General features: G+C 47.5%; 50 protein-coding genes and 1 other annotated feature (2 of these 51 only partly in view). Of the genes, 6 read left to right on the top strand and 44 right to left on the bottom strand.

Annotated elements, in window-relative coordinates:
• The 5 genes from KAI36_RS17965 to KAI36_RS17985 all read right to left on the bottom strand — a co-directional run.
• Positions 1-221 carry the 5' end (the start) of an AAA family ATPase gene (locus tag KAI36_RS17965; protein WP_220025616.1) on the bottom strand. Its footprint begins 3,175 nt before the window's first position, so the window shows 221 of its 3,396 coding nt (coding positions 1-221); it begins with the start codon at positions 219-221; its stop codon lies off the left edge, out of view.
• Complete coding sequence (locus tag KAI36_RS17970) at positions 218-1,402, bottom strand: exonuclease SbcCD subunit D (RefSeq protein WP_071641834.1); 1,185 nt, start codon at positions 1,400-1,402, stop codon at positions 218-220. The genes KAI36_RS17965 and KAI36_RS17970 overlap by 4 nt, the downstream gene beginning before the upstream one ends.
• A gap of 28 nt (positions 1,403-1,430) precedes the next feature.
• Entirely contained in the window at positions 1,431-5,450 is a 4,020-nt protein-coding gene (addA, locus tag KAI36_RS17975) for a helicase-exonuclease AddAB subunit AddA (RefSeq protein ID WP_220025617.1), read from the bottom strand.
• On the bottom strand, positions 5,444-9,013 hold the full coding sequence (gene addB, locus KAI36_RS17980) for a helicase-exonuclease AddAB subunit AddB (RefSeq protein WP_220025618.1): 3,570 nt from the start codon (positions 9,011-9,013) through the stop codon (positions 5,444-5,446). Before addB ends, addA begins: the two co-directional genes overlap by 7 nt.
• Positions 9,014-9,250: 237 nt before the next feature.
• Positions 9,251-10,630 carry a class I SAM-dependent rRNA methyltransferase gene (locus KAI36_RS17985; protein ID WP_220025619.1) on the bottom strand — a complete coding sequence of 460 codons (1,380 nt, stop codon included), beginning with the start codon at positions 10,628-10,630 and terminating at the stop codon, positions 9,251-9,253.
• A gap of 497 nt (positions 10,631-11,127) precedes the next feature.
• Between KAI36_RS17985 and KAI36_RS17990 the strand changes: the two genes are divergently transcribed.
• Entirely contained in the window at positions 11,128-12,150 is a 1,023-nt protein-coding gene (locus KAI36_RS17990; RefSeq protein ID WP_220025620.1) for a Na/Pi cotransporter family protein, read from the top strand.
• Here the strand turns inward: KAI36_RS17990 and KAI36_RS17995 are convergent.
• The 5 genes from KAI36_RS17995 to prmA form a co-directional block, all read right to left on the bottom strand.
• Positions 12,140-12,574: an NUDIX hydrolase gene (locus KAI36_RS17995; RefSeq protein WP_025723354.1), complete on the bottom strand. Its 435-nt coding sequence runs from the start codon at positions 12,572-12,574 to the stop codon at positions 12,140-12,142. The genes KAI36_RS17990 and KAI36_RS17995 overlap by 11 nt on opposite strands.
• A 103-nt stretch (positions 12,575-12,677) precedes the next feature.
• Positions 12,678-14,021, bottom strand: a complete 1,344-nt coding sequence (gene mtaB / locus KAI36_RS18000; protein ID WP_053325795.1) for a tRNA (N(6)-L-threonylcarbamoyladenosine(37)-C(2))-methylthiotransferase MtaB — start codon at positions 14,019-14,021, stop codon at positions 12,678-12,680.
• A 1-nt stretch (position 14,022) separates the two neighbouring features.
• Positions 14,023-14,787: a 16S rRNA (uracil(1498)-N(3))-methyltransferase gene (locus KAI36_RS18005; RefSeq protein WP_220025621.1), complete on the bottom strand. Its 765-nt coding sequence runs from the start codon at positions 14,785-14,787 to the stop codon at positions 14,023-14,025.
• A 286-nt stretch (positions 14,788-15,073) separates the two neighbouring features.
• Positions 15,074-15,766: a site-2 protease family protein gene (locus KAI36_RS18010; protein ID WP_220025622.1), complete on the bottom strand. Its 693-nt coding sequence runs from the start codon at positions 15,764-15,766 to the stop codon at positions 15,074-15,076.
• A gap of 2 nt (positions 15,767-15,768) precedes the next feature.
• Complete coding sequence (gene prmA / locus KAI36_RS18015) at positions 15,769-16,734, bottom strand: 50S ribosomal protein L11 methyltransferase (protein WP_023989505.1); 966 nt, start codon at positions 16,732-16,734, stop codon at positions 15,769-15,771.
• A gap of 195 nt (positions 16,735-16,929) precedes the next feature.
• On the opposite strand from prmA, the gene KAI36_RS18020 reads away from it, so the two are divergent.
• A complete protein-coding gene (locus KAI36_RS18020) occupies positions 16,930-17,349 on the top strand; it encodes a hypothetical protein (RefSeq protein WP_025723349.1) in 420 nt (139 codons plus the stop codon).
• A gap of 85 nt (positions 17,350-17,434) precedes the next feature.
• Here KAI36_RS18020 and KAI36_RS18025 read toward each other — a convergent pair whose 3' ends face one another.
• The 10 genes from KAI36_RS18025 to hrcA all read right to left on the bottom strand — a co-directional run bounded on the left by KAI36_RS18025 (position 17,435) and on the right by hrcA (position 28,469).
• On the bottom strand, positions 17,435-17,620 hold the full coding sequence (locus KAI36_RS18025; protein WP_071641848.1) for a YfhD family protein: 186 nt from the start codon (positions 17,618-17,620) through the stop codon (positions 17,435-17,437).
• Between the two features lie 24 nt (positions 17,621-17,644).
• Positions 17,645-18,019: a hypothetical protein gene (locus KAI36_RS18030; RefSeq protein ID WP_013311164.1), complete on the bottom strand. Its 375-nt coding sequence runs from the start codon at positions 18,017-18,019 to the stop codon at positions 17,645-17,647.
• 178 nt (positions 18,020-18,197) lie between these two features.
• Positions 18,198-19,394, bottom strand: a complete 1,197-nt coding sequence (locus KAI36_RS18035; protein WP_220025623.1) for an NAD(P)-dependent malic enzyme — start codon at positions 19,392-19,394, stop codon at positions 18,198-18,200.
• 63 nt (positions 19,395-19,457) lie between these two features.
• On the bottom strand, positions 19,458-20,804 hold the full coding sequence (locus tag KAI36_RS18040; RefSeq protein WP_220025624.1) for a 2-hydroxycarboxylate transporter family protein: 1,347 nt from the start codon (positions 20,802-20,804) through the stop codon (positions 19,458-19,460).
• Between the two features lie 121 nt (positions 20,805-20,925).
• Positions 20,926-21,633 carry a two-component system response regulator DcuR gene (gene dcuR / locus KAI36_RS18045; RefSeq protein WP_160789664.1) on the bottom strand — a complete coding sequence of 236 codons (708 nt, stop codon included), beginning with the start codon at positions 21,631-21,633 and terminating at the stop codon, positions 20,926-20,928.
• Complete coding sequence (gene dcuS / locus KAI36_RS18050) at positions 21,626-23,281, bottom strand: DcuS/MalK family sensor histidine kinase (RefSeq protein ID WP_220025625.1); 1,656 nt, start codon at positions 23,279-23,281, stop codon at positions 21,626-21,628. The genes dcuR and dcuS overlap by 8 nt, the downstream gene beginning before the upstream one ends.
• A gap of 155 nt (positions 23,282-23,436) precedes the next feature.
• Positions 23,437-24,564 carry a molecular chaperone DnaJ gene (dnaJ, locus tag KAI36_RS18055; protein ID WP_220025626.1) on the bottom strand — a complete coding sequence of 376 codons (1,128 nt, stop codon included), beginning with the start codon at positions 24,562-24,564 and terminating at the stop codon, positions 23,437-23,439.
• Positions 24,565-24,811: 247 nt separating this feature from the next.
• Positions 24,812-26,656 (bottom strand): molecular chaperone DnaK, encoded by a 1,845-nt coding sequence (gene dnaK, locus KAI36_RS18060; RefSeq protein WP_023989512.1) that lies wholly within the window; start codon positions 26,654-26,656, stop codon positions 24,812-24,814.
• Positions 26,657-26,743: 87 nt separating this feature from the next.
• Positions 26,744-27,316: a nucleotide exchange factor GrpE gene (gene grpE / locus KAI36_RS18065; RefSeq protein ID WP_013311172.1), complete on the bottom strand. Its 573-nt coding sequence runs from the start codon at positions 27,314-27,316 to the stop codon at positions 26,744-26,746.
• Between the two features lie 121 nt (positions 27,317-27,437).
• Positions 27,438-28,469, bottom strand: a complete 1,032-nt coding sequence (hrcA, locus tag KAI36_RS18070) for a heat-inducible transcriptional repressor HrcA (protein WP_013372178.1) — start codon at positions 28,467-28,469, stop codon at positions 27,438-27,440.
• Between the two features lie 330 nt (positions 28,470-28,799).
• Here hrcA and KAI36_RS18075 point away from each other — a divergent pair, with 330 nt between their 5' ends.
• Positions 28,800-29,366: a hypothetical protein gene (locus KAI36_RS18075; RefSeq protein ID WP_258382194.1), complete on the top strand. Its 567-nt coding sequence runs from the start codon at positions 28,800-28,802 to the stop codon at positions 29,364-29,366.
• A gap of 80 nt (positions 29,367-29,446) precedes the next feature.
• Here KAI36_RS18075 and KAI36_RS18080 read toward each other — a convergent pair whose 3' ends face one another.
• From KAI36_RS18080 to gpr, 6 genes are all read right to left on the bottom strand, one after another.
• The gene (locus KAI36_RS18080) at positions 29,447-29,923 is read right to left on the bottom strand and encodes an N-acetyltransferase (RefSeq protein WP_013311174.1); all 477 of its coding nucleotides are present in this window, start codon (positions 29,921-29,923) and stop codon (positions 29,447-29,449) included.
• 164 nt (positions 29,924-30,087) lie between these two features.
• Positions 30,088-31,275 (bottom strand): radical SAM family heme chaperone HemW, encoded by a 1,188-nt coding sequence (gene hemW / locus KAI36_RS18085; protein WP_025723343.1) that lies wholly within the window; start codon positions 31,273-31,275, stop codon positions 30,088-30,090.
• 555 nt (positions 31,276-31,830) lie between these two features.
• On the bottom strand, positions 31,831-33,645 hold the full coding sequence (gene lepA, locus KAI36_RS18090; RefSeq protein ID WP_025723342.1) for a translation elongation factor 4: 1,815 nt from the start codon (positions 33,643-33,645) through the stop codon (positions 31,831-31,833).
• Positions 33,646-33,716: 71 nt separating this feature from the next.
• Positions 33,717-34,229: a hypothetical protein gene (locus KAI36_RS18095; RefSeq protein ID WP_220025627.1), complete on the bottom strand. Its 513-nt coding sequence runs from the start codon at positions 34,227-34,229 to the stop codon at positions 33,717-33,719.
• A gap of 27 nt (positions 34,230-34,256) precedes the next feature.
• Positions 34,257-35,525 carry a stage II sporulation protein P gene (locus KAI36_RS18100; RefSeq protein ID WP_220025628.1) on the bottom strand — a complete coding sequence of 423 codons (1,269 nt, stop codon included), beginning with the start codon at positions 35,523-35,525 and terminating at the stop codon, positions 34,257-34,259.
• Between the two features lie 223 nt (positions 35,526-35,748).
• Positions 35,749-36,750, bottom strand: a complete 1,002-nt coding sequence (gene gpr, locus KAI36_RS18105) for a GPR endopeptidase (RefSeq protein WP_023989518.1) — start codon at positions 36,748-36,750, stop codon at positions 35,749-35,751.
• Positions 36,751-36,948: 198 nt separating this feature from the next.
• Between gpr and rpsT the strand changes: the two genes are divergently transcribed.
• Complete coding sequence (gene rpsT, locus KAI36_RS18110) at positions 36,949-37,221, top strand: 30S ribosomal protein S20 (RefSeq protein ID WP_013311181.1); 273 nt, start codon at positions 36,949-36,951, stop codon at positions 37,219-37,221.
• Positions 37,222-37,361: 140 nt separating this feature from the next.
• Here the strand turns inward: rpsT and holA are convergent, their stop codons facing one another.
• The 7 genes from holA to KAI36_RS18145 form a co-directional block, all read right to left on the bottom strand.
• Positions 37,362-38,393 (bottom strand): DNA polymerase III subunit delta, encoded by a 1,032-nt coding sequence (gene holA, locus KAI36_RS18115; protein ID WP_220025629.1) that lies wholly within the window; start codon positions 38,391-38,393, stop codon positions 37,362-37,364.
• 213 nt (positions 38,394-38,606) lie between these two features.
• The gene (locus tag KAI36_RS18120; protein ID WP_220025630.1) at positions 38,607-40,070 is read right to left on the bottom strand and encodes an anti-sigma factor family protein; all 1,464 of its coding nucleotides are present in this window, start codon (positions 40,068-40,070) and stop codon (positions 38,607-38,609) included.
• On the bottom strand, positions 40,067-40,615 hold the full coding sequence (locus KAI36_RS18125) for an RNA polymerase sigma factor (protein ID WP_013311184.1): 549 nt from the start codon (positions 40,613-40,615) through the stop codon (positions 40,067-40,069). The genes KAI36_RS18120 and KAI36_RS18125 overlap by 4 nt, the downstream gene beginning before the upstream one ends.
• A 228-nt stretch (positions 40,616-40,843) precedes the next feature.
• Positions 40,844-41,833, bottom strand: coding sequence for an iron-hydroxamate ABC transporter substrate-binding protein (locus KAI36_RS18130; protein ID WP_220025631.1), 990 nt, complete (start codon positions 41,831-41,833; stop codon positions 40,844-40,846).
• Between the two features lie 126 nt (positions 41,834-41,959).
• Positions 41,960-44,590 carry a ComEC/Rec2 family competence protein gene (locus KAI36_RS18135; RefSeq protein WP_220028164.1) on the bottom strand — a complete coding sequence of 877 codons (2,631 nt, stop codon included), beginning with the start codon at positions 44,588-44,590 and terminating at the stop codon, positions 41,960-41,962.
• 204 nt (positions 44,591-44,794) lie between these two features.
• Positions 44,795-45,313: a deoxycytidylate deaminase gene (locus KAI36_RS18140; RefSeq protein ID WP_069010453.1), complete on the bottom strand. Its 519-nt coding sequence runs from the start codon at positions 45,311-45,313 to the stop codon at positions 44,795-44,797.
• An 88-nt stretch (positions 45,314-45,401) separates the two neighbouring features.
• Positions 45,402-46,046: a ComEA family DNA-binding protein gene (locus tag KAI36_RS18145; protein WP_220025632.1), complete on the bottom strand. Its 645-nt coding sequence runs from the start codon at positions 46,044-46,046 to the stop codon at positions 45,402-45,404.
• A 295-nt stretch (positions 46,047-46,341) separates the two neighbouring features.
• On the opposite strand from KAI36_RS18145, the gene comER reads away from it, so the two are divergent.
• Positions 46,342-47,187, top strand: coding sequence for a late competence protein ComER (gene comER, locus KAI36_RS18150; RefSeq protein ID WP_220025633.1), 846 nt, complete (start codon positions 46,342-46,344; stop codon positions 47,185-47,187).
• Here the strand turns inward: comER and leuS are convergent.
• Entirely contained in the window at positions 47,168-49,606 is a 2,439-nt protein-coding gene (gene leuS, locus KAI36_RS18155) for a leucine--tRNA ligase (protein ID WP_220025634.1), read from the bottom strand. The two genes, comER and leuS, sit on opposite strands and share 20 nt — an antisense overlap.
• 61 nt (positions 49,607-49,667) lie before the next feature.
• Positions 49,668-49,925: a binding site (T-box leader), on the bottom strand.
• Positions 49,926-50,109: 184 nt separating this feature from the next.
• Between leuS and KAI36_RS18160 the strand changes: the two genes are divergently transcribed.
• Entirely contained in the window at positions 50,110-50,499 is a 390-nt protein-coding gene (locus KAI36_RS18160) for a tautomerase family protein (protein WP_220025635.1), read from the top strand.
• Between the two features lie 73 nt (positions 50,500-50,572).
• On the opposite strand, the gene KAI36_RS18165 is transcribed toward KAI36_RS18160, so the two are convergent.
• The 10 genes from KAI36_RS18165 to KAI36_RS18210 form a co-directional block, all read right to left on the bottom strand.
• Entirely contained in the window at positions 50,573-51,346 is a 774-nt protein-coding gene (locus KAI36_RS18165; protein ID WP_023989528.1) for a class I SAM-dependent DNA methyltransferase, read from the bottom strand.
• A gap of 3 nt (positions 51,347-51,349) precedes the next feature.
• Positions 51,350-52,258 (bottom strand): CvfB family protein, encoded by a 909-nt coding sequence (locus KAI36_RS18170; protein WP_029515375.1) that lies wholly within the window; start codon positions 52,256-52,258, stop codon positions 51,350-51,352.
• Positions 52,255-52,602 (bottom strand): ribosome silencing factor, encoded by a 348-nt coding sequence (gene rsfS, locus KAI36_RS18175; RefSeq protein WP_013311194.1) that lies wholly within the window; start codon positions 52,600-52,602, stop codon positions 52,255-52,257. Before rsfS ends, KAI36_RS18170 begins: the two co-directional genes overlap by 4 nt.
• Positions 52,599-53,195 (bottom strand): bis(5'-nucleosyl)-tetraphosphatase (symmetrical) YqeK, encoded by a 597-nt coding sequence (gene yqeK / locus KAI36_RS18180; protein WP_023989530.1) that lies wholly within the window; start codon positions 53,193-53,195, stop codon positions 52,599-52,601. The genes rsfS and yqeK overlap by 4 nt, the downstream gene beginning before the upstream one ends.
• Positions 53,179-53,769 (bottom strand): nicotinate-nucleotide adenylyltransferase, encoded by a 591-nt coding sequence (gene nadD / locus KAI36_RS18185; protein ID WP_013311196.1) that lies wholly within the window; start codon positions 53,767-53,769, stop codon positions 53,179-53,181. Before nadD ends, yqeK begins: the two co-directional genes overlap by 17 nt.
• Positions 53,770-53,786: 17 nt before the next feature.
• Positions 53,787-54,083 carry a ribosome assembly RNA-binding protein YhbY gene (gene yhbY / locus KAI36_RS18190; protein ID WP_013311197.1) on the bottom strand — a complete coding sequence of 99 codons (297 nt, stop codon included), beginning with the start codon at positions 54,081-54,083 and terminating at the stop codon, positions 53,787-53,789.
• Positions 54,084-54,151: 68 nt separating this feature from the next.
• Positions 54,152-55,021 carry a shikimate dehydrogenase gene (gene aroE, locus KAI36_RS18195; protein ID WP_075154475.1) on the bottom strand — a complete coding sequence of 290 codons (870 nt, stop codon included), beginning with the start codon at positions 55,019-55,021 and terminating at the stop codon, positions 54,152-54,154.
• Positions 55,022-55,126: 105 nt separating this feature from the next.
• Positions 55,127-56,254: a ribosome biogenesis GTPase YqeH gene (gene yqeH, locus KAI36_RS18200; RefSeq protein ID WP_025723401.1), complete on the bottom strand. Its 1,128-nt coding sequence runs from the start codon at positions 56,252-56,254 to the stop codon at positions 55,127-55,129.
• Positions 56,247-56,777, bottom strand: coding sequence for a YqeG family HAD IIIA-type phosphatase (locus KAI36_RS18205; protein ID WP_220025636.1), 531 nt, complete (start codon positions 56,775-56,777; stop codon positions 56,247-56,249). The genes yqeH and KAI36_RS18205 overlap by 8 nt, the downstream gene beginning before the upstream one ends.
• 146 nt (positions 56,778-56,923) lie before the next feature.
• A protein-coding gene (locus tag KAI36_RS18210; RefSeq protein ID WP_220025637.1) for a transglutaminase TgpA family protein crosses the window boundary here: on the bottom strand, positions 56,924-57,671 show its final stretch. 1,499 nt of this gene lie beyond the right edge of the window; 748 of the gene's 2,247 nt are visible here — the last part of the coding sequence; the start codon falls outside the window, past its right edge; its stop codon occupies positions 56,924-56,926.

Raw genomic sequence — 57,671 nt, forward strand, 5'->3', positions numbered from 1 at the left:
AACGTATCCTCAGCATGGTTCATAATGCCTTGTGTACCATTCACTGCCCGCTCCACTTTACCATACATAGCCAACGTAATGGCATCCAGCAGCGTTGATTTTCCACTACCCGTTGGGCCAAATATCCCGAACAGTCCAGTTTCGGTCAAATCGTCAAAACGAATTTCCTGCGACTCCCGGTAGCTTTGCAACCCCGCCAGTTTTAGAAGGATTGGTTTCATGCGTCATCCTCCTCAGCGTGGTCTCTTGCATCATCCTGTTCCACCAGTTCCAGAAACAACTGCACTAATCCGTCATCCGGCTGTGCTCCACCTGTCTGCCGCTGATAGAATGCCCGGAACAACTCATGCACTGGCAGTTCTGATCGTTGGTGCTCCAGCTGTGCGGCAGCCATTTCTGGATACATTGGGCGAATATGAATGATGCCTTCACGGCTTTTGCGCAGCCGCTGAATATCTCCCATCGACATCGCTTCATCCAGCGTAATTTCCAGATCAATAAAGGCATCGGCATCCAGTCCTTCGTCCAGCCAGCGATATACTTCCTCCAGACCTCCCCGTGCGCGCCACCTCACTAATGGGCGTCCACTGGTAATATACAGTTCCTCCACCTGAGCAGGCTTGCCCGCAACCACGTCAATTAACGTAACCGATTTCGCTTGTCCGGCTTCGGAAAAGCTATAAGCCAGCGGCGAGCCACTGTAACGCATCAGCCCGTCTCCCTTCACATATTGGGGACGATGCAAATGACCTAGAGCCGTATACTGTGCCCCAATGCTCAAAGCAGACGGATCTACGGTATACGCCCCCCCGACCTGAATCGGACGTTCCGAGTCCGACTCCAGCCCGCCGAGCACATAAATATGGCTCATCGACAAATTAACGGTGTCAGGCCGAAATGCTGTACCCAGCTGTGACATCAGCAAGCCCACACGGCGGCTGTATGCCTCGCGCAATACTGTTTCATCTCCGTCTTCAGACAATAGCTCGTTCAGACGAGACTCGGAGGGATATGGCAAGGCTGCAATGCATGCCATTTCACCCGTTCGCGGTGTATGAACGCGTACCGCTTCCCCATGGGGCAGTCCCAGCAATGTAATTCCGCGCCCGCTCACCAGCGGTGTGACCGAGGATACCCTTTCCGGCTGATCATGATTGCCCGCAATGACGACTAGTGGTCTTCCTCCAGCCGTAAGACGGGCAGACGTTTCATAAAACAATTGCTCGGCTGCGGCCGAAGGATTGACTGAGTCGTATACGTCTCCAGCCATCATAATCAAATCGGCCTGCTGATCGTCAGCCATTTTCGCCAATTCTTCCAAAAACGCCTCCTGCTCCTTCAAACGGCTGCGTCCTTCCAACGTGCGGCCCAAATGCCAATCACCTGTATGCAAAATCCGCATGCTATTCCTCCTCTCCCTATCTATATAACTACAGCCGTACACTCTCTCCAGCTTCTAAAAAATACAACCACTTCTCAGCAACCTTTTTGCCTGTAATCTCTTCGATCACACGGGCATACAGCTCCAATTGAAATCGATATTGGTCTGTTAAATGGGACAGTGTACGGTATTCAGATATCCGATCTGTTTTATAATCTACCAGTACGAGTCCTTCAGGAGTTTCAAACAGACAGTCAATAATCCCGTTCATCAGCACTTTATCGCCGTCCTGTCCAGCTTCCGAATCTGTTTCTTGTCCTGGCAGCACGGATGGTAAGCTGTGATTCCAGTAATCGGCTGCCCGCATGGTATAAGTAAATGGAAGCTCACGTTGAACATGGGATGCCCCCAGCATTCTGCCACCCAGCTCACTAGTGAAAAAGCGTAATATTTTATCCGTATCTAGCGCTTTTGAATGAACCTCCAGTAACATACGCTGATTGAGCAAACGAGCCTTGGTTTCCTCGATAACTTCGGCGCTCATCCCAACATCTAGTGGCAAATGCAGCATCAACGTATGATAGACCGTTCCTCGTTCCGTTGGAGTCAGTCGCTGATTCCCCATAAACTTAGGTCTGCGCAAGTGTAATTGACTTCTCCCAGTGTGAGAATCCTCCCGATCCTCCGGTAACTCTGCTAGTAGGGAGGTAGATAGATTGAGCCAATCGTCCGATCCCATCTCCTGCATTTCCAGCCATCTTTTCATCTCAGTAACCGATGTATTGGCTGCCGTCTTGCCAGCCCGCTCATACGGATAGGTCCAGGAAAGAGCAGCTTCAATATCCGTTTCACTCTCTTCGTTCAAGTCGACTAGCTCTGCATTTCTCAGTGCTTCTGTCTTCTTTTGGCGCTCTTCACCCGACACCTCCTCCTCATGATCCGAGTTCACACGAGAGCCGGAAAGTGTTTCCGAGGCCACGATTTTAAATAACCAGTCTGTTCCCGGCATATGTTCCAGCCTGTGATAGTACCCATCCTGATCACCTGCCGCTTCCCTCAACAAAGTAGCAGAAGGATGCCGAATCAAAGCGGGACCTACCCAGTCCAGATAGCTGCGGCCTGCCGCCAGCATATAGTCTGGTAAGACAATTTCCGTATGTTCTTTGGCACGTGCCCAACCCGCTGCGCGCAAAGCGAGATCCTTCACAGTTCCGGTCATAATTAGCTTTTCGCGCGGACGTGTAAGCGCCACGTATAACACCCGCATTTCCTCAGCCAATAGCTCCAGCTGTGAGCGTCGGCGGATCGCTAAATTAGGCAGCGTAGGGTAGCTGACACGATTTTGTTCCTCCACATATTTAGGACCAAACCCCAACTCCTTGTGCATAAGAAACGGCGCATTGAGATCCTGTTGATTGAACATTTTTGCTGTCCCGGCAATAAACACGATAGGGAATTCAAGTCCTTTACTCTTATGAATGGTCATAATGCGGACAGCCTGATCAGGTTCAGTCTCTCCGCTAATTGATCCTAAATCACCGCCTCGCTCCCGTAGACGGGAAATGAAGGTCAGAAATCGGAACAATCCTCGGTTGGACGTAGAAGTCTCATACTGTCTCGCTCGGTCATATAGCGCCCGCAAATTGATTTGACGCTGTGAGCCGCCAGGCAGTCCACCGACCCAATCCAGATATCCTGTTTCCTCCAGCACATTCCAAATCAATGCACTTAAGCTGCCTTGTCTGGCTTCCTGCCGCCAGGCTTCCAAATTACGCAAAAATGAACGTAGTCGGGCAGACAACGTATTCCCGTCATTTCTATTACCAAAGTCAGATGAAGATAAAGAGTCCTCTGGGAAAAGATCCAACTCCATGATGTCAGCTGAAATCCCTTTTTCGCTCTCTTCCAGTGGGTCAGCCTCAGCCGCCGCCAGCAATGCGCCATAAAACAATCCATCCGGCTTCTCCAACCGAATTTGTGCCAGTTCATCTTCGGTCAAGCCGACAATCGGCGAACGAAGCACTGATGCAAGCGGGATGTCCTGCTGCGGATTATCAATAATGTGCAGCAGAGACAACATCACCTCAACTTCCGTTGCTTTAAAAAAGCCTGTCGTCTGCTCCCCGGAGGCCGGAATGCCCTCAAGCCGCAGTTCCTCCACAATTAGGGGGGCCCACACGCTTGCGGAACGAAGCAAAATGACGATATCGCCGTAGACTGCCGGACGCATCGCTTTTAATCCCCTGTCGTAAATCAACAGTGGTTGTCCAGTATCTCCGGTCAGTTCTTTAATCCGTTGCGCGATCGCACGAGCCTCTAACTGTGCCGTTTCTAACTCCACAAGCTCAGCCAGCTCACTTTCCTGTAAAGCAGATTCGTCCCCCGTTTCGGACAGCTCCGAAGCCTCAGAAAGACCATGTCCACCCTTATCAACTAACAGCAGCTCAGGTGCATATACAGATGCGGTGTCTTGATCCGACGGGTCGGGATAGGATGCGCCGTGTACCAGCCATGCTCGTTCATCGTACTCAATTTCCGCCACATCCACACTCATAATCTGGCGGAACACCAAATTGACCGCATCGACAACTTCCTCCCGACTGCGGAAATTACGCGCCAGATCAATTAATAAGCCATCTTCCTGCTCCTGCATGCCGTACCGTTGATACTTATTCAAAAACAGACCCGGCTCCGCCAGCCGAAACCGATAAATACTCTGTTTCACGTCGCCCACCATAAAACGGTTACCCGGTTCCTCCCGTGATACCAGCCTAACGATATCTTCCTGTACGGTATTCGTATCCTGATACTCATCCAACAGCACCTCGTCGAATTGCGCCTTGTATTCGAGCGCAGCGTCGGAAGGTAGTAGCTTGTACGGAGTAGAATCGGGATGTCGTAATATTTTCAGACAATAATGTTCCAAATCCCCGAAGTCCACCAAGCCTTTTGACTGCTTGTGTTGTTGAAATCGTTCCCCGAATACAATCACGGTTTCTACCAATTCGTCCATCAGCGGAGCCGCGGCGCGCAGCTCCTCCCAATAGGCTTCTGCTCTCCTGCCAAACAGGGAAGCCTTCATATCTGTAATCATTTTTTTGGCTGCTTCGCGCAGCGTTTTAACCCGTTCCTGCAATGCAGGCTCGGTCTGATCTTTTTTGACGGGCTTGAGCTTACCGAAGGAAGCTGTCTGAAAATGATCATATAGAGATGCCCACGGCTGTGTCTCCAGCTCCTGTAACAATCCCTTCACCATCGCCGCATCCTCTTGCAACGTCACGGCATAAGGTGCAGGACCGCCGGGCTGCATAGCTGTTTCATGCGCCTGTTCCAGCAAGCTCGCTGCTCCGCGTAATGAAAGTGCAGCATCCGCCAAAATGCTGCGAACCCAGAGAGTCTCTCCCAAAGCGGCTACATCCTGTACACGAAATGCTGCCGCTGTCTCCCGCAGCCAATGTTCTGGCCAAGGATGACTTTGAGAAAAATCATACAGCCGCTGAACAAGCACGTACATTGCATCATCGGTACGTTCTCCACTGAACCAGTCGACCAGTCTGCGGAATGTACTGCCTTCATCATGAGCCTCATATTTCTCCTCAAACAGTTCTTCTAGAAGCTCCTGACGCAGCAATTCTGTCTCATGCTCATTCATAATCCGAAAACTGGGATCAAGGGGAATGGCCTGATAATGCCTGCGGATGACCTCCATACAAAATGAGTGAAGCGTCGTAATAGAGGCCCGATTCAGCAACGATAGCTGGCGGCGTACATGCTCACTTTCCGGTTCCTGCTCCAGTACACGTTCCAACGCTTCGCGTATCCGTTGACGCATTTCGGCGGCGGCAGCCTTCGTAAAGGTCGCTACCAGTAACCGATCCACACTGAAGCCGAGCTGGGGATCGACGATTTTACGAATAATACGCTCTACGAGCACCGCAGTTTTACCAGACCCTGCCGCTGCCGCGACCAGCATGTTGTTACCAGATTCCGAAATTGCACGCCACTGGTCATCGCTCCACATACTGCCTTCCGGCTTCGGCATGCCTTTAGTGTTTGACGTGCCTAGCATTGGTCCATTCCTCCTTTCCCTTCCTGTGTATGACCCAGCAGATTCCAGATCTGATCCTTACCTGGTTTACCCCATTGATTGTAGCCACTGCCCTCCAGACTGTCGTCAAATTGACAAACAGGCTTAAAAGAGCAGAAGGTACATGCCGTCTCTTGCTGGATACGATAAGGTTCAATGGCCACATCGCCCTCTGTCATTCGTGTACCAATCGTCCGAATATTATGACGCACCGAAGCTAGTAGGCTGTCCCACTGTTCCGGCGAAGCAACCGAAGCACTGCTATAAAAACTGCCGTCTGCTTTCACCGCAACAGGTAAAATAGAAGAATACCCCTTATCCAATGCTGTATCCATTTGCCCAACTACATCCCGATCCGCGAGCAATAATCCCTTCATCTTAAAACGTTTCAAAAGCTCCTGACGGGCCTGTTCTGCACTAAGACCGTTAGGCGACTGCAACATCGGATTGTGGACGTGAAAATACAGTGTACCCGCTGGATAAGCTGTCTCGCCCAACCATTCCTCCGCCGCATTCAGCAGCACATCCAGGTAGGTGAGCATTTGCAAGGACAGGCCATAGTACACTTCATGCAGCTTGAGATCCTTTTGGCTAGATTTGTAATCGATGACACGCAAAAGTAACCCCTTTTCTCCCTCTGCCACATCTACACGGTCAATCCGTCCGACAATTTCCATCACAACGCCGTTATTTAACCGGAAGCTTAACGGAGGAAGCTGCTGACCCGGCCCAAAGTCCAACTCCAGCCCAATCGGCTCAAAGCTACCTCTTCGCGCATGTTCACCTAAAATCAACGAAGCACGGCTCACGATGTCTTTCAATTTGCGCAAAATATAGCCATACCGCTTGGAGCTCATTAAAATCTCGCCTTGCAGACGAGGTGCCAAACGCTCCACTGTACTTTCCGCCTCTTGGCGGCATTCCTCCGTGCTGAGACTGCCCCAGCTGACATTGCGTTTACGTAAATTGATCGCCATCTCTCCAAGAGCGGCATGGAATAATTGTCCGATATCCGGGGCCTTCAGGCGATACATTTGACGTTCCTTCAAACGAAGACCGTGAGAGGCAAAGTGCGAAAATGGACATGCCACAAAACGTTCCATACGAGATACGCTGGTACGCAGCTTGCTGCCGTACAGACGGCGGCTCGTTTCCTTCTGCATTTCGGCATGGTTCTCGTAAAAAAGTGAGGTCAACAGCTGAGTTAGCTTGTCCTTCTCACGCCCTTGCTGGCTTGCATACCAGTTATATACCTCCCACCAAGGGGATAAAATGTCACCGCCACGCCGCCAATGTCGTAATTGCGCAATGAGCTGCGGCAAAGCCTCGGACGGATGAGAAGCATACTCCCATTGCGTCGTCCAAGCATCCCCAGGCAAAGGGTACCCAGCCAGCGGACGTTCGTCCAGACTAGGAAACAATTGCCGCACATGTCGTACTAACTCAGACGGCAACAATGACTTGCCCTCTTCATCAGTCACTGCATAGCTCATCCACAGGCTTTTACCGGCTGAAGTAAAGGCCGTATAAGCGAGAAAACGTTCGTCCAACAGACGTCTTGTCATATCCGGCGCCAGCACTAGGCCCCGTTCGTTTAATGCCGTACGCTCCTGCTCATTCAACACACCATCCTCATGGAACACAGCCGGCATCACACCTTCGTTCATACCTAGCACAAAGGCATGTTGAATACCGGACACACGTGTACGGTCCGTGTTTCCGACTAGAACCTGATCCAGAGCTGGCGGAACAAGTCCCATACGGAACTCAGCCAATCCCGTTTCCAGCACACCCGCAAACAAAGAGGTATCCAGCCTCTCGTCACCCATCATTTCGACGATTTGATCCAGTAGTTCAAGCACTGCATCCCATACCTGACGATGCTCTTTCGCCTGCTCAGGTTTTCCTGCTTCCTCTGCCTGATGAATGAAGGCGTCCAGCTTGTGGCCGATTTCTGCATCCTCCAGTAACAGATATACCGCTTCACACTTCTCAAGTGCAGTTCGTGCCTTGCCCACACGTTTCTCAAACGCACGTAAAGGCGTCACGATCACATCCCGGCACAGTTCCATCAAATCCAACGTTTCATCCCGTTGACGGTTCCGTTCCTGCTCCTCCAGCTCCAGTGACAAGCTGGGCACAGCCTGCCACGGGCGACCGTCTGTCCAACGGCTGCCTTGTATTCCGCAGGCTAGTACATAGTTTTCCAAACGGTCCATCTCCTCACGGCTCACCCGACCATCCAGCGGCAGGAGAAGGTCTGTTTTGACCGCACGGAATACATCCTCATATCGCCAACGACGCTGCACGATATCCAGCGAAGCCCGAATCAATTCCACTAAGGGATGATGCAATACACTTCTCCGCTGATCCAGAAATACTGGAACCTCATATTGTTTGAATATCGGTTCCACCCATGGCTCATAATCTTCAATATGACGTACAAACAGAGCCATCTCCCGATAACGAGCGCCCTCATCTCGGGCCAGACGACGCATCTCGCGTACAGCCCCTTCCAGCTCTGCACGGCGATTAGCCGCAGTGTACAGTTTTATGCCTTCCGGCTGTTCTTCTGTCCACTGCTCTCGTAGCTGCTGCAGCCGCATCCGTTGTTCCTGATTCCGTAACCCTGTACGATGTTCAAAGTTAGCCTCCAAATACGCTAACGCTGGACGCTCCTTAAATCTCGGCAGCGGATCAGGGCGCAGTAATTGAGTCTGCGTCTCTATCATCAGCTCGTCTGCCATTCCTTTGAGCTTTACATACGTAGCCGCCGAAGGATGAAACAAATCCAGCTCATGCGGAAGCTGTCCGCTCTCGTAGCTGCGGTTGCAAGTCAGCGCCACTGTCAACGAAGAAGCGTGCAGCATAAGCTGCTCCACCACCTTGTATTCATGTGGTGTAAACCTGCGGTAGCCATCCATCCAAATATCTGCCCCACGCACAAGGGAAGACTCAGCAATCTGTTCTGCCAGCATGCGCAGCGTATCTTCACCGTCAATATATTTAAGCGTCAGCTCTCGTTCAAAATCCTCATAGATTAGACTGATATCTTTGAGCTTGCCGCGCAAAATCGGAGTTGACTCTTCAGCAGCGTTCATTCGCTCCAGTTGCTCCGGTACAGACCAAGTATCATTTCCATACTGCTTTAGCTCCGTAAACAATGTATTCAACCGATCCACAAAGCCGAGCTGGTCTCCCGAATCCTTAAACAAACTCAGTTCATTCTTGCGACGACGAATAATTTTATATAAAAGCATCTTCTTGCCTTCTTCCGTTACAGGCACCAGTGCTGAACCCCCGGTTTCCTGCATAACTAAATAGGCAAGACGATGAAATCCCATCACTTGGGCGCGCACCGACCCCTGAATACCGTTTCCGGCTTCTGTAAGTAACGCATGCTCAGAAGCAAATGACGATTGCTCCGGTACAAGTAACAGCATAGGCTTACCTAGCGGCTCCTCGCGTAACATAGACGTCATTTCATTGCGGATTAACGTACTTTTACCACTCCCAGAGCGGCCAATCAACAAGCGGACCGACATGATGCGGCCTCCTTTCCAACGAACAACATTCTATTAAACAGTATAGCATATCAGGCAAGGGAGAAAAGAACGTACGTTTGCCATGTTGTAGCAATTCTTCCTCCCTCTAAAAAAACAAATCAGTCCCGCAGATTGGCTTGGTGCACGCCTTCTCTACAGGACTGATTTATACCTAAACGAGTCTATTTTACCTATTTAATCACCAAAAAGGCGATTGACTTTGACCTTGTATGAAACCTACAGCTGTGTCCGGCTGCGCACCTCAAAGATGGCGAATTTCAAGTAATGGCCTTCCTCCACACCCAAAATTTGAGGATGGTCTTTACCAGCCGCTCTCCAGTCTACCAGACGAAGGATTTTACCGGCATCTGCCGCCGCTTCCTTAATGGTATCTAAAAACAACTCTGGCCGCATATGGAACGAGCAGCTCGCTGTCACTAGATAGCCGCCCTCATTGACCAGCTTCATCCCGTGCAGGTTTATATCTTTATATCCACGTGTAGCTCCTTGGACAGCATTCTTCGTTTTGGCAAAGGCTGGTGGATCAAGAATGACCACGTCAAAGGTGCGTCCGCCACCTGCTGTCAGCGGCTTGGATGTATCTCCTTTGCCCCCGGCTCGTGCATTGCGTTCCTCTACACCCTTCACTTGATTGCGCAAATATTGAAAAGCATCGTCGACGACAAACTCAACGCGTTCCTCAAAACCGTTCAGCTTGACATTATCCCGCGCACTTTCAATCGCATGCTCAGAAATATCAAGACAAGTTACTTTTTTAGCACCATGTTTACATGCATTGAGCGTAAAGCTTCCCGTATGCGAAAAACATTCCAATACGGTTGCGCCATCCCAGAATGGGAATTCAACAACCTTACCACTTTTATTCACTGGCTTCATGACCGTTGTGCCCGCATCGCCTGAGTCTGCCGCTACTTCTTGTAGCGTAATTCCACTACGTGCTCCCCAACCTGTCATCAACGGTGCTATAGCCGCACGATTTTCACGCTGGTCAAAGAAATACCCCGTCTTCTGGCCCTCTACGATATCAACCTTGATTTGCAGGCCATTTTCCGTCACCACCACATGACGCGGGCAATCACCGTACAAAGGACCCTTCGTTTGTTCCAATCCTTCCAGCTCACGGATGGATACATCACTGCGCTCATATATACCAACAGGACCCACTACTTCAACGAGCGCATCCCTGATTTCTTCCCTGCGCCGATCCATGCCAAGCGTTAACAACTGCACGACTAACACATCACCAAATCGATCTACAATCAGCCCAGGCAAAAAATCAGCCTCGCCGTACACCAACCGATAAGCGTCTCCCCCGGTCACAAAACGTTCGCGGTGCTCCAGACATTTGCGAAAGCGTTGGGCAAAAAAGTTTTGATCCATTGCTTCCAGCGGCTCGTAGGACATTACACGCACTGTAATTTGTGAAGCTGGATTATAGTAACCTGTCGCCAAATAACGCCCCTGATGGTTAACGATACTGACCAAATCGCCTGCCTCTGGGTCCCCTTCGATCTTGGCTATTTCGTTTTTAAACACCCAAGGGTGTGCGTGCTCCAGCCTTTTTTTACGGCTGCGTTCTAATATTACTGAAGGCAAAATCCTTCACTCCCATTCTTGGATTACTCAAAGTGTTAAAACGTTGTTCGATAGGGGCGCGGCTCCGCGGATCATTTGATCTTACGATCGCTGTTGCACGGGGATTCTTTGGATTTTATAAATGATTTTAATGGTAAGAATCCCCCTGCAAAGGCGAACGCTCTCGCTTCTCCAGATTCAAATGATCCGCTTCGCTACTGCCCGCCTGTATATCGACGTCACGCTTTTAAAGCTTGTGAAGATACTACAAAAATTATCGTTCTATAAAAAAAACAGTTCGGCCATGCTTGTCATGGCTGTCCTCGGTAGATCATAGGCTGTTACATAACTGGTTTAGCGTTACTGTGTAAGAATCAATATGCTTCGGTTAACGTCAAAAGTAATTCATGAAAATATCCTGATTTCAAGGCATTGTAATAGCGATCGAAAGATCAAAATTCGCTGTAAGTTGCCTAAGTCACCAACATTAAATTACCTTAGAAGAGAGGTTTATGCTCGTGTTTATACACGTTATTTTGCCACTGTGCGGCGGGCTGTTTATTTTTTTGGGCGGGATGAAGCTGATGGAAGCAGCTCTCCGGCATTTGGCCGGTCCCTTCCTCACCCGCTGGCTGAACCGCGCCACAGTTTCCCCTTGGCGGGGCATGCTGTTCAGCTCAGGCATTACCGCCTTGCTGCAAAGCAGCACCGCCGTAACGGTGCTGACGATCGGACTGGTCAACGCCGGGCTGTTGACCTACGGCCGCACGCTCGGCATCATTCTCGGCACCAATATCGGCACCTGCCTGACCACCGAGCTGATGGGGCTCCAGCTTGGCATGCTGGCTGTTCCGCTGCTCTGCGGCTCACTGCTCTGCTGGAGCACTGCCGTCCTGTGGGGTGAAGCTGTCCCCAGTCGTCAGTATGCGTCCGCCGGAGCTTCACCCGGCTCCAATGGGCTTAGCCGTCCGCAGGCTGTACAATATATCAGCCTCGTTTTTGCTGGATTTTCGCTGATTCTGGCAGGTATCCGCGTAATGCAAACGGTCGGACCATGGATTGAGCAGGCTGGACTATTCCGCTGGTTTCTTGATCACGCTGCAGCCAACATGTGGTGGGCCTTTGCTGCGGGAGCCTGCCTGACCGCACTGGTTCACAGTAGCGCAGCCGTCATTGGCATGGCGATCAGCCTTGCCGCTGCGGGTGCCTTGCCAGCCGATGTGGGAATCGCCATCGTCATCGGCTCCAATGTAGGCACCTGCGTAACCGCTCTGATTGCCGCTGTTGGCGGCAGCGTGCCCGGCAAATTTGTGGCCTGGTCCCACGTGCTGCTGAACGTAGGCGGAGCATTGCTCTTTATGCCGTTGATCCCTGGGCTGGAAATGGCCGCCGCCTGGATATCTACCGAGCCCGGAGCCAAGGTGGCCCATGCCCAAACCCTGTTTAACGTCATTAGCTCTCTGCTGGTTTTGCCTCTCTGCTATCTACCTGTATGGACGCGTTTAGAAGATCGTATATCTCCCCACAGAATCAAACGTTAATTCCTAGCATGGACAGCGCCTTGCTCAAAATGACATCATTATTGTCATATCCACCCTGGCGCTGGAGAAGCCATGCTTCCTCAGGCGTATGCCACGCAACTCCTTTAATTTCTTCGATCTGCGCCTGTAAATCCCCATCCAGTGCCTCTACAAGATAATAGTGTACTTCTTTATCCACTTCCCCAAATTCCGGATGCTGATACGTATAAGCAATCATATCTACATGCTGGATAATCCGCCCGTTCAACCCTGTTTCCTCGCGAATTTCACGTAAAGCCGTCTGTTCGATTGTTTCCCCCAACTCCATTTTCCCTTTAGCCAAGGATACCTTGCCATATCGGTCAGTAATGAGCTGAATTTCAAGCTGCTCCCCCTGCTTGCGAAACACAACGCCGCCTGCGGAAATTTCCTTTTTTGCTGCCATCCTGTAATCTCCCTTCCTTGCGCAACAAGGATTCCGTCCTCTCTGTAAGGAAAGGCGAAATCCTTGTTTGCCATCTCTATTGCCTGTTCAGGCTTTTTTGTTCTTACAGAGCTGTTTGCAGCCCATTCTCTAGTACGCGAACCAATTGGCCTTCACTTTCATTAATGCCTGCCTTCGTTAGCTTCACGCGGCATACCTTGCCAACCAGATCCTCAGTACCTTCAAACGCCAGTTGAATATAATTGTCACTATATCCATGGAGTATACCGCTATCTTCGGTCCCCTTCGGCGCAACTTCCGGAATGACCTCCAGCACCTGACCTACAAACTTCTCAGCATACGCCAGTTGCATTTGCTCTGACAGTTGTATCAGCTCATGCACTCGTGCATTTTTCACGTCTTCGTCCACCTGATCCTCCATACGCGCCGCAGGAGTTCCACTGCGCTTGGAGTACGGGAACACGTGCATTTCCGAAAAACCGATTTTTTTCATCAGCTCATAGCCATTGCGGAACATTTCATCCGTCTCCCCAGGGAAGCCGACAATCACGTCCGTTGTAATCGCTACATCTGGCATTGCTTTGCGAATCATAAGCATTTTGTTATAAAACTCTTCTGTCGTGTACTTGCGACGCATCCGTTTCAATACAGTGTCATCCCCCGCCTGAAGCGGTATGTGAAAATGACGAACCAGCTTGGTAGAACGGTTCAGCACATCAAGCATTTTTTCATCAATCTGGCTGGCTTCAATCGAACTGATACGGATACGCTCCAGCCCTTCCACCTTCTCCAGATCCCACAGCAGATCAGATAGGTCATAATTATCCATGTCATCACCATAACCGCCAGTGTGGATACCTGTGAGTACAATTTCCTTGTAGCCTGCGTGTACCAGTTGACGCGCCTGTGCAATAATGCTCGCAGCGTCACGACTGCGGGATAGACCCCGCGACCACGGAATGATGCAGAAGGTACAGAAGTTATTGCACCCATCCTGAATTTTCAAAAAGGCCCGAGTATGATTAGCAAAATCAGGCACATCCATTTCCTCAAATACACGCGTTTTCATAATATTGCGCACGGCGTTCACCGGTTGACGCGTTTCTTGAATTTCCTGTACGAACGGAATGATTTTGTCCCGATCCTGAGTCCCGATAACGAGATCAACGCCAGGAATATCCATAATTTCGGCAGGAGAAGTTTGGGCGTAGCAGCCCGTCACTGCCACAATGGCATCTGGATTCCGTCGAATCGCGCGGCGAATGATCTGACGACTCTTTTTATCACCAGTATTCGTAACGGTACATGTATTAATAAGATAGACATCAGCAGTCTGCTCATCAAAGTCCACCTGTTCATAACCTTCATTTTTAAACAGCTGCCAGATCGCTTCTGTATCATAAAAGTTTACCTTACAGCCCAATGTGTAAAATGCCACTGACGGCATATTAAACCCCTCCCATTTCTCCTGTCTCATATAAAATGCATGCCAATGCAGCCATTCCTGCGGTCTCAGCACGCAAAATACGTCTTCCCAGTCCTGTAGACTGGGCCCCAGCCTGCTCGGCCTCCAGGCTTTCCGCTTCAGTAAAGCCGCCTTCCGGGCCTACCACCAGCAGAACACGCGGCATGTCCGTCGACGCCCATTGTCCTGCCAAAGGCTGGATTACATCCCGTAGCTGTTTACCCTGCTCTTTTTCATAACAATAACATATCAAATCATACCCAGCAAAAGAAGCCAGAAGTTCTTTCCACGTCATGGGCGCGCTAATTTCTGGAATCCGGTTACGGTGGCTTTGTTCAGCCGCTTCCTTCACAATCTTGCGCCAACGCTCCAGTCGCTTGCCTTCTTTTTTGGCATCATACTGCACGACCGTACGCTCGGACAAAAACGGTACAAACCCGGTTGCTCCGATTTCTGTACATTTTTGCATCACCGTCTCCATCTTGTCTCCTTTAGGAAGACTCTGAGCAATGGTGACCTGCACATGCGGTTCAGAGGTCATCTTCAGCGGCTCAATAATCGTCGCCGTAACATGATCCTGCTCAATCGTATCCAATGCAGCCAGCGCTTCCCTAGATACCCCGTCACTAACTATAATTTTGTCACCACTACGGCCCCGCATGACTTTAGCGATATGTCGCGCGTCCTCACCCGCAACAATCACGTGATCTTCTAGAAATTGCTCTGTCGGAATAAAATAACGCTGCATTCTCTCTCACACCTATTCCTGGATTTTGCAAAATTCAATTCCAGTCGCTCCAAAGTGCAATATCTAGACGAACTAGACCATTTCGATCTATATCTTGTTCATTGGAAGTCGCTTATTGGATTTTTGCAAAATCCTCATTCTAAAAATAACTATTATCCACTAATGTTCCGTACAAAATCCGAATAAATCACCAAGCAACATCATATCATCTTTTGCGCCTGTATGACCAGTCTGTTCCCTCTTCCATTCAGGTTATACCTACCTATTCTCGTAAAAAAAGGAGCCCTTAGGCTCCGAATAATCCAGTGATATAAAAAGAGAACTGCAAAAACTGTATATAAATCATCTGGGCCAGCGTGTAAAGAGGTTCAATCGTTACAGCTCGAACCTGCGGAATGACCAGTATAAGTAGAAAAATAAAGATCGACCACTGTTCAAACTGCTGGAGTTTGCGGCGTACAGGAGTGGGAGCCACATCTTCCACAATCCGGTATCCATCCAGTGGAGGCAGTGGGATCAAATTAAAGATAAACAAAAACAGATTTAAATTGATCAGGGCATTGATAAACAAATAGATTGCTTGAGCCACCCGTTGGTTCTCCATCCCCGGCAATACTTGAAAATGAAGGAGCACGGCATAGATCAAAGTAGTAACAAATGCAAGCAACAGATTGCTGAGCGGACCCGCAGCCGATACGATAGTGCCCATGAGGCGCGGACGGCTAAAATTGTCACGATTAACCGGAACTGGCTTGGCCCAGCCAAAGCCTCCGATCAACAGCAGCAGCGTACCCAGCAGGTCAATATGCACTGCCGGATTTAAAGTCACGCGCCCAAGTAGCTTGGCTGTAGGGTCGCCAAATTTATTGGCATAATACGCATGTGCAAACTCATGAACCGTGAACGATATGATCACAGCCAGTAAATAAAAGGGAAGAACATTTAAATTTACACGAAAAATATTTTGTAAAAAATCCATACTTACCTCTTTCTCGCCACAAACGCCAGCCAATCTTCATCCCGGCTTATTTCGGCAATCTCAAAGCCAGCTGCCTTCAACGCAGTTTCGACAACTTCTTCTTTGTTCTTCCAAATCCCTGAAGCAATATAAATACCACCTGGTTCCAGGGCTTTATATACATCATCAATGAACAGCAAAATAATCTCTGCCAATATATTAGCTACCACCAGCTTGACCGGTAACTGGATACCCAGCGTTGGATCGCTTGCATTAAGCACAGATAGCAAATCACTTTCTTTAATGGTAATGCGTTCCTCCAGTCCGTTCAAACGCGTATTTTCCCGCGCACTGGATACTGCCACCGGATCCAGATCCAAGGCAAGTACATGCTTCGCTCCCAGCTTTACAGCTCCAATGGCCAAAATACCGGACCCCGTGCCGACATCAATGACTTCTTCTCCACCCTTAATCACAGATTCCAGCGTTCTCAGGCAAAGGGATGTCGTAGGATGCGTTCCGGTCCCAAAGGCCATACCAGGGTCCAGCTCAATGATTTTTTCCTCTTCACTCGCAGGCTCATAGTCCTCCCAAGTGGGTTTAATCGTCAGACGATCCGACACACGCAAAGGCTTGAAATATTGCTTCCAAGCATTTGCCCAGTCATCCTCATCAACTGTTTTCAGCTCATACTGAACCTCACCAGGATCAATATCGAAAGTTCTCAATTCTTCGACGCGCGGCTCAATCTGCGAACGAATACGATCCATGTCCACTTCTTCGGCAAAATAGCCTTTGATGATCGCTTGTCCTTCAGGTATGTCGTTCAAAGGCCGATCATACCACTGTCCATAGGACGTATCCCGCGGCTTGTTGAGCGAACCGGATTCTTCAATGGAAACCCCTCCTGCACCTGCTTCGTGCAGAAAATTCGAAATCATTTCGATGGCTTCTTCGGTTGTATGTATTGTAATTTCATTCCACAACATGGTTTTCATTTCCTCCTCATTTCACATGCATACATTACATTGTACTATATACATGCACAGGAGTTCAAAAAAGCTAATATTATCGGTGCTCAAAATATTTTTTGTAGAGCTTGTATTTGTTGTCCTCTCTTTTAGTCCAGGCACCCTTAACTCTAGTACATACAATACAATATACTAGAAAAGGAGTGATTTAGTATGGCAAAGACAGTGTTAGATTATAATGCCAGTGTTATTACACCTATCACTAATGGTATAAATCTTCCTGTTCCGATTTCTCCAGCCGGACTTGGAATTGCTACGACGTCTGTATTTATTGATCCTGCTATTCCTGGAGCTGTCAACAACCGAGTAGAGTTAAAAGCCTCGATTGGACTACGTTTTGTCGGTGCCGGCAACATTAGAGTGCTTGTACGTATATGGAGAGCCGGCAAGGAAATTTATTACGGACTGGAATCCAATGTCTTCGATAACAATATTATTCTTAATGTCGAAACGGTAGACGTCGCGCCTCTGGGCGTGCAAAACTACCAACTGATTATTGAAAATCAAACGCCTGCGACTACTGCTTTCGTCGCCGGTCCTCTTGTTTTTAGTGCAACAGCATACAGCGGATAATGAAGAGAAAGAAGAAAGAACACAAATAAGACGGGCTATCCCACAAATCATCCTTATTAATGGAGATAACCCGTCTTATTAAATTCTACTCATTGTCGATTATGATACGCTGCTGACGACGGTCAGCTACTTCGCTACGCCGGATCGCTTCTAGATCCTCAGCATCTGCCTGATCTGACGAGAACTCTACATCTTCATTTTTAGCAGATTGCATGCGTTTGATTTTCTCCGTTTTGGTCAGCACTTTATCAAACCGTTTGTTTTTGGACATCGGTCACTACTCCTTCCAAACTTTTCACAGCATTCCACCCGCTTGTTCCACGATGGACATCGCCTGATGATGAATGGATTCATCCACCACAGCAGTCAACAAAATATCACGGCCCGTCGGTCCGCCCTGTCCTCCATCACTCATGCCACTGGCGGACGGATCAGCTGCAGCCAGTATTGCTGGAGTTGCATCTGTAAAGTCCACGCCCTGTGTCAGTGAGGACAAGCTGCTAATCTGTCCTGAAAATACAGGCAATCCGGCGTTGCCAGTAGACTGCCGCGGATACCGGCTAAATCGGTCTATCGACACATCGGCTACCCGGAGAGCTTCCAGTTTTCTAGCGGCTCCCTGTGCTTCCTCAGGACTTTTGAAATACGCCAAAATATTTTTTTCGCCCATCTCAAAATCTCCCTGTGTAGTATTGAGCGCAACTGCTCTTCAAGAGCATAGAGCGTTACGCTTTGTTATATCCTGCTCATTGGCACGATTTTATATTCCCTACGAAGCTAGACGGATCAGGCGGTATCGAGAACATCAGGCCAAGACTGTGAACCATAGTTTGTGAAGAATATAACTTTTACGGGTGTAAAGTAGCAGCCGGAGCTTCACCTGACTTGGCCACTCCTGTCTCCAATGCAGCACGAATGACAGCATCCCGTACCTTTTGAACCACCTTCGGATTAAAAACATTCGGTATGATATAAGTTTCACTTAGCTCCTCAGGACAGATCGCATCAGCGATGGCAAGTCCGGCAGCTAGTTTCATTTCCTCATTAATCGTCGTAGCATGGCAATCTAGAGCACCCCGGAAAATTCCCGGAAAGCATAGCACATTGTTAATCTGATTTGGAAAATCGGAGCGGCCGGTAGCAAGCACACGTACATGAGGTGCGGCTACAGCCGGATCAATTTCCGGCTTCGGATTCGCCATGGCGAACACAATAGGATCAGTTGCCATGCTCTGTATATCCTCCACAGTCAGTATATTCGGGCCTGACACACCGATGAACACATCGGCTCCCACAATCACATCGGATAAACTTCCACTTAAATTGTGCGGATTAGTCATGTTCGCATACTCTGTCCAATGCGGGTTACTGTACTCCACGTCACGATGAATAGCTCCCTGTCGATCAACGCCAATCAGATTGCGCACACCTGCCTTGAGCAGCATACGGGAGCAGGCCATACCCGCCGCACCGATCCCTGCAAATACAACTTTGACATCCTCCATTTTTTTGCCACATACCTTTAATGCATTGACCAGACCCGCTAATACAACGACTGCCGTACCATGCTGATCATCATGAAATACTGGAATGTCTAGTTCCTGCTTCAACCGTCTCTCGATTTCAAAACAGCGTGGCGAAGATATATCTTCCAAATTAATGCCGCCAAAGGCAGGAGCAATCATTTTGACAATTTGAACAATTTCATCAGCGTCCTTAGTGTTGAGACAGATTGGGAAGGCGTCAACACCTGCAAATTGTTTGAACAACACTGCTTTACCCTCCATCACAGGCATAGCGGCCTCCGGGCCGATATCTCCTAATCCAAGTACCGCGGTTCCGTCTGATACGACTGCTACTGTATTCTTTTTGATCGTTAATTGATACGCTTTGGCTGGGTCATTGGCGATTTCCATACAGATTTCAGCTACACCCGGCGTATAAACTTTGGACAGCCCCTCCATCGTTTCAATTGGCTTCTTTGGTAAGGTCTCCATTTTGCCACCTGCATGTAATTCTCTAATTTCATCTATTAAACTGCTCATATTTTTCTCCGTCCTTTCATGTCTCTATTTGGATATGAATCTCAGTCCTGTGTATAAAACTCATCAGCTCCATAATTGGAGTAACAAAGTTGCTAAAATGACCGTGCCTGCCCCTCCAATACGTGTTGCAATTTGCGCAAAAGGCATCAGTTCCATCCGATTGGACGCAGACAGAATGGCTACATCTCCCGTCCCCCCTAATCCACCGCGACAGCTAGTCACCAAAGCAGCTTCTACGGGATACATGTGAATCCATTTTCCTGTGAAGTATCCGGTAACAATCAATGCAACTACAACAGATGCACAGGTGATGGCATAAGGAACCGTTAAAATCCCAACTACACTATCCAAAGGTACATACAAAATACCCAATCCCACCATCAAGGGCCACGTCAGACTTGCCGTTATACATTTGTACAAGTGAAAAGCTCCCTGCTCCAATGTGTTCGGCATGATCTGAATGCACTTAATTAATGCCGCCGCCAGAATCATGAGGATCGGACCTGGAATATGGAGATACGGCTCCAGCAACTTACCCACAATAAAGAAAGTGCAAGCTAACAGCAGACCTCCTCCCATCAATGGAAAAGAAATCGATTGCTCCAAACTTGCTGGAGCTAACTTGTCTGCATCTTTCTCTAGTTTTAATAACCTCCCGTTACCTGAAGTTTTTGGATTTTTCTCTGCTAATCTCTTCAGAACACCCGCACCTATGATTGCAACAATGTTCCCGATAATTGCAGCCGGGATAAACTGGGATACGAATACTGCGGAATCCTTGCCCAGCACCAATCCATACGAAATGGACAACGGTAAAATGCCCTCCCCAATCCCACCGGAGATAATCGGAATGATGATGAAAAAAAATGTATGATAGGCGCTATAGCCAAAAGCCATACCCACCACCATCCCCACGGCAACAGCTGCGATAGATCCTATAATAATGGGGGCAAAAATTTTGATAATTCCGTTCATCAGCATTTTCCGATCCATGCCAAGAATACTTCCCGTTACTAGACATGCGATGTAGAAGTAAAGAAAATTCGAGGTTTTCATAAGCGTGTGTACAGCACCCATCGCAGATGGACTGAACATATTCCAAAAAACCATTAACGATGGAACCATAAGAGATAAAATGGCCGGTCCGCCAATATGCTTAAGCAACGGAAGCTTGGCCCCTAGATCACTGAGCAGTATACCTAAAATCATGATGACGGCAAACCCGCCTAACAGATCATTCGGAAGTCTTTCAGTAATTGCAGCTGCATAAACAATCAGCGCGATCACGGCATAGAGTGGAAGAGGAATAACTCCTACCTTTACCCTACCCAGTATTCTGATGCCATCTACAAAATTTTTACTCCATCTTTGCCCCTTTTGAATGACAGGCTGATTCGTAGCATTTTCCATAAATCTCCCTCCATAAAGTGAAGAATGATGATCATGTTTCCATTCTACACCTTGGAAAACGCTTTATTTGGTTTTAAAACTAATCATTCACTTTTGTAATTAAAGTAATCAGAAAGAAGATTTAAATAAAACTATTCATGATGCCTTCTGCCTGTGGCAATATTCGGTATTGGTAAACAGGGCGCCCTATGGTACCGTATATGGTTTCCATGGAAAGAGCCTCAATCTCTGTCATAAAAGCCAGGTACTTGCGCATAGACACCCTGGATATCCCTGCGCTCTCCGCGATATCCTCGGTGGAAAATAGCACCTTATTATGCCGCTGGATACAATTCCATATCATAGACAGCGTGGATTTAGTTATGCCTTTGGGCAACCGTGCCAAGTCTTTAGTCAAGCTTTTATGATAAATCAGTCGGTCCAGTTCTTCCTGCGAAAGTAGGCTGCGCTCACGCACGATGCTAATGTGCTCTCGGTACCCCGTGAGGGCCTCCAAAAAACGGTTAAAGTGGAACGGCTTAATCAAGTAATCCACCGCGCCAAAGTTCATCGCTTTTTTGACACTGTTCATGTCACTTGCAGCCGAGATGACAATGACATCTATATTTACACCTGTCTCCCGTATGAATGACAGTAAATCGAGGCCATTGCTTTCCTGCATATACACATCTAGCAATATCAAATCAATGGCTTGTTCAGCTATATATTTCTTAGCCTCTTCCACAGAAGAAGCCCAACCCCCACATCGAAAACCTTCCACCTGCTCCATATATTTGCGGTTAAATTCCGCAACCATCGGATCATCTTCTACAATCAGGACATTAATCATGTTCATCATTCCCCGCTATAATGTATGGAATCGCAATCTGAAAACAGCACCCTTGCTCGGCTGGGATCAACTTTATACTTCCCTGTAATCTTTTCACGCTTTGCGTCACCAGATAAAGACCCATCCCTCGTGACTCTCCCTTGGTCGAAAAACCTTTTTCAAATATAGCCTTCACAAGCCCTTCCGGTATACCCGGACCATTATCGCACATAATACAGGTCAGATAGCCGTTCTTCTGGCTTTCCTCATAATAAAGTGAAAGGGTAATCCGCTTGTGCTCCAAAGATTCCATCGCCTCCACCGCATTATCAAACAGATTGCCAAGAATAGTAATCAGTTCATGCGTCGTCTGAGTTTGACTGGATTCGGGCAAGTAACTACCTGGAGTCAGTTCAAAATTCACCCCTACTTCCCTGGCCCGACTTAATTTCCCCAACACAAACCCTGCCATAACTGGGTCCCTGATCTGCCGGGTGATGGAGCCAATCTCCACTTGATGATGCTCGACGGCATCCATAATGTAATGCTCCAGTTTATCGTACATTCGCAAGTGTACCATCCCCATAATGACATGCAGCTTGTTCATAAATTCATGAGCCTGCGCACGTAGTGCTTCCGTGTACAGGGACACTCCTGTCAAACGTTCCGCAAGCTGGTTCATCTCCGTTTTATCTCGAAAGGTTACAATTGCTCCCACAATTTCTCCTTTGACCTGTATCGGAACACTGGTGGTCAGCAAGGTTATTCCACCCAGCTCCATTTCCTCATCCATCTGTGGAGTACTCGCTTCCAAGACCTCTTGCAATCGAAAAGCGGATAAATAAACGGTAATCTCCTGTCCGGAGAATGAGAAATCTTCAATCCCCGCTTGCCTAAGCAGACGTATCGCTTCTGCATTCATCAGCATGACGCGACCGAATTCATCTACCGCAATAACCCCTTCCTTGATGGATTGCAACATAGCGCTGCGTTCCTCCAGCAAGCGTGCGATTTCCGGCGGCTCCAGTCCGACTAGCATATTTTTGATTTTACGAGCCAGCACAACCGCACCTCCAGTACCAATCAACATACCAGTGCCAATGGCGATAGCAATAAGACGGTTGTTGCCTTCCTGAGCCATCTGTACATCTTGCATGGATATACCCACAACAATCGCCCCTACCTGTTTCCCCGTTAAACTGAACACGGGGGAAAAGGCTCGCATGGACAAGCCCAATGTTCCCTTCGCAACGGACACGCTCTCATGGCCATGAAGTGCAGTATACTCGTCTCCGCCGACAAAGGCTTTGCCGATCATCCTAGCATCCGGGTGCGTTTTACGAATTCCCTTCATATCCATAGCCACGATAAACTGGATGTGATTTGCTGCTGAAACCCTCTTCACATACTCCTGCATGGAAGGAGACGAACCTGTCCCTTGCAATTGCTCGACAATAAGCGGGGTATGGGCGAGTGTACGCGCAATGGACATTGCCTTTTCTTCCAGTCCCTTCTCAGTTTCATGTTCCACTCTCTCAGCAAATAACAGGGTTACAGGCAGAAGCACAAGTGCCATAACTAGACATACTAGCAGTGTAATTAGGCCTCTGAGCTTTAGTAGCGGTTTACCCCGACGTAGCTTGAGCTGTACATTTCCGATGGAACTCACCCCTTTCTACTTGATATTAAGTCTCGACAGTTCAACATGCCTATACAAAAATGGTTATGTATGTGTTTACGTGAATATAAAAAAAGGAACTATCCCGCAATTGCGGAATAGTTTCCTTTGATTCATGGTTGAAGCTCCGCGATTCCTAATTGGGCTTAGTCGCCTCGGAAGGCGCGCTTCACACGGTCAAAAAAAGACTGCTCATTCTCATGTGTCTGCTCTCCGCTAAGCGAAGAGAACTGACGCAGCAAATCCTTTTGTTCCTCACTCAGCTTGCTAGGCGTTACCACAACGACCTTAATATGCTGGTCACCCTGACCTACGCCACGCAGTTTTGGCACACCTTTTCCTTTAAGACGGAAGTAAGTACCTGTTTGCGTACCTGCTGGAACTTTCAGCTTCACTTTCTCGGTCAACGTTGGGATCTCGACTTCATCTCCCAATGCTGCCTGTGAGAACGTCAGCGGAATTTCACAGTAGATATCGTCTCCCTCACGCTCAAAGAAGTCATGCGACTTCACACGGAACACGACGTACAAATCACCTGCCGGTCCTCCGTTGACACCGCCTTCGCCTTCACCGTTAATACGCATTTGTGCGCCGTCATCCACACCCGCTGGAATGCGGATATGAATTTTACGTTGCTTGCGTACCCGACCCGAACCGCTACAAGTCGTACATTTTTCTTTAATGATTTTACCGGAACCGCCGCAATTGGAGCAGGCGCGTCGATTAACCATACGACCAAACGGTGTATTCTGCACCACTTCTTCCTGTCCGCTGCCGTGGCAGACGGAGCAGGTTTGTGGTTGAGTACCCGCTTTGGCTCCCGTACCGTGACACGTATCACATGTTTCCGTACGTTCAATATGAATGTCGGTTTCTTTACCGAACACCGCTTCCTTGAATTCAATCGTCATCGTATATTGAAGATCGTTCCCACGTTGCGGTGCATTCGGATCACGTCGACCGTTGCCGCCGCCAAAGAACATATCAAAAATATCGCCAAACCCGCCACCGAAGTCGGCGCCACCACCGAAGCCGCCTCCCATGCCCTGGTTCGGGTCTACATGACCATACTGATCGTATCTTGCCCGCTTCTGACCATCGCTGAGAACATCGTAAGCTTCTTTCACTTCTTTAAATTTAGTTTCCGCGTCCGCAGCCTTGTTCACGTCCGGATGATACTGACGCGCAAGCTTACGGTAAGCCTTTTTGACTTCTTCATCCGAAGCGCCCTTCGCGACGCCCAGCACCTCATAATAATCACGCTTATCAGCCAATGTTCCACCCCCATGCCTACAACGTGTCTGCACTACATATAAAAGGAAAGCCAAAGGCACGGGATGACCCGGCTTTGACCTTCCCATCATTTCAAGGCAGTACAACCCGTAATATGCTTATTTATCTTGGAAATAACTGTTACCCTTCGGCTAATTGTTATTTATCAAGGCAGCTACGCTGCAATTACTATTCAGTATATCATAACGCATCGGTGTACCGTAAAGCTACCACTACCCGATCCGTAGCTTAGTCTTTCTTCTGGTCTTCGTCAACAACTTCATAGTCCGCGTCAACCACATTGTCGCGACCTTTGCTGTCTGCTGCGCCATCTTGAGCTTGTTGAGCCTGTGCTTCTTGAGCAGCTTGCTCATATAGCTTCACAGACAATTGCTGAACGATTTCAGTCAGTTCTTCAGTAGCTTTTTTGATGTCTTCCAGGTTGTCGGTTTCCAGCGTTTTTTGCAGATTTTCTTTAGCTGCATTTGCTTTTTCGACTTCGCCTGCATCCGCTTTTTCGCCCAGATCTTTAATCGTTTTGTCTACAGAGTAGATCAGTTGATCCGCAGCATTTTTCGCTTCTACCAAATCTTTGCGTTTTTTATCTTCTTCCGCATGCAACTCGGCATCCTTCATCATACGTTCTACTTCCTCGTCGCTCAAGCCGCTGGAAGATGTGATCGTAATTTTTTGGCTTTTGCCTGTGCCTTTATCTGTAGCGGATACGTTCACGATACCATTCGCATCCAGATCAAAGGTAACTTCGATTTGTGGTACACCACGTGGTGCTGGAGGGATATCTCCCAATTGGAAACGACCCAGTGTTTTGTTGCCTGCTGCCATTTCACGTTCACCTTGCAACACGTGAATTTCTACGCTAGGCTGATTGTCGGCATATGTCGAGAATACCTGCGATTTGCTCGTAGGGATCGTCGTGTTACGATCAATCATTTTAGTAAACACGCCACCTGCGGTTTCAATACCGAGGGACAGTGGAGTTACGTCAAGGAGAACGACGTCTTTCACATCACCAGTCAGTACACCCGCTTGAACTGCCGCGCCCAAAGCTACCACTTCATCAGGGTTTACGCCTTTGTGTGGCTCTTTACCTGTCAGCTTTTTGATTGCTTCTTGTACAGCCGGAATCCGTGTGGAACCGCCGACCAGAACGATTTTGTCGATGTCGCTGGCACTCATGCCTGCATCTTTCATTGCTTGACGAGTAGGTCCCAATGTACGTTCTACCAGACCTTCAGACAATTCTTCAAATTTCGCACGAGTCAGGTTCAACTCCAAATGCTGTGGAACGCCATCAGCTACTGTGATAAACGGCAAAGAAATCGTCGTTGTCAGTACGCCGGACAGTTCTTTTTTCGCTTTTTCCGCTGCATCTTTCAGACGTTGTACAGCAGCTTTATCTTTGCTCAGGTCGATGCCTTGATCTTTTTTGAACTCATTTACGAGGTAATCAATAATCACTTGGTCAAAGTCATCGCCACCCAGCTTGTTATCGCCGCTTGTTGCTTTAACTTCGAAGAAACCGTCGCCCAGTTCCAGAATGGATACGTCGAATGTACCGCCACCCAAGTCATACACGAGGATCGTTTGGTCTTCGGATTTTTCCATACCGTATGCCAATGCAGCTGCTGTTGGCTCGTTGACAATCCGCAGAACTTCCAGACCAGCAATTTTACCTGCATCCTTGGTTGCTTGACGTTGACCGTCATTGAAGTAAGCTGGAACAGTAATAACAGCTTGAGTAACCGTTTGTCCCAGGTAAGCTTCAGCATCGGATTTCAGCTTTTGCAAAATCATAGCGGAAATTTCCTGTGCGGAATATTCCTTGCCGTCAATGCTTTCTTTATGGTTTGTACCCATGTGACGTTTGATGGACATAATTGTACGATCCGGGTTCGTAATTGCTTGGCGTTTTGCCGTTTCCCCTACAGTACGTTCTCCATCTTTTTTGAAACCAACAACGGAAGGGGTTGTGCGTGCGCCTTCCGGATTTGGAATAACGACCGCTTCGCCGCCCTCCATAACAGCCACACAAGAGTTGGTTGTACCTAAGTCAATACCGATTACTTTGCTCATCGGACAATTCCTCCTTCTGTATATACGAGGCCCGCAGGCCAGAATGGTTGAATCAAAATGATGTATTTCTAATGTATATTGAAAAAGCTACATGCTCACTTTTACCATCGCTGGACGAAGCACCTTGTCCTTCAGCATGTATCCTTTTTGTACCTCTTCAACGACGATGCCTTCCTCATGCTCTTCGCTCTCCACCTGCATAATAGCCTGATGGAAATCCGGATTAAACGGTTGTCCCACCGAATTCATGGCCGTTACACCCTCTGCCTGAAGCACACTCTCAAACTGGCGGAAAATCATTTCCACGCCTTTGCTGAATGACTCAGACTCCGCTCCTTGCGGTGCTGTTGCCAGCGCACGCTCGAAGTTATCCAAAACAGGCACCAACTCGGTAACCAGCTTCATAGATGCATATTTGGCAAGGTCTTCTTTTTCTTTCAGCGTACGACGGCGAAAATTATCAAAATCCGCCTGAGCGCGTAAAAACCGCTGTTGATGCTCTTCCGCCTGTGCGCGAAGCTTAGTCAGCTCTGTTTCGCTTTCTTGGTCTTCCAGTGCTGCCGCTTCATTAACCGGCTCTTCCTGCTGGCTCGTTTCGGCGGCTTCCTCTGTGCTTACATTTTGTTGTTTTTCTTCTTGGAACGCTTGTTCTTCCTTCAAAATGTTTCACCTCCTTCAAGTCATAACTGCCTTTACAAAAACACGCAACAATGCACCCGCGCAGGATACAAACCGTATCCCGGCGCGGAACATGTAGTACCGCAACCTATGCGGTCTTGTTCTATTTAAACCGTTGCGTTAGCATTGCGGTCAAATCCTTAGACAGGATACCCAAAATATTAATAACTCTCGCATATTCCATCCGTGTCGGACCCAGTATGCCTATAGTGCCCAACGCTTCTCCGTCTACTGCATACGTAGCAGTAATCAGGCTGCAATTGGCAAACGCCTCATGATCATTTTCAGTGCCGATGCGGACTTGAATTTCAGGTGCCCCGGCAACAGGTGTCATTAGTTTAAGCAGCGTTGGTGTTTCCTCCAGCAGATCGAGAATATGTTTAACCTTTTCTACATCTTTAAATTCAGGTTGATTGAGCATGTTCGTCGCACCGCTCAAATACAAGCGCTGATCCGATTCATTATCCAGTGCTTTATCCAGCACCTTCATAGCGTCCTCAAAATGAGACACATGCTTCTCCATCTCCTGACCAAGTGCGGTGTAAAGGCGTGATTTAAGCTGATAAATCGGCACACCGACCAGCTTGCTGTTCAGTAAATTCACAACCTTCTCCATCTCGGAAATCGAAATTCCCGGTGGAATATCTACCGTTTTATTCTCCACCTGACCGGTATTGGTCACGATAATCGCTACAGCCGTCGTTTCGTTGAGCGGCAGCAGCTGAAAATGACGCAATGAAGTATGAAAAACCTCCGGCCCAAGCAGGATGGAAGTATAATTGGTCATATGGGACAAAATGCCTGACGCATGCTGGATCACTTGCTCCATTACATTCAGCTTTTCGGCATAAAAGGCTTTCAGTTCCCGCATTTCCATAGGCTTCAGTGTATTCAGTGGCACCAGATGGTCCACATAATAACGATAGCCTTTATGAGACGGGATGCGTCCCGCAGAAGTATGGGGTTGCTCCAGATAGCCCTGTTCCTCCAAATCCGACATTTCATTACGGATCGTGGCCGGGCTGAATCCGACATCCTGCCTTTTGGATATGCTGCGGGAACCCACTGGCTCTGCCGAACGAATGTAGTCATCAATAATCGCATTCAGAATGAGTCTCTGACGTTCGGTTAACAAGCGAATCCCCCCTTGTTGTTTATCCATAATAGCATGATTGTTAAATGGAATCATTAGCACTCGTTCGCGATGAGTGCTAACCGATAATACAAAAATACCAAACCGACCTGATCATTGTCAAGTCAGATCAGTATTTTCAATAAACAAGATTTATTACAACAGTTTAGTTTACTGCAGCAAATGCAAACCGTTTACACTTTTTTGCGAAAAATCTCATTATTCATCGTATTAAAACCGTATTTATGTATAGAGATTCAAAAAACAGAAAATTCGTTCGAGACTATGTCTTTATACCGTTACATCCTTTTTGTCCTTGAGGAGGAATTAAATTTGAGAACTAATCGCCGCAACCTTTTATACGCATCGATCGCACTTTTACCTACAATTTGCATGTTTCAGATTTTAATCAAATTGTTTCCGTATACAGGACTAGGAAGAATAGCTGCTTTGCCATTAGTTTTCATCCTCAATGCAGCCCTTATTATTTCAGCCATCCATTTAATTCGTAAATTAAGACCCCTATGTTATGCCTTGGTCTTGGTTCCTACAATACTTTTAAGCATGTGGAATACCATTTTGTTTTACCCTCAAGAATTCAGTCCTAGTATTCCCAAGCAAATAAAATACAGTATATCGGCAATACAACATTACAATGATTTAACACTAGCCGATTGGGAAGGATATACATATAGCCCAAGCAGAAGCGGAGCGTCTGAAAGATATGTTGTCGCCTTGTATAAATATAAATACCGAGTTCCATTAGACGGCACTGCATACTTTTATAATGATACTGATTATCATAAGGACCATCCTATAAGAAGCCTGAATGGAATACCTTCCGAACTGGAGCCTCATCATCAATTCATTTGGTGGTTGCTAAAAGCATATGAGAAATGAACCAGGATTAAATAATGTAGGCTGAATAGCATACGCACGATTATGGCCTGATGAAAAAAACTGACCTCATTAATGACAGGTCAGTTCAGTACTTTCAACACTGCGATTTCATCACAATTGTTTTGTTTACTACAGTGAATGCAGTCGGTCCATACCTTTTCAGGGAAAATCTCTTTACTTACTACATCAAAACCGTTTTTTATAAAAAAGGAGACCTCGTAGGTCAATGCCATAATTTTAGGAATACGTTGCCGCCGTGCTTCTATAATAAGGCCCTCCACGAGCTTGGAGCCAATACCCATACCTTTATGTCCCTCAGAGATGCCAAGGGAGCGAATCTCTACCAGATCAGCGCCCAATTTGCATAAAGAACCACAACCAACAACTTCGCCGTCCACCTCTGCAACAATAAACAGCTCCAGTTGGCGCGTAAGCACTTCCCTCGAACGTGGCAGCATAATCCCTCGCTCTGCATAGCCGCTAATCATTTGATATAAAGGCTCCACATCCTCAGGAACCGCACTTCTGCACAATACATCTTTACACACTGAAGCCATCTTGCTCTCCTCCTGCCGCTTGCCGCATATAATGAATAAATATACAACATCACGCATAGAATCGCAATACTCCATTTACCCTGCTATGACAGAATGGTGTTATAAAATGATTGTCCCAGCTTACGAAGTTGAAACGTGCTGTATTGAAGCCTACGACTTACGACTTATGAATTTACCGTGATTGAACCGATGAACTCTGCAAATACATCATTTCCGAATAAAATGCCGCGTTCACTCAAACGATAACCGTCCTCAATTGATTCGATTAACCCCGCATTGAGCATTTTTCCGAGAGGAGCAGTAAACGTATCCTCCAACGCCTGACCGAATTGAGCTTCAAAGCGGGACTTGGAAACGCCCTCTAGCATTCTCAAACCGACCATAAGAAAATCCTCCATGGCTTCCGCCGCCGGCACCTCAAAGCTATCCAGACGTGGTAAACCATTACGACTAGCCTCCACATACGGATTAATGCCCTTAATGTTCATATGACGCTCTCTGCCAACATATCCATGTGCCCCAGCGCCGAGACCGTAATAGTCCTCATTTCGCCAATAGGTCATGTTGTGCTTGCTCCCCAAGCCTGGTTTTGCGAAATTACTAATCTCATACTGCTCATACCCCGCCTCTTTCATGCGACGCATGAGGAGTAAATACATTTCCAGTTCGTCATCCTCATGTGGAAGTGGCAACTGATTTTTCTGGTACAGTGTATGGAAGAGTGTGTTTTCTTCAACCTTTAAGCTGTAGATAGAGTAATGAGGAAGCTCCAGCTCTAGCGCTCTACTGACGCTTTCATGCAGCATCTCCACCGTTTGGTTCGGCAAACCGAACATCAGGTCAATCGACAGGTTGTCCAAGCCAACCTTACGGGCGTTTTCCAAACTGCGATATACGTCATCTGTACTGTGAATACGACCTATGCCTGTGAGTAGCTCATTCTGAAAAGCCTGTACACCAAAGCTGAGGCGATTGACGCCGCCTTCTTTCATCACAGAGAGTTTTTCAAAATCAGTGGTGCCTGGATTGGCTTCCATGGAAAACTCAATATCTTCCGCCCAATTTGGGAAATAGGTTCGGACGCTCTTCAGGAAATATTCCATTTCTTTCGGGTTTAAGGTAGTTGGTGTTCCGCCCCCGACAAAAATGGTTTTAATCTCTCCTGGCGGGTGAAGCTTGACTGTATGTTCCATCTCCCGTTCCAGTGCATACAGATATTCCATAACAGGTTGATCCTTGAGCACATAAGAGTTGAAATCACAGTAAAAGCATTTATTCGTGCAAAAAGGTATATGCAGGTAAACCGCTTGAGGCGCGGATGAATGTTCATGTTTTTGTATGGATGCGGTCATACCGATCCTCCTTGTCAATTCAGGGTGTGGTGATTGAAAAAAATGGCGAAGAGGGGGGAGAACGCTCCGTGGATGGATCATTCTTCCGATCGCTGTTACCCCCGGATTTTTTCTTTGTAAATAAACTTAATAGGGTAAAATCCGGGGATAAAGGCGAACGCTAACGCTTCTTCAGAACGATTCCATCCACTCCGCTGCTGCCCACCACCATCGGTCATTTTTTGTGATGTAGGTGTTGCAGTAAGAGTAAAGCACCTTTAGAGATACGCTAAAGATACTGTTGTTATACTATTTTTGCAACTGAGATAACAAATACTCCATCTCTGGATAGCTTGCTCAAATAAATAACGTCCATTCTCCATGCACGGCAAATGCCCCATGAAAGAATGGACGAATACCGCTTGGAATCAAGCGGATCGTAATACCTTAGGGTAATCACAGAGTGATTGTACCTAAGCTACTACAGAATCATGCTGTTGTTGCTTATGTGTATTCAATTTATACACACATTTGTGATGTACCGAATTCAATACGATACTGCTGATTCAAGCAGCTTTACTCATCTATTTTCAGTACCGCCATAAATGCTTCCTGTGGTACTTCTACGTTACCGACCTGCTTCATACGCTTCTTGCCCTCTTTTTGCTTTTCAAGCAGCTTCCGTTTACGGGAAATATCGCCGCCGTAGCATTTGGCCAAGACGTTTTTACGCATCGCCTTAACGGTTTCACGCGCCACGACCTTTGTTCCCACAGATGCCTGGATTGGCACCTCGAACATTTGACGCGGGATAAGCTCGCGCAGCTTCTCACAGATGATACGTCCGCGATGATAAGCCCGATCTCTATGCACGATGAACGACAGCGCATCGACCTGCTCGCCATTCAACAAAATATCCATTTTCACCAGGTTGGACTGGCGATAGCCTGAAATCTCATAATCAAAGGAAGCATAGCCTTTGGTACTTGATTTAAGCTGATCGAAGAAATCATATACGATTTCTGACAGCGGAATTTGATACGTAATGGTTACCCGTGTCGTATCCAGGTATTCCATATTTACGTACTCACCACGCTTAGTTTGACAAAGCTCCATCACCGTACCTACGTAATCATTAGGGACGATAATACCTGCTTTAACATAAGGCTCTTCCACATGTTCAATCCGTCCGATTTCCGGATAATTCGATGGGTTGTCGATCTGGATCGTTTCCCCATTCGTCAACTTAATACGGTAAATAACGCTTGGTGCCGTTGTAATCAGTGGAATGTTAAATTCACGTTCAATCCGTTCCTGAATAACGTCCATATGAAGCAGACCAAGGAATCCACAACGGAAGCCAAAACCCAACGCGCTTGATGTTTCTGGCTCAAAGCTGAGCGAAGCATCGTTCAGTTGTAGCTTTTCAAGCGCCTCACGCAGATCGTTATACTCCGATGTTTCGATTGGATACAGACCGCAATATACCATCGGATTAATTTTCCGATAGCCTGGCATCGGTTCTAATGTTGGATTTTTTGCATCTGTCACCGTATCCCCGACACGCGTATCACCCACATGCTTGATACCAGCAACGATAAAACCAACATCACCGATGTTCAGCTCGTCCACGATGCTCATACGTGGCATGAAGGCTCCTACCTCGATAACCTCAAACGTTTTATCGGTCGCCATCATTTTAATTTTGGAGCCTGCCTTGATGCTACCATCTACGACGCGGACATACACAATAACGCCTTTATATGGATCATAATGCGAATCGAAAATAAGCGCCTTCAGCGGATTATTCGGATTCCCTTGCGGAGCAGGTACGCTTCTGACCACCTGTTCCAAAATCTCCTTGATACCGATTCCAGCTTTGGCCGATGCGTGGACAGTCTCGCTCGTATCCAAGCCGATAACATCCTCGATTTCCTGCTTCACCCGTTCAGGATCGGCACTTGGCAAATCAATTTTGTTAAGCACCGGCAGAATTTCCAGATTGTTGTCCAACGCCAAATATACGTTAGCCAATGTCTGTGCTTCAATACCCTGTGCCGCGTCTACAACTAGCAAGGCCCCTTCACAGGCCGCCAAGCTTCGGGAAACCTCATACGTAAAATCGACGTGTCCCGGTGTATCAATCAGATTCAAAATGTACTCTTCGCCGTCATCGGCCTTATAAGTGAGTCGCACTGCCTGGAGCTTGATTGTAATCCCGCGCTCCCGTTCCAGATCCATCTGGTCAAGCACTTGCTCCTGCATTTCACGGGAAGTGAGTGCACCGGTATATTCTAAAATCCGGTCAGCCAGCGTGGATTTACCATGGTCTATATGTGCAATGATACTAAAGTTCCGAATTTTACGTTGTCTTGCCAAAATGTCAGTCATGCCTTACCCCCACACAATGCCTAGTGTCAATCAGCTTATTATAGCAGTTGTACGGGGGGTCAGCAATATTTCTATTCTGTTACTCCATCAAATACAGATACGACCCATCGAATGCCCTGTCTCGACAGGTTTTGAAGCAGCCCAGCTGTTTTGTCCGCCATGGTATCCACCGAAGCTTGCTCTCCCTTGACGGCTAACAGTTCACGAGGCGTCTCCAGGTCCTGAGTATTGACATGCTGCGCAGTCGTCGAATACCACCTGGATGCCCCGAGTTCCGTCTGCTCCTCATTTTCTTTCCTTCCACTAGCTTCATTTATACCCGCTCCCGTTTTCGGCTCAACCTTAACATTTCCACTTGTGCTATACGTACCGCTATATGCACGAGCGTTAGCTGCGGGTGTATCCTCAATAACCGTCTGTTCATATCCGACTTTCTGTTGATTTACCGATTGAATCGTATCCCCGTTCCATTCCGGTCCATACACTGAACGCAGGCCAGATCCTGCCAGTTGCATACCGAGTAGAATGCCTGCCCCCATGAGCAATACAAATCCAAGTGCTTTCTTACGAAAATGTCCAGACATTACCTTTCCCCCTTACCGCTACCTCATTTAATTGCCGCTGTTGCTCTTTTTTGTATCCGATACGTTAGTGCCCGCTTTCTGAGCTTTCTGATCTTCCCAATACACTTCACCGATCATGTCCGCCAAAACGTCTGAGGTGCGTTTCAACTCCTCCTCGGTGTTGTCAATACCCCCGATTTCAATTAAAATGCTATGCGAAGATAAGCTTTGATTGTATTCACCGTTGTTGCCTTTGCCACCATCTTTCCCCCATACACCACGTGATACGCCATGATACGATTTTTCCAGCTTTTCATGAATACGAGCAGCAAAAGCTTCATTTTCGCGCCAATTTTTGTTGTCATGTCCGATAATAAAATACACCTTGGCATAAGAGAGCCCATTAATGGTTGCTGTTGTTTTTCCGTGACGTTGTGAATCTCGATGGATATCAAGTAAATAAGTTAAACCTTTATTTCCAGCTAAAGCTTCCTTGACTGTTTCGCGTGAATATTTATAGGAATAGTTCCAATTGTAATTTTGAACTGTAGTGGCATAATCCTTGTTTACATGCAGTGTGGATATCCCTTGCTTTTCCAGCCTTTTCTTTACGAAGTCTCCTACCCTTGACACATTGGCTGATTTAGAACCTGAATTGGGGTTGGAACTGGTTTTGCTGAGTAGTGGGTTATATGCTTCTCTGGGATGAGAATGGTAGATTAATATACGCTTGTCCCCTTTGGCCGTATCACCTGGATGATCCTCACGTGCAGGATCCGTTTCCGGTGTTGTTGGAATATCTGGCGTAGTAGAACCATGAATCGGCGGGTTCTCAGTTGCATCTGAGCCACCAGGGGCATCCGTCGTTCCCTGATCGGGCTGATAATCCGTAGGACCCTCTACCTTTGTGTTCCCCGAACCCTTGCGCAGCAAGACAGGCGCTCCCGCAGACATGCCAGGAATCTCACGAGAAATGAGACTTTTGGGATCCTGCGGATTAATTCCTGTAAGCATCTGAAAAACAAAAGGCGACCATTGTTCACCCGACAACGAAGATTGCTGTTTCTTTTGTGCCAAATGCGGTACTTCCATACCTAGCATATCCGCAAAAAAACCGCTAGACACCGAACCTGCCAATCCTTTCATCGAAGAAACAGGAGATGTTTGTAGACGATTTTCTGCCAATCCCCCTAGCCCCAAAACGACAAATAAAAGCGCCGAGCCCATGATCAGCAGCACAAGCGTATGTCCCATCGCCAAAATTTCGATACCTTTTCTTCTCCATCTTCCGACGTTCCAGGTCTGAATTTTTTTCATGTGAGCCTTGTCCTCCTTCGTCCCGTCGAAACCCGCTTTATATTCGGAACATAGGGTTCCTATCTGCTGCGGAAATCTCTTATACTTCAACTCTATGAACGGAGAACAATTGCTAGAACACAAAAAATCTCTACCACAGGTATATCACCTCCCTTTTTGAAAGAGATTAGATTCCTGTTAAATAGAGACTTTTGGTATGAAATACGATTTTACCAACCCTTGATTAATGCGTATAGGCGGCGACATTGCCAGGATCAACAGCTTCGTGCAGAGCAGCGTTCAATCCAGTAGCAATGATGTTCGCGATATCTTCAATAAATTCATCGATCTCTTTAGGAGTCACAATCAGATCGTGCCCCAGCGGTTGCAGTACCTCTCTCACCAGCCCAAGTCTCTCAGGTTCTGAAATATCGTCCAACATCCCCAGGATTGCTTTTGTAGAAGCCTTTTCTTTGGTAAAATGTGTTTTCATCAGTTCGATTACGTTATTGACAATGGTAGAAGCATAGCATACCGTCGGAACGCCGATAGCGATACACGGAACACCCATAATATCCTTGGTGATACCGCGCCGCTTGTTGCCAATACCTGAACCTGGATGTATCCCGATATCAGCCACCTGAATGGTCGTATTGACGCGCTCCAGTGAACGTGACGCCAGAGCGTCAATGGCAATAATCAGTTCTGGCTTTGTGCGATCCACGATGCCTTGAACGATTTCACTGGACTCGATCCCCGTAATACCCAGGACGCCCGGTGCAATTGCGCTCACATCTCGATAGCCCGGGTTGATTTGATCAGGTGTCAGTTCAAAAAATTGACGAGTCACCATCAAATTTTCAACGACAAGCGGCCCCAGCGAATCGGGAGTAACGTTCCAGTTGCCCAGACCTACTACCAGTACCTTTGCCGTATTAGAGATCCCTATTTTTTGTATAAAATGCTCCATTTCTTTTGCAAATGCAATAGCTACACGTTGCTGGAGCCCCGTGTCGCCTTCACGCAAGCCGGGTACTTCCAACGTGACGTAATGCCCTTGTACCCGCCCAATACGGTTGGCTCCTTCTTCATTCAGTACGTCCAGCCGTGTGATTTTGATTCCGTTATCTTCCTCCACGTTCTCACTTATGCCCGACAGAGGTACAGGCTGATCCCGTTCAGCCAGTTCTCTTGCCTCTAATGCCAAATCCGTACGTACCGCATACTTCTGCAAATCCAGATCCATCTTTTAAGCCTCCTTGGATACCATCTTTGACTATAGTGTGCGAGACACCCAACAGGTTTATGCACATCCATTTTCATCCTGTAATTCGCATCGCCTCAGAATGTTTTCTTATTGCAATTTGAGGTGTGGCATGCTAAAATATTTTAAGTTGTGAAACGTTTGTGTTCATAAGTAATGCCTTTACAGGAGGTGAATGTAATGCCAAACATCAAATCCGCTATCAAACGCGTTAAAACTAGCGACAAACGCCGTGCGTTGAACGCTTCTCAAAAATCCGCGCTTCGTACAGCAGTAAAAGCTGCCGATACAGCGTTGGTAGGTAACGAAGCTGAAACTGCTGCTGCTGCTTTCAAAGTAGCTTCCCAAAAGCTGGACAAGGCTGTAACTAAAGGTCTGATCCACAAAAATGCAGCTGCTCGCAAGAAATCCCGCTTGGCGAAAAAACTTAACGCTCTTACAGCTCAAGCGTAAGCAAGAGCTACTTTCATACGTTAATGAAAAAAACCTGACCAGCCTTGGCTGATCAGGTTTTTTTAGTTTATAACTTTTGTTAATTTATAGAGTCAGCTTTCCACGCTACATGAGCTGACTCTATAACAGCACATGGGGGATTAGATTGAAGCCCCCGCACCCATTTTCATCAAAAATAGCTCCAGTCCCAGTACCTTGTCAACGACACCTGTTTTCATATGATAATCCAGCTCGCCCAATTCGTAGAGAAGCTGACGCAGCTGCTCAGGGCGGAACCTCCGCGCTTGGTCCCCTGCAACTTTCACCCCATAAGGATGCAAACTAAGCTGACTGGCAATTTGTTGCTGGGAATAGCTTTGACCTGCCAGCTCTTTGACCTGCAACATAATACGGAACTGTCGCGTGATCAAAGCGGCAATCTTGATCGGTTCCTCTTTTTGCTTAAGCAACTCATAAAAAATACTAAGCGCCTTATCCAGCCGCAAATTAGCCAGATCCTCAACCATCGCAAATACGTTTTGCTCTGTGTTACGAGGCACCAGGGATTCTATATCAGCGGATGAGATCGTTCCCTGTGCTCCTGCGTACAAGCAGAGCTTGTCTATCTCGGCAGCCAAGGATTGCAGCCCAGTACCTGTGAATTGAATGAGGCTTTCAGCAGCTCCTGCAGCCAATTGCACTTCTCTTTCTCCTGCACGCTTATGGATCCAAGCTATAAGATCATCTCCACCCATTGGAGCAAAAGCAATAACAGAAGCATCACTTTTCAGCTTTTTGACAATCTTTTTCCGTTCATCCAACTTTTCAGCCTGAACCGTAAAAATGATGACGCTATAGTCAGTCGGGTTATCCATATAAGTCAACAGCGTCTCAAGCCGGTGCTCTATCTTACCGCTATCTTTGCCTGCTGCAAATACACTGGTATCCCGTACAATAATCAGCTTCTTTGGTACCAGAAAAGGCGCTGTTTCCGCCTCCTCCACGACCACCTCAATTGGCGTTTCGGTTAAATCATAAGGAATGATGGCGAAGTCACGATGCTCCTCTTCCACCACTTTCTCTTTAAGCATCTCAACAAACTGCTTCATTTGATATTTTTCACTGCCATATAGCAAATACACTGGCGAAATGTCGCCTTTCCGAATAGCCTTAGTGGCTGTTTTTACATCCATTTTCCGTTCCCCCCACCCACTGATCGTACCCGACATCCGACCGGAAGGCAAGTCATGACACAAACGAAGGGACCCTGCCTATAGGCAGGATCCCTTCACCACCATCTATATCAACACGGCAGCAGAAAGCTCTAGAAACTTTCGGCCGTCGGGATACGACGTCGGTTCATATAGTATATTCTCTGTTTTTAAAAGTGTGTCAACTTACGGAAACTATTTTCCAGTGCTGCGCGGGACGGTGTACGTATATTTACTTGCTGTCCCATCCTGCTCCGTCTCATACATAAAGGTCTGGCTGTCTTCTGACCAGCTTCCTTTGACCCAGGCACCTTTTAGAGTACGGACTTCCAGTGTTGTTCGGTCTACACCGTTATCGGAAAGCTTATACACTTTCAGCTTTTTGCCCTCAATAGCCACCGCATAGCTACCATCTGGCGAGTTGAGCTGATCTGTAGAGGCGGATTGGGCACTATAGCTGGAAGCATTATTGTTGTCCGGAGAGACCAGTGAATTAGATACAAATCCTTCTTTACGAACCGAGTCTTGCGACACGGATGATTGCTGATCATTAGAAGCTGCATTGCTGCTATCTGTTCCCAAGGCATTGCCCGAATCCTTGGTGATGCTTTTGGAAGTCGTTTCTTTCGACGTTTCATTTGACGCAATTCGATCCTGTACCTTCAAATCCTGACTAAGCGACGAAGAAGAATCATTCGTACTTGTGTTACCATTATTATCGTCCTGAGCGGTACCCGTACCCGCTAGGGGTGCTTTTTCCATTTTCGGTTCCAACTGTTCAGCAGGAGCAATCGTGGATTGATCAGATTTTTCCTGACTTAACTGTTTGTCCTCAGATTTAGGAGCATCTCCAGCAGACGGATTTTCCTTTGTCAGCTGACGATCCGTACGTAGCTGTCCCTGCCCTTCATCCTGACGAGAAGAATGTTCAGCTGGTGCAGACTTCGTCGAATCTTCCTCCCCAGCTCGCTGATCGTCACGTTTCCCAGCATCCCGTTTGGAAGAGTTCTTTTCATCGTCTGCATTGGTTGCACCTTGTTTGCTCAGGTCAGGATCTTTATCCGCAGGTAGCTGAGATGCATCCGTTCCTTGCCCCTGCTCTGACGGCTGCTGTGTAGAATCCGAACCAATGGCTGCATCACGGCCTCCACTGCCATTGGCTGTACCTGGAAGAATTTCCGTCTGATTCTGCGGATTCGTCACTTCGGGCGTCTGGGTTGTAAGTATGCCTTCCGCATCCTGCACTGTTTTAGGCTCGAAGTTAAACACTACAATCCCCAGTACAACAGCAGCGGCAGCCACGCCCATGGCAGCGCGCCCAGCCATTCGGTTCCACCAAGGTGTAGGCTGGGTACTTTGTCTAGGCACTGGTCCAGGCTCTACAGCCACAGGTTGCATTTCCTGAAGCGCACTTCCCTGCTCTTCACGTGCGCGGTCAATGGCATCAAGCTGAGGCATGATGGAATCCACCAGGCTGAACGCCGGGGAAACCGCAGGCAATTCCTCCAGCTCGCGAGAGAGTGCTTGAAGAATAAGAAATTTTTCCGCACAGTCCGGGCAAGTCGCAATATGGTTCATTAATTGGGACGTCTCTTCTTCGCCCAGCTCATGATCCACATAACGCTGCATCCAATCCATCACCTCTTCCCCACACTTCATCCTGATACACCACCTTTCTGATATTCCTGAAGTAGCCCTTGCAATTGCTGTCTTGCACGATATAAGTATGACTTGACCGTATTTAGCGGCAAATCCAGAGAATCTGCAATCTCGTTATAGGAGAAATCCTGCAAATATCTTAAGACAATTACCGTCCGGTGGTGCTCAGGAAGTTGTTGTATAGCCTCACGAACATCCTGTGCCATGTAAGAGGTTAACACCTCGACCTCCACGTTTTGGGGATCGTTGAATATCATGTCGTGCTCGTCAATGGAAACCGAGGGCTTCGTTCTTCTGAATTTGTCGATGCATATATTCGTTACAATGCGTTGGACCCAGGTTTTAAACTGCGCTTTTTCCTCATAAGAGTTAATCTTGGAATAGATCCGTATGAGGGCTTCTTGTGAAGCATCCATGGCGTCCTGCTCATTATTTAGAATGTAATATGCCGTACGGTACACATGCTGTTCTATCTCTCTTAATAGGGTAATGAGAGCGTCGCGATCGCCCGATTGAGCGGCTCGAATGAGTCCCTGCTCTACCACAAAGGATCCCCCTCTCCCTGCAATATTACAGACGTATCCATTTTGCAAATTGTTGCAGGATAGACGTCTGACACTAATTTTATTTTTTTAACAAAAAAAATTATACCAAAAAGCCCAGATTCCCCAGCTTAGCCTCCCTTAGAATAACAGAAAAAGGGAAGGTAGTCACCTTCCCCTAGCTCCTACATACATCTAAATGCTAGCCTATCGAGCTGCAAGATCATATTGTTACTTCTTGGAAACCAAAAAATCAGATATGAGTTCTAATTGATAAGTCAGAGCAATCGGATCTTGAAAATAAAAATCGTCGATTGAGTATTGATATACTTTACCTGATTTAATGGCAGAAAGGTTCTTCCACACACTTTTAGATAAAATATCTTTTCCTTGGTCTGTTCCGTCTCCTCTAATACCCAACATTAAATAATCGGCATCGCCCAGCATCTCCGGTAAAGCCTCTATTGAAATGCTGGCCCATCCCTTCTCGAACGCTGCCTTTTCTACCTTCTCAGGAGCATGAAGTCCCAGCTCATCATAAAGTATGGCTCCTCCACGTCCATAGGATTTTCCATATAGATATAATTCTTTTCCTGTAATCTCAAAAATAGCGATTTTTTTGCCCGAATCAATGACGTCAGACAAAGCCTGTTTCTTCTCAGCAATCTTGGTTGCAAAATCAGCCAGGCAATTCTTCGCTTCCTGCTCCTTGTTTAACACTTTGCCCAGCTCCATCAGACGGTCCTTATATTGATATTTACCATATGGAATAAACACTGTAGGCGCTATTTTTTTCAGATTTTCATATGCTTTCTCATCATAGGTAATGATCAGATCCGGCTTCAGGGCAGTCACTTTTTCAAGGGACAGTGCGGAGCTATCACCGATATTTTCAACCCCATTCAAGTATTTTTTATAATATGGTGTATCAAATACGGTGTCTGGAGCCCCTACAGGTGTAATACCAAGTGCTAGCACATCACCTACATAATCACCGACTGCCACTACGACACGCCGGGGATGCTCAGGAAGAGTAATTGTACCTTTATCACTTTCATATGTACGTGTGGCAGCTTCATCTCCAGTTGATGTGTTCTTAGGAGCAATCGATTGACCGCTTTCTGTTACAGTCCCACCCCCACTTGTAGCGCATGCGCTCAATACCAGCATTAACGAAATGATAAACAAACAAGCTGATGCTCTGAATTTAAAATAACTCACAATATTCCTCCCGTTAATAATGATTCTCATTTTCATTACTCATATGATTCTATCAAAGCTTACAGCTACTGTCCATTCAGATTGAATTCAAAGCAAACAGCCCACTCCTGAGAGTGAGCACCCGTTTTAGTGTGTTGTTGTATTAGTATCTGTTTTGTCCTGCTTGCGTTGGTACCGCACACTCAGTTTTCCTTGCTGTGCTCGAATCTGTATCTCTCCCATCGTATCCGTTCGATATATAGCAGAATCAACTGCCGATAAACGTTCCAATACCGCTTCATTCGGATGTCCGTAAGTATTGGTCGCACCGACCGAAATAACAGATACTTTCGGTCGCCAGTAGGATAACCACTCTTCCGAGGTGGAGTACTTGCTGCCGTGATGTGCTATTTTCATGACATCTATAGCTTTCTTTACAGCCCCCGTTGCTCCCTCATCTTTCACACTTGATGAAAAATGAGTTAATTCAGAGAGCAACGACGACTCTGCTGCATCATCCATATCTCCTGTGAACAAAAAAGAGGCTCCCTCCATCTCCAATATCATGGCAACAGAGTAATGATTTTGTTCCTTCATAACAGGCATCTGCTCAGATTCGTTCTCCGGTAGTGTAAACGGATAGAGAAAGCGGATTTTCGTAGCCTGGTCTGGTTCCCATTCCATACTATGATGTGCACCATACAGCTTGATCTGCTTGTCTAAAGCCGTGTTCAACAGCTTACGGAATGGGGTTTTATCTGTCAGGGTACCGTTAAAAAACAAGGTAGATACGGGAATCTGGTCAAGCACAGCCTGTAGTCCTCCGGCATGATCATGATCTCCATGCGTTAAAATGACAGCGTCCAGGCGATGCACACCTCGTTGCTTTAGCAAGGGTACAATCGTATCTTCACCCACCTCGTAGGGATCTGCACGCTTGCGCCAAGCATTTTTCCCTGTCGCAAAATCCATTGTACCCCCACCATCAACCAAGATATGTTTCCCGCCCGGCGTTGTAATTAAAATGCTGTCACCTTGGCCCACATCCAGATATTGAACAATTCCCGTATTTCCCTCACCAGGAGATTGGTAACCTGTATACAATATTCCAAGCCAAGCAATAACACTTAGAGCCAGTGCCAAATGACGATAACCATTCCACTGTCGACTTGCAAATTTCCCTGCTCCCTCAGGTTCAGGAGCCGTATGCAATATAGCCGCCCATTCTGGAGAAGCTGCTAATCCTGTATATATAGGAGATGAAATGGCAGTAGAATTCAAGACGGTAATGTCGTTCGTTTGCCTGCGGGATGTCAGCCACCTTTTGAGCCAGTACAAAACACTGTACAAAGCTGCGTAATACGCCATGACCCACAGGATGGAAGAAGACGGCCAAATACTCACATAAGCATCATCTATATTCAGCCATTTCACTAGTAAAAAGGTCAAAACGTTCAATTGCTCTGCCGGCCACGCAAGAATACGAGCCCCATCCCCCCATAAAAAGGAAAGCCCCATCGCCACCGTACCTAATGGAAGCACGATATATGTAATAAGGGGTACAAGCACAAAATTGGCCGCAAATGATAACAACGAAAATTGATTAAAGTAAAATACCGTCATTGGAAACGAAACAAGCTGTGCCGTAATTGTAATCGCAACTTCACCGCCGATTAGGAAAGGCCATTTGGCGAAAAACGGCTTCATAAGCGGCATATAAATGAGCAACCCACCTGTCACCAAAAAGGAAAGCTGAAAGCTGACGCTAAGTAGATAATATGGATTCCAAATCAGCATGAGCAACGCGGATATACTTAGAATATTAAGTCCGTCTTTGAGCATACCTCGTCGGGCTGCAAACAAGCCGATCATCGCCATAATTCCCGCCCTCACAACAGAGGGAGAAGCACCTGTCAGCAGGACATAAGCCGGAATGAGTATCATCACGACCGTAAGAGATGTCTCGCGGCTAACTCTTAGTAGCTTGAGTAAATATAATAGTGTAGCTGCATATACCGCCACATGCATGCCCGATATTGCTAAAATATGCGTTAAACCAAGCTGCGTAAACTCGTTATACGTTGCTGGGTCCAACTCATCTGTTACCCCAAGTACCAGTCCTTTCATATAGCCTGCGTGATGAAGTGATGTAAATGCCGATTCCATTCTCTGCCCTAGCTGCTCCCTAAGCTGATCATTCCATCTGAACAAAGTGTAGCGGTTCCACAGTGAAGCCTCCTGCTTTTGTAATGAGGCTGCCCCATCGCCTTTGAAAAGCCAGTGGATTTCCTGTGTGTGCAGGTATTCACTGTAATCAAAGCCACCAAAGTTCCCCGCTTTTGCAGGAGCCTTTAAGGTGCCACGCAGTAGGATTGCATCTCCACGTTGCCACGCTGCCGCAAGTTGCTGTTCCTGCTTGGCAGCCAACTTGATATGAACAATGACCTGTTCAGAAATTAGTGCACGATTCTCGTCCTTTTTCGAATGACTTTCGTAGTGATTGATTGAGGTGACTCTCATCTCAAACTGTGTTCGATCACCATCTACCTGTACTTCAGAAGCGATAAGCCCTGTTGCTTGAACAGGCATGTCTTCCACCATAGAAGACGATACATGAAGAGCATCGGGAATACTGCTAACATTATACGTATCATGCCAATACCAATGAAATCCACCACCGCTGAATGCAAGCCAAAGTAATACCATATGCCGGATGGGGATTTTCATCCATAAAGCTATAAGCGGAAAGATCAGGGTAACCCCCGCCCAGAGCAACAAAAGCATCCGTCCAGAATACAGGCATGCCCCTGCACTTCCTGTAATCCAACAAACAGTAAGGGTCAATATAGGTCTAGTTAACACAAGTTTAGCTTGAATACAATCACCTTCCGGTAGCAAACATTGCTTTCTATCCAAAAAACACAAAACAAAAAGAACCTCTGACAAAATAGCATTCGTCAGAGGTTCTTCCTCGTTTACTTTTTAATTCATTACATCCATCAGCGTTTCTTTTGGTGGATGATAGGTCTTCAGCATACGAAAGGCGATTCCCTTTTCCTCCATCATAGCACGAACCTTGTCGGCATCTTTGGGATAAGGTCTGTGGTATACAATCTCCACTATACCGCTGTTCGCCAACATATTGGCACACGTCCAGCATGGCTGGTCGGTGACATATACCGAAGAGCCTTCACGATCAATTCGGTCAGTAAACAGTAGCAGGTTCTGCTCCGCATGAATAGTGCGAATACAACGCTGCTTCTTAACCATTTCCTCGTGCCCATCACGGTGAACGACCTCATACTCCTCTGAGATCATACAGCCTGCCTCAGAACAGTCAGGCACCCCGGATGGTGCTCCATTATAGGCCGTCCCCAAGAGCTTTTTACCTTGTACAAGTACGGCTCCAACATGACGCCGCGCACAGCGCGAACGGGTGGATACCATATAAGCGATATCCATGAAATAGGTGTCCCAGTCCTTGCGTACATCTGCACTCATTTCCATCTCTCCCGTATAAACAAGTTAAAACGTAAACCATATCCGCTACCGCCGTTCTCAGAGCCTGTACATTGTAATCTTATATAAGTTACAAGCTGACATACGGCTTCATTTTCGCCAACATTTTAGCTCCGATTCCCTTTACATGATCCAAATCGTTCACACGTTTGAACACCCCGTGCTGATTACGGTAGTTCAAAATAGCCTCGGCTTTTTTAGCCCCAACCCCTGGTAGCTCCATTAACTCAGCAGCAGTCGCCGTGTTGATATTTACCTTTTTTTCGCCGGAAACGGGTGTAGTAACCGAATCATTCACTGTATTTGTCCTACTCGTTGCACCATTTGAACTGACAATACCTGTGTCTGAGCTCGAATCCGCAACACCAGACTGCTTTACGGTACTTGAATTTCCCGCAATAGAGTTTTCGCTCACAGCAGCAGATACACCAGTAGAAATCTGCACAGTATCACGTTTCACATTGGCAGCGGCTTCGGCATTCTTACTGCGCTCAGCTTTGTCTGAAGGTTCCTTTACAGCAGGCTTTTTCTGGGCATAGTCACTGCTGCGCTGCGACTCATTTGGCTCTGAATCCATCGCCACAGCCTGCTCCACCTTATGGTTAAGTAAAGTCCACTCTTCTTGCGGCTCAGAGCGCTGTCCTCCGGCAAATAAAATAAGTCCACTCCCGATTACAGCAAGCGTTATCGCTGTTCCTGTCCATACGCGTTTCATTTCCGTATCGTCCCCTACTCCACATGGATTTCGGGAAATTGAGCCGACTGAAAACACCGCCTCAATCAAACAGAGCAAGTCTGTCTAATTCCCGTTAAACCGGAGGGTGCAAACAACCTCCATACGGTCTCGCTGTGAGCATTTTTACAAAAAAGTGGTACGATCCCGGGCACGATCTAACATGCTCAGACATAAAATTCGTCATGTCGGCCAAGACCAGGCGCATACACTAAGAAGAATGACAGCTGACAGCACAGCGTCTATACCGCAAAGTATGAAAGGAGGACGTTGAACAATGAAAGTTGGATTTATCGGGACTGGCAGCATGGGAAGTCTGCTAATTGAGTCTTTTATTAATTCTAACGCACTCAAGGCGCAGCAAATATCAGCAAGTAATCGAACGCATTCCAAGGTAACCGAGCTAGCCCGTCGTTATCCAGGTTTGCATGTAGCCCAAAGCAACCGTGAAACGGCAGCGGAAAGCGATGTTCTGTTTATCTGTGTGAAGCCGCTGGAATCAAAAGCCGTAACGGATGAAATACGCAACGTCATTACAGAAGAGCAAATCGTCGTATCTATCACAAGCCCGGTGCAGATTCGTATTTTGGAGCACGCACTGAAAGCCAAAGTGTCCAAAATTATTCCCAGTATCACCCACCAAGTGGGCAGCGGAGCCTCACTATGCATCCATGGAAGCCGGATTACAGAGGAGGACCGCACCCTTCTGGAAGAGCTTATGTCCCACATCAGCAGGCCGATTCGGGTTAAAGAATCTTATACTCGAATCACGTCGGATTTTTCGAGTTGCGGTCCTGCTTTCTTGGCCTTTTTTATGGACCAGTGGATTCAAGCCGCAGTTCAAGCTACAGGTATAGACCGTACGGAGCTATGCGCCCTGGCCGGTGAAATGATCATCGGCACTGGAAAGCTGCTCACGGAAGGCGGGATGACACCGGCCGAGTTACAGGCCAGAGTGGCGGTTCCCGGAGGTATTACCGCCGAAGCTCTCGCATTGTTGGACATCAGCCTGCATAGTGTCTTTCCCGAGCTGATACAAGCCACGCACAACAAGTATGAAGAAGACATGCAAAAGGTGGATGTCTCCTTCGGCTTAAAGCCAATTAACCGGCAACAATATTAACCAGCTTACCTGGAACAGCAATTACCTTGCGGATCGTTTTGCCGGCCAGTGCCTGCTGAACATTGTCCAACGACACAGCGAATGCTTCCATCGCTTTAGCATCAAGATCCTTGGCAATCGTTGCACGCTGCACGATTTTACCATTCACTTGCACAACAATTTCCACTTCGGTGTCCACCGTCCATGCTTCATCATAAGCAGGCCAGGCCGCGTAGGTAATGCTATCATTGTGCCCCAGCAGCTGCCACAATTCCTCGGCCAGATGGGGTGCAAGCGGCGACAGCATTTGCACGAAGTTTTCCATTGCTGCACGCGGCAGAAGGTCTGCTTTGTATGCATCGTTGGTGAAGATCATCAGCTGGCTGATCGCTGTATTGAAGCGCAGTGCATCCAGATCTTCGGTTACTTTTTTCAGCGTTTTATGCCAAGTACGATTGAACTCATCGCTACCGCCGTCATTTGTAATTTTATCGTTCAGGCTACCATCCTCGGAAACAAACAGGCGCCATACGCGGGACAGAAAACGATGTGCTCCTTCTACCCCATTCTCATTCCATGGCTTGGTCGCTTCCAGCGGCCCCATAAACATCTCATAAATACGCAACGTATCGGCGCCAAACGTATTGACAATATCATCAGGATTAATGACATTACCGCGTGATTTACTCATTTTTTCATTGTTATTGCCCAAAATCATACCCTGGTTGACCAGCTTATAAAAAGGCTCTTTCGTTTCCACTACGCCGATATCATACAGTACCTTATGCCAGAAACGGGCATACAGCAAGTGAAGAACCGCATGTTCCGCTCCGCCAATATACAAATCAACAGGCATCCATTCACGTTGTTTCTCTTTGGATACAAGCTCTTTGTCATTTTTCGGATCAATAAAGCGCAGGTAATACCAGCAACTGCCTGCCCATTGCGGCATTGTATTTGTCTCGCGGCGTGCTTTCATACCTGTCTCAGGATCAATGGTTTCGATCCAATCTGTTGCGTTCGCCAGCGGGGATTCACCTGTACCTGAAGGCTTGATATTGTCCATCTCCGGCAGGACGAGCGGAAGTTGGTCCTCAGGAACCGTTTTGATCGTTCCATCTTCCAGATGAATTACCGGAATCGGCTCGCCCCAATAGCGTTGACGGCTGAACAGCCAGTCACGCAGGCGATAGGTGACTTTGCCGTGTCCTTTGCCCTCGGCTTCCAGCCATTCAATCATCTTCGGAATCGCTTCCTCGTTGGTAAGTCCATTCAGCGGGCCTGAATTGACGTGCGGTCCATCCTCAGTATATGGCTCATTAGCGACATCTCCACCTTGGACAACCTCAATGATACTCAATCCGAATTGCTTGGCAAATTCCCAGTCACGCGCATCGTGAGCAGGTACAGCCATAATCGCTCCAGTTCCGTAGCCTGCTAGTACATAGTCAGCAATCCAGATCGGCAGCTTTTCGCCGTTCACCGGGTTCACTGCATAAGCTCCTGTGAATACGCCTGTTTTATCCTTGGCCAGATCCGTACGCTCCAGATCGCTTTTACGAGCAGCTTGTTCACGGTACTGTTGTACAGCATCCTTTTGCTCAGGCGTAGTGATAATATCCACCAATTCCTGCTCTGGTGCCAGCACACAGTAGCTTGCGCCGAACAGTGTATCTGGACGGGTTGTAAATACTGTAAGTTGCTCGTCATAGCCTTCAATTGGAAAACGAACCTCTGCCCCGGTAGACTTACCGATCCAGTTCCGCTGCATATCCTTAATACTCTCAGACCAATCCAGTTCCTCCAGATCCTCCAGCAGACGATCCGCGTATTCCGTAATTTTCAGCATCCATTGACGCATTGGTTTACGGACGACCGGATGACCGCCACGCTCACTCTTACCGTCAATAACTTCTTCATTCGCTAGCACCGTTCCCAGCGCTGGGCACCAGTTCACGGGTACTTCAGCTACATATGCAAGGCCGCGCTTGTACAGCTGGATGAAGATCCACTGTGTCCATTTGTAATAATCAGGATCCGTCGTACTGATTTCACGATCCCAGTCGTAGGAGAAGCCGAGCGATTTGATTTGACGGCGGAAGTTATTTACATTTTTCACCGTAATTTCGCGTGGGTGCTCCCCTGTATCCAGCGCATGCTGCTCGGCAGGCAGACCGAAGGCGTCCCAACCCATCGGATGCAGTACGTTGTAGCCGCGCATTCTTTTATATCGTGAAACAATATCCGTAGCTGTGTAGCCCTCCGGGTGGCCTACATGCAGGCCGGCTCCAGATGGGTACGGAAACATATCCAAAGCATAAAACTTAGGTTTGCCCGGCTCTTCCCCGGTGCGGAACGTCTTGTTCTCATCCCAATATTTCTGCCATTTTGGTTCAATACTTTGCGGTTGATAGCCGTGCTTCGGCTGTGTGTCTGTCATTGTCTTTTCCTCCTCAAACGGTATGCAACAAAAAAACCTCTGCATCCCGTAGCGTGTCAGCGCTAGGGACGAGAGGTTATATTCCCGTGGTACCACCCTAGTTAGCAGAAAGCGTTCTTCGCGTTCTACTCCCTTTGCACCTGATAACGGAGGTGATCCGATGCGGGTTAATAACAGGATACAAGCACCTGTATAGGGCGTTCCTGCGTTGGACGCATATCTCCGAGGCGAGTTCACTTTGCGCTGTCAACCGGCTTGCACCACCCGCCGGCTCTCTACATGTCCAGACAAAGCTACTATTCCTCATCAGCGATTGTTTAACCGTTAATAATGGCACTATTATATTGAAAACCGCGAAAAAAGTCAAATAAGGACTACCTTTGGTGTTAAAGACCCTCTTCATACTAATTGTTCATGACACATGCATACGAATGTTTTATAATAATTCCGAGTTAAATCGCTTCAAGTTGAGATGAGTTGAGATAAGAAAGGTGAGCTGAGAAATGGCACAGATTAAAATTTACGGAATAAAAGAAACTCTAAATCCAATCAAAAAGCAACTTTCAGAGGTGATTCATTCTGCTGTGGTGGATGCGTTCAAATATCCTCCTGACAAGAGGTTTCATCGTTTTTTTCCTATGGATCAGGAAGACTTTATATATGCCGATGGTCGCTCTGAGGCGTACACCATTATTGAAATCAGTATCTTTGAAGGCAGAACGACAGAAGCTAAGAAGAAACTCATTAACCTGTTATTCCAAAGAATTAACGATCTTTTGGGTATTTCTCCACAGGATCTTGAGATTACTATATTTGAAACACCCAAACAGAACTGGGGCATTCGGGGTGTACCGGGTGATGAGCTTCAGTTGAACTATAAAGTGAATATATGAGTGCAAAAAGACGCCCTTCATGTCATCATGAAAAGCGTCTTTCTTTTTCCCATATTCGCTCAATGAAGCCTTGCTATTTTACAGCTACATAAAACAGTCTCGCCGCGTCATCTTCTGCTTCTACCCATTCAAAATCCGCATATACCTTCACATCACGAAAACCCGCTTTGGACAATTCTGCCTTCATCCAGTCTGGGTCATAGGCACGTTGTACATGTATTTCCTCGAAACGCTGGTATAGATCGCGTCCTTCTTGTTCTGCTTTCGCAAAGATACTAAGATGATGCTCAATTTCACAACGGGGAGTGTCCAACGCACATGTCCAGATATACGAGATAGAGCGTTCGTCCAGTACGAAAGGCTGCTCTTCATCATAACGTAAAAACGTCTGGGGATGATGTACATCGAACAAGAAGGTTCCGCCAGGCTTCAGACCAGCATGCGTTCTGCGAAAAGTAGAAATTATATCTTCTTCCTCCAACAAGTAATTCAGACAATCGCAAAAAGAAATTACAGAATCCACAGGCTCGGGTAAAATCCATTCTCTCATATCCTGCTGTATCCAGCGAACGCTTCCCTCACGAAACAATCGCTGTCCCTGTGGAGTGGTTTCCATTTTGCGACGGGCTACTGCCAGCATGTCAGAGGATAAGTCGATTCCAGCCACCTCGAAGCCCGAGTTAACTAGAGGAATCGTAATTGAACCCGTTCCGCAGCCCAGCTCGGCCACCGTATGCGGCATCCCGTACTGATCCCAAGCCTGCCGTGCAAAGCGCAACCAGTCCGGGTACGGCATGTCCTGCATCAGCTCATCATACACATAGGCAAACTTCCGGTAAGAAGCCATTTTTTATTCCCCATTCCCGTCCTTCGGTTTCGGCATTTTCTCCACCAGGTAGGTCCAGTTTTCCTTTTGTGTAACCATTCCTTCCTTCATCAGCTTGCCCATTGCACGCTTGAAGGCGGATTTACTGATACCGAACCGTTGCTTGATAATATCCGGCGGTGTTGCGTCGGAATAAGGCATGCCGCCGCCCGGACGCTCTTTCAGAAAAGCAATCAGCCGATCCGCATCCTCATCACGGCCTACTTCCTTGCGTGGTGACATCGCCAGATTGACCCGACCGTCTTCCCGAACAAGCGTGACCCGTACCTTGACCTCTTCGCCCAAGCGAAGCATCCGGTTACGCTCCGAGGAATGAATCATTCCAATCGCGCCAAAACCAAGCACACCTCCGTCCACCAGGACGAATGTGCCCATCTGAAGCGGCTTGTACACAGTCGCCTGCACCCATGTATTTAACCACGAATCAGGGGCGTGGAAGCACAACGGAGCCAGCTCCTGTTCCCCTGCCAGCTTAGCCCGCAGTCTACCTTGCTTGTCATGCTCCATAATGGCATATACGTAGTCGCCCACCCGAGGATGTAAATCTCGGTTTTCTGGCAACTCACGAATCGGCAGCAAAAGCTGACGACCCAATCCCATCTCCAGGAAACAACCCAAACGCGGATGCACATCAGCCACTTCAAGCTTTGCCATTTCGCCCAACGACAAGAACGGCTTTTTCATGGTTGCGGCCAAGCGGTCCTCTGTATCGTGAAAAATAAATACCTCCAACCGTTCACCAACTTCGATTTCACGTGTCAGCTCCGTATAATGCAGCAGCACATCCTGCTCACCAACAGTGAGAAAGTAGCCGAAAGGAGATACCTCACGATCCACCATAATGGTGACATAAGTACCGGCGATCAAACTCATACCTTTTCCACAACCTTAGCATCCGACCAGAGTCGTTCAATGTTATAGTATTCGCGCTCGTCGCGATGGAAGACATGCACTACGACATCCCCCAAATCCATTAGAACCCAACGGGCGGAATCCATTCCTTCGATTCCTTTGATGGTTACACCTTCATCATGAGCGCGTTTGCGAATTTCTGTTGCAATCGCCTGTACCTGTGTATCCGAATTACCGTGGCAGATGACAAAATAATCAGCTACTAGTGATATTCCCCGCAAATCCAGTGCGACAATATTCATTGCCTTTTTATCATTTGCAGCATCAACCGCCGTTTGCATTAATTGCTCATTAGTTAGGGTCATTCATGAACCTCCGTTTTTCTCTGTTTTAGTTGTTGAATCAAGTCATTGCGCGACAAGACTGTCAGTGGGAAAATAACCTTTTTCTTTTCCAGCAACAATGTAATCGTGGAGTCAAATCCAGCGATAAGGCCCTGCTCCAAGCTTTTCTTTGCCTGTTTACGGATATGCTCCACCCCGGGAAAATCCCGTCCCGGTTCGATGTAATCAGCGAGACACACGACTTTATCCAGCAGGCTCATACCTACGCGTCCTGACGTATGCCAGCGGATCGCATTCCTTATTTCCGGATCATCCACTCCGTAATCTCTTGCTGCAACGCAGTATCCTACCTCTGAATGCCAGAGCTGCTTGTCATGTTCCAAAAGCTCCTGATCACATTCGGGATGACTGCGAATCACCTCTTCCATCTGCTGGACAGGCCAATATTTCGCTACATCATGCAAAATAGCCGCCAGTTCGGCCTTATCCGGATCTGCTCCATATCGCTGCGCAAGCTCCACTGAGGTATGCATAACACCTAGTGTGTGCTTCCAGCGCTTTTCAGGCATTTGACCAGATACGGCTTCCATTAATTGCTCACGGCTGTACTTCATACAAACCGCCCCTTGTAATATAGTCATGCACACGATCAGGCACAAGATAACGGATAGTGCGCCCTTCCGCAGCACGCTCTCGAATATCCGTCGACGAAATGTCCACCACTGGCATATCCGCCAGCAGTACCTTGTCCTGCAAATAATGCGGCAACTCATCCAACGCAAGCTGGAATCCTGGGCGCCGAACACCTATAAAATAAATTCGCTGCGCCAGTTCCTCAATTCCTTGCCAATGAGGCAAGTAGTTCACCATATCCGCACCAATAATAAAATAAAAATCCACAGCAGAGTGCAACTCCTGAAGCTCCTTGATCGTGTCAATGGTATAGGATACTCCCCCGCGAAGCACTTCAATATCCAGCACTTCAAAAGCAGGATGACCCGCTACCGCTTCACTCGTCATCTCCAGACGCTCCTTACCGCTCGCCCCCGCCTGATGCTTGTGCGGAGGAATATGAGAAGGCATAAACCATACTTGATCCAGACCATAGGCATCTCTTGCCGCTTCTCCAGCCAGCAGATGTCCAATATGAATTGGGTCAAATGTACCACCCATAATACCGATTTTCATAATTTTCTCCCCGCGTGTTATCCTCTAGGCAACTCGATTTCCTTATGATCACGGGATTCTTTGTACAAAATAATAGTGCTCCCGATGATCTGAACAAGCTCAGAACCTGTCTCCGCGGCCAGTTCTTCCGCAATTTCATGTTTGTCGTCCAAACAGTTGTTCAAAATTTGCACTTTCATCAGCTCACGCTTTTCAATCGCATCGTTGATGTGACGCATAAGATGCTCATTCGTACCGTTTTTGCCTACTTGAAAAACCGGGTCCAAATGATGCGCCATTGAACGCAAATATCTTTTTTGTTTACCTGTTAACATGTATATTTAACCCCTTCGTCGCCACATATGCAATGCAGCATTTCCATAATTTTAATGTACAATCTTACTTACGACAGGCTACTCAGCACAGCCGCTCTCATTTGCTCTACAGCAGGGACAACCCCTGTAAAATACTCAAAAGCCACAGCCCCCTGGTACACGAACATGCCCAAGCCCCCATGTACAGTGCAGCCGCGCTGTTCACGGCTTTCCCGTAAAAGTCTCGTTTCCAGCGGATTGTAGATCAAATCACTCACAATGATTCCCTCCGGAATCAAGCTCGTTTCCAGTGGAAGTTCATCCGATAAAGGAGACATTCCCACCGAGGTTGTGTTAATCAACACATTCACTGTGGCGAGCACGCTCTTGGCATCCTCGTTAGAATAACCCCTCACTGGGATCGCTTCCGTCGTCCACTCTAATGCCAGTTGCTCAGCTTTGTCACGTGTTCGGTTCAAAATAATAACCGATTCCGGTTGCTCTTCCAATAGAGCATGAATTACGCCACGAGCAGCCCCTCCGGCTCCAAGAACAGCAATTCTTGCGCCCTTCAAATCGACAGAAGTCTCTTCTTTGAGGGAACGCACGTAGCCAATTCCATCCGTGTTATAGCCCTTGAGCCGTCCATTGTCATTCACTATCGTATTGACAGCGCCAATGAGTCTGGCCCCTTCATCAATCTCATCCAGATATTTCATAACCTCGACTTTATGGGGAATCGTCACATTGACTCCGCGGAAATGCATAGCGCGAATCCCCTTCATGGCATCTTCCAGCTGATCCGGTTTGACATGAAGAGGTACAAAATCTCCTTCAATCCCCGCTGCCTGTAAAGCTATTTTATGCATAAGAGGCGATTTGGAGTGCTTGATCGGATCACCCAATACGCCCAATAGTACAAGACCTTGTTCGGTCGCTTCAGACTCCCCGCTGTTCATCGTTGCTCTCCCCCATATTGCAAAATATTAGGCCGCACAAATACATGAATGGCGGCAGGAACCAGTACCTGTTCCTTGCCGCCCTATAACATGGTTACAGCAACGTTATATCAACGCAGGCCGCAAAAGCACACGGACTCCCCGAGGAGCATGAACCGCAACCAGAGCTCCGTTCTCGCTATTCACTCTGATCCATCCCAAACCGGAAATGTAGATGTCCGATGGAGATTTGCGTGGAACGCGGAACTCATGTCTTGTCCATTCCGGCATTTCTGCCAATTGATCGCGTGTTGGCGGAGATAACAATTCCCCGGCATGATCAGCGAACAACTGATCAGCCCGCTCCAGCTTCGTGCGATGTATTTTAAGACCACCGTTAATGTAGCAGGTAAATGATTGGTGCTGACCCTCCACAAAATCAAATCGGGCCATACCGCCGAAAAACAATGTTTGTCCGGCATCAAGCTGATACGCAGCAGGCTTCAGCGGCTTGTCTGGCATAATAGCACTCAAGTCCTGACGGGAGACGATCTCACTGAATCGCCAAGGGTATACAATACCCGGAGTATCAATAATGTGCTTGCCGTCGTCGAGCGGAATATTCACCATATCGAGTGTAGTCCCCGGGTAACGGGACGTTGTAAGTTCCTGCTCCATATCGCTGTAATCACGAATCAAGCGGTTAATGAGCGTGGATTTACCCACATTTGTCGCTCCGACCACATATACATCGCGGTTACCACGGAGCTCAGATACCACATCCAACAGACGGTCAAAGCCCTGATTTTTTTTAGCTGAGCACAGAACAATTTCTTCCGTGCGAAGGCCTTGCTCCTTCGCTTGCTTTTGTACCCAGTTACGTACCTTGTTCCAATTCGTTACCTTAGGCAGCAAATCGGTCTTGTTCACAGCCAGTATAACCGGATTGGAGCCTACAAAGCGTTGCAGGCCGGAAATCAAGCTACCTTCAAAATCAAAAATATCTACAATGTGGATGACGAGCGCATCCTTGTCCCCAATCTGGCTGAGCAGCTTCAAGAACTCATCTTGATCCACCGTCACTGAAGACGTCTCATTATAGTTTTTGATCCGGAAGCAACGCTGACAGATGACAGGTTCGCGAGTAAGCAATTTTTCAGGAATATATCCCGGAAGCTCCGGGCTAGTGGTCTGCACGGTGATACCGCAACCACTACATTTGACGGCAGTGCCGCCGTCAGGTCTTTCAGTCATTCTTCTTTTCCTCCTCAAGCCATAAGCCTTTCTTACGTAACCTTGTGAGCGCGATTCGCTCCAACCGCCGATTAAATCGGGTCATGACTCCTTCATCATGAATGGATATCGGTAGCACCAACACCGTATGCAATCCCAGTCGGTTACCCCCCAATACGTCCGTCAACATTTGGTCTCCGACCATAATAGTCTCTTCCGGAGTCAGCCCCATCATACGGATGGCTCTACGAAAAGACGTGTTGGAAGGCTTCCGTGCGGCATGTATAAATTCAATGTCCAAAGGCGTAGCAAACACGGATACACGGTCCATATTGTTGTTAGACACGATGACAAGCTTAAAACCCGCCTGTTTGACCTTCTCAAACCAGGCCACCAGCTCGGGAGTCGCATTCGGCGCTTTTGCGCCGACCAGCGTGTTATCCAGATCCGTAATAATGCCGCGATATCCTTGAGCATACAAGCCTTCGAGATCAATATCAAAGACGGTATTCACCCGTAATTTGGGCATCAGCATTTCAAACAACGTCGGTCACCTCAGTTTCATACGACAAACTATACCATATTACTATGGCTTAGTAAAAAGCTATCCGCAACAAACGGACAGCTTTTTCACTAAATATATAGCTAAAGATTAAAATAGACGGCAAATTGAACCAAATCAAATATAGACTAGTCTTGATCCTTCTGATCCGTCGCAGCTTTTCGTCCAACCCATCGTTTTATCCATCCTTCTTTGTGTAACAGAGAGGCCTGCTGGCGAACCATATGCCAATCTTCTGCGGTTACGGATGAGGGACTATAACGCGCTTGTTCAAATCGTCCAAGCAGCTGATGTAAAATTGAAGCGTGTTCTGGTACTACTAGCGACCATCTATCAACAGATTCCCTCAGCGTTTCGTGACTGGCGCGGACAAATCCCTTTCTTCGCATGTACCTTAACCAGTGCTCAGTTTCGACGACCACCTTTTCATCCGGGGTCAGCGGCTTACCTCTGCGTAAACGCAGCAGATAAAAGTGAATGTCTGCCCGATTACGCCAGACGATATAAGCAGCCCACAGCAGCAGAATTGCAGCAGCAGAACCTATAATTACAGGATGAATCTTTGAACCTTCCTCCGGATCAGTCTGCGGGTTCTGCTCAGGCTGTTCTGGTTCAGGCTGATCTTTAACCTCTGGGGCTTCTGGAGTCTTTGAATCCTCCTGTTCCGTAAGCAGCGGCATATCAAAGCCAGGCGTAGCTTCTACAGGAACCCAACCGTATTCACCTAAATATACTTCCGCCCAGGAATGAGCATCCGCATTTGTCACGGAGTAAGAGGACATATTTTCGTCACCTTCGCCCGTTGTTGCATCATCTGAAAACGTCTGCTGACCAGGTGCATACCCTTTAACCCAACGGGCTGGAACCCCAACAGAG

The sequence above is a fragment of the Paenibacillus sp. S02 genome, from assembly GCF_019454065.1.
In the GTDB taxonomy this organism is placed as follows: Bacteria; Bacillota; Bacilli; order Paenibacillales; family Paenibacillaceae; genus Paenibacillus; species Paenibacillus polymyxa_B.

Excerpts from the sequence above, each read along its gene's own strand:
- KAI36_RS17970 (WP_071641834.1), bottom strand. The coding sequence starts at position 1,402 with ATGCGGATTTTGCATACAGGTGATTGGCATTTGGGCCGCACGTTGGAA.
- addA (WP_220025617.1), bottom strand. The coding sequence starts at position 5,450 with ATGCTAGGCACGTCAAACACTAAAGGCATGCCGAAGCCGGAAGGCAGT.
- addB (WP_220025618.1), bottom strand. The coding sequence starts at position 9,013 with ATGTCGGTCCGCTTGTTGATTGGCCGCTCTGGGAGTGGTAAAAGTACG.
- KAI36_RS17995 (WP_025723354.1), bottom strand. The coding sequence starts at position 12,574 with ATGGCAGCAAAAAAGGAAATTTCCGCAGGCGGCGTTGTGTTTCGCAAG.
- mtaB (WP_053325795.1), bottom strand. The coding sequence starts at position 14,021 with ATGCCGTCAGTGGCATTTTACACATTGGGCTGTAAGGTAAACTTTTAT.
- KAI36_RS18005 (WP_220025621.1), bottom strand. The coding sequence starts at position 14,787 with ATGCAGCGTTATTTTATTCCGACAGAGCAATTTCTAGAAGATCACGTG.
- KAI36_RS18010 (WP_220025622.1), bottom strand. The coding sequence starts at position 15,766 with ATGGATTTTTTACAAAATATTTTTCGTGTAAATTTAAATGTTCTTCCC.
- prmA (WP_023989505.1), bottom strand. The coding sequence starts at position 16,734 with ATGTTGTGGAATGAAATTACAATACATACAACCGAAGAAGCCATCGAA.
- KAI36_RS18020 (WP_025723349.1), top strand. The coding sequence starts at position 16,930 with ATGGCAAAGACAGTGTTAGATTATAATGCCAGTGTTATTACACCTATC.
- KAI36_RS18025 (WP_071641848.1), bottom strand. The coding sequence starts at position 17,620 with ATGTCCAAAAACAAACGGTTTGATAAAGTGCTGACCAAAACGGAGAAA.
- KAI36_RS18030 (WP_013311164.1), bottom strand. The coding sequence starts at position 18,019 with ATGGGCGAAAAAAATATTTTGGCGTATTTCAAAAGTCCTGAGGAAGCA.
- KAI36_RS18035 (WP_220025623.1), bottom strand. The coding sequence starts at position 19,394 with ATGAGCAGTTTAATAGATGAAATTAGAGAATTACATGCAGGTGGCAAA.
- KAI36_RS18040 (WP_220025624.1), bottom strand. The coding sequence starts at position 20,804 with ATGGAAAATGCTACGAATCAGCCTGTCATTCAAAAGGGGCAAAGATGG.
- dcuR (WP_160789664.1), bottom strand. The coding sequence starts at position 21,633 with ATGATTAATGTCCTGATTGTAGAAGATGATCCGATGGTTGCGGAATTT.
- dnaK (WP_023989512.1), bottom strand. The coding sequence starts at position 26,656 with ATGAGCAAAGTAATCGGTATTGACTTAGGTACAACCAACTCTTGTGTG.
- KAI36_RS18080 (WP_013311174.1), bottom strand. The coding sequence starts at position 29,923 with ATGGCTTCAGTGTGTAAAGATGTATTGTGCAGAAGTGCGGTTCCTGAG.
- hemW (WP_025723343.1), bottom strand. The coding sequence starts at position 31,275 with ATGACCGCATCCATACAAAAACATGAACATTCATCCGCGCCTCAAGCG.
- lepA (WP_025723342.1), bottom strand. The coding sequence starts at position 33,645 with ATGACTGACATTTTGGCAAGACAACGTAAAATTCGGAACTTTAGTATC.
- KAI36_RS18095 (WP_220025627.1), bottom strand. The coding sequence starts at position 34,229 with ATGTCTGGACATTTTCGTAAGAAAGCACTTGGATTTGTATTGCTCATG.
- KAI36_RS18100 (WP_220025628.1), bottom strand. The coding sequence starts at position 35,525 with ATGAAAAAAATTCAGACCTGGAACGTCGGAAGATGGAGAAGAAAAGGT.
- gpr (WP_023989518.1), bottom strand. The coding sequence starts at position 36,750 with ATGGATCTGGATTTGCAGAAGTATGCGGTACGTACGGATTTGGCATTA.
- rpsT (WP_013311181.1), top strand. The coding sequence starts at position 36,949 with ATGCCAAACATCAAATCCGCTATCAAACGCGTTAAAACTAGCGACAAA.
- holA (WP_220025629.1), bottom strand. The coding sequence starts at position 38,393 with ATGGATGTAAAAACAGCCACTAAGGCTATTCGGAAAGGCGACATTTCG.
- KAI36_RS18120 (WP_220025630.1), bottom strand. The coding sequence starts at position 40,070 with ATGAAGTGTGGGGAAGAGGTGATGGATTGGATGCAGCGTTATGTGGAT.
- KAI36_RS18140 (WP_069010453.1), bottom strand. The coding sequence starts at position 45,313 with ATGAGTGCAGATGTACGCAAGGACTGGGACACCTATTTCATGGATATC.
- KAI36_RS18145 (WP_220025632.1), bottom strand. The coding sequence starts at position 46,046 with ATGAAACGCGTATGGACAGGAACAGCGATAACGCTTGCTGTAATCGGG.
- comER (WP_220025633.1), top strand. The coding sequence starts at position 46,342 with ATGAAAGTTGGATTTATCGGGACTGGCAGCATGGGAAGTCTGCTAATT.
- leuS (WP_220025634.1), bottom strand. The coding sequence starts at position 49,606 with ATGACAGACACACAGCCGAAGCACGGCTATCAACCGCAAAGTATTGAA.
- KAI36_RS18160 (WP_220025635.1), top strand. The coding sequence starts at position 50,110 with ATGGCACAGATTAAAATTTACGGAATAAAAGAAACTCTAAATCCAATC.
- KAI36_RS18165 (WP_023989528.1), bottom strand. The coding sequence starts at position 51,346 with ATGGCTTCTTACCGGAAGTTTGCCTATGTGTATGATGAGCTGATGCAG.
- KAI36_RS18170 (WP_029515375.1), bottom strand. The coding sequence starts at position 52,258 with ATGAGTTTGATCGCCGGTACTTATGTCACCATTATGGTGGATCGTGAG.
- rsfS (WP_013311194.1), bottom strand. The coding sequence starts at position 52,602 with ATGACCCTAACTAATGAGCAATTAATGCAAACGGCGGTTGATGCTGCA.
- yqeK (WP_023989530.1), bottom strand. The coding sequence starts at position 53,195 with ATGAAGTACAGCCGTGAGCAATTAATGGAAGCCGTATCTGGTCAAATG.
- nadD (WP_013311196.1), bottom strand. The coding sequence starts at position 53,769 with ATGAAAATCGGTATTATGGGTGGTACATTTGACCCAATTCATATTGGA.
- yhbY (WP_013311197.1), bottom strand. The coding sequence starts at position 54,083 with ATGTTAACAGGTAAACAAAAAAGATATTTGCGTTCAATGGCGCATCAT.
- aroE (WP_075154475.1), bottom strand. The coding sequence starts at position 55,021 with ATGAACAGCGGGGAGTCTGAAGCGACCGAACAAGGTCTTGTACTATTG.
- yqeH (WP_025723401.1), bottom strand. The coding sequence starts at position 56,254 with ATGACTGAAAGACCTGACGGCGGCACTGCCGTCAAATGTAGTGGTTGC.